Origin of the sequence: Oribacterium sp. P6A1, from assembly GCF_000702885.1 — a bacterium.
Taxonomy (GTDB): Bacteria; Bacillota; Clostridia; order Lachnospirales; family Lachnospiraceae; genus Oribacterium.
Window position 1 is genome coordinate 1 of the sequence record NZ_JNKO01000006.1, and the last position, 57,671, is coordinate 57,671.

A 57,671-nucleotide genomic window follows, 5' to 3' on the forward strand; every position below is an offset into this window, starting at 1 on the left:
GGATCTCCAAAGTTTAGTGGGGTTTCCCAAAGTTATTTAGGGTCAGACAGTGGGGTCTGACCCTTTTATCATGCCTTTTTATTGGGGTTTAACTTTGGGGTCTGACTGTGGGGTCTGAGATTGGGGGCTGCTATTGATCAGAACCAAGTCTCTCCATCACCTCGGCTTGCTTTTTCAACCTCACGTATCCATTTCCTTGAAGCCATAGGATCATGACCTCTGTAAAGTAGATTTTTATACAGCTCATAAGCCGATTCTCCGTCATAACGATCCCCCAGAGCGGAAAGGATATCTTCTTTTAGAAATTCGCCATGCTCGGGACTGAGATATTTACTTAACTCATAGCGAAGACCTATGCACTGAAGTTCGAGGTATTGCTGATTCTTTACCAGTTTATCAATCAGTAAGCATAAGCTATTTATTGTTCCACAATTTTCGAAACAATCGTAGTCATCGGGCTCGATAACACTATACTTTTCATTTTTATCCATGTCTGATTATCCTCCAAAGCTGTTTTAATCAATGTATTCATCATCATCTTCATAGTTGTGTATCTGTATGGATGAATCTGTTCCATTAAGTACAGGACGGTTCCTCGTTGCATAGAGAAATCTGTTCCTGAAATGCTCGAAGTTTTTGTATCCTCTGCCCGCGCGTTTTAAGTCCTTTACCTTTCTGTTAAGGGATTCTATAGGTCCATTGGATAATCTTGAATCATAAAGACCGCAAGGGCCATTTTTCTGAGCCATGACAAAGGAATTAAGTATAGGATCCCGAAAGTTTTTAAGAGTATGAGAGAAATCCCGAAAGATCTTTTCTTCGCAGGATCCGTACAGCTTAATGAGCTTATCAAGCTCGGTTCCGGCATTAAGGACATCTCCTGCATAATGGGTGTTAAACTGAATGTAGAGTTCTTTTAAATCACGAAGCGATCGCAGATGTGGATCGATCTTAAAAAGAGCATCTTCATAGTCATAAGTATTCATAAGGCGATGAAAGTGCTTATCGTACCTGGTATCGGAATGGTAGGTTATGTTTGCCTGGTTGGATAAAACGAGAAAACGGTATTTGGAAAGCAGATATACTTCATCGGATAAAGGCGGATAAATTCTGTCAGGGATAACGGTATCCGACTGAAGAGAGCTTAAGAAGCGCTCCCTATCCCGATCTCGATACTTCTTCAGGAGTTGTCTAAAGTATTTATCAATGCCATTGTTCATCCATTGGATTACATGAAAAGAATCCACAACGGAGACAGCATTAGGAAAATACTTATCAACAAATCTAATGTAGGGGTTGTACATGTCTGATATCAGGTACTTTACTCTCTTACGTTCTTCGATAGGGATGTTGGAAAAGTAAGGCTCGGTAATAGATGATTTGCGGCTTTTTAAGATATCTATGGGATCCCCGGTATGGAAGTCCTGAATTACAAGAGCGTATTTACAATCACTTTCTATTTCTGTGTGAACTTCATCTATAGAAATGATGTCAGTCAATTCAAGTCGATCCAGCTTTACGTAACGATCAAATATTTCGTTAACGTGAGTATCTGAAGTGTTGAAACGCTTTGCGATGGATGCAGATGTTTCGTTCAGATCACGAAAAGCGTGAACAATGAGCATGTCAGTAGCGTTGCTTTGACGGCGGTTTTTATCAACAAATTTAAAATTTTCATTTGTTTCAAACCGACAGTCATTATTGATGCATCTCCAGCGGCGCTGCTTTAATAGTAAGATAAGGGAATAACCGTCCTGGAGAATAGGGTGAAGTACCTTACGAGTCCTGATACCTCGCGAGTGCATACGGAAACCGCACAAAGGACAGAAAGACTGCTTTGCAGAAGTTTCCAAGGTGATTAATTTAGTGGCTCCTTCGACAGTGATATCAGTAATGGTGACATCATTATCTTCAAGATCCAGTAAGTCTGTTATACTGTTCATGTAACCTCCTGTTTATTGAATTTTTGAGCAAATCCAATGATAGATCCGGGAGGTAGTGGGCGCAAGACGCCAAAAAGAAGAGGAGGTCTCTAAAAACAGAGATCTTCTCTTCTTATAAATTTAATTAAAAAACGTATTTCAGACCCCAATCTCAGACCCCAAAGTTAGACCCTAAACATTGACCCCAATGTTAGCCCCCATTGAAGTCAGACCCCAAACAACTTTGGAGACCCTTTTTAGTGTATAAGACCAGTATCAGGCGTCTATGTATACTGCGAGATAACTTGCAAGTATGCATAGACATCTGATACGACAACAGAAATCGAGAAGTAGAGCAATAGCGCTGATTCAAGATTTCTGTAGCATTGCGAGAGTGATAGCGGAGCAATGAGCAGGACTTATACAGATCATATACCAAAAAACTTCCGTCCCATTGCAGTGAGACGGAAGTTTTTGAAAGGAAGTAATTATGAGATTTGTTTATTTAAATGCCGAAGCACTTAATGGGCTTGTCTGAAAAACTAAGAATTTTTATGTTCTTTTGTTTTATGTACATAGATTAACATTGATAGTGTCACAATAGTGTCACAGAATTTAAGGGATTTTATTACAAAATTTATTTTTAAAAATGCATACAGACTATTGACTGGGGATATGTTATGAGCTAGAATAGCTTTTACTTATTTTGGAGTCGTGGGCTCAGTGCGCCCATTTTTTGGCTTGCAAAATATTAGCAACATATAACCAGATTCATTGAAATGTTGATACATCGAAATACAATGCTCGTAACGATGAATGCACATTTTGAGAAAATCCACATCTTTCTATGAATCACAACGATCAAGCGGGTGTCAACCCGCAATGGGGTGAACGGTCAATGGAAAAAAGCAAGATGCGTGTCGTTAAAAACGGCAAGAACGTCAGAATGACATTTGCGCAGCACGAAGAAGTGCTTGAGATGCCAAACCTGATTGAAGTCCAGAAGGATTCCTACAAGTGGTTCCTTTCAGACGGCCTCCGCGAGGCATTTGATGACATCTCTCCGATCCAGGATTTTGCTGGACACCTTTCCCTTGAATTCGTAGGCTACAAGCTCTGCGAGGGTGAGAAGAAGTATTCTATTGAGGAGTGCAAGGAGCGAGATGCTACATATGCTGCCCCTCTTAAGGTGAAGGTTCGTCTTATCAATAAGGATAAGGATGAGGTCAATGAACATGAGATATTTATGGGCGATCTGCCTCTGATGACAGATACAGGCTCATTTGTTATTAACGGTGCAGAGCGAGTTATCGTTTCACAGCTCGTTCGTTCTCCGGGTATCTACTATGGTTTAGACCATGATAAGATCGGTAAGGAGCTTTATTCATGTACGGTTATTCCTAACCGTGGTGCATGGATCGAGTACGAGACCGATTCCAATGATGTATTTTTCGTACGTGTAGACAGAACCCGTAAGGTTCCTGTTTCCGTATTTATTCGTGCCCTTGGTATCGGTAACAATGCTGATATCATTGAACTTTTCGGTGAAGAGCCAAAGCTCATCGCATCCTTCGAAAAGGAACAGCCTGAGGCACAGAACTATGAGGGCGGTCTTCTTGAACTTTACAGAAAGATAAGACCGGGTGAGCCTCTTTCGGTAGATTCCGCAAGTTCTCTTCTTAATGGTATGTTCTTCGACCCGCGCCGTTACGATCTTGCTAAGGTTGGACGTTATAAGTTCAACAAGAAGCTTCACTTCAAGAACCGAATCAAGGGACACACCCTTGCTGAGGATGTTGTTGATAATGAGACAGGCGAGGTTATCGCAGTTGCCGGCGAGCAGATCTCTTATGCAAAGGCAGTTGAGATTCAGGACGCAGCAGTACCATACGTTTGGATCGATGGTCCTACACGTAAGGTAAAGGTTCTTTCAGCTCTGGAAGTAAATCTTGACAAGTACGTTACATTCGATGCTGCGGATATTGATTACGATGAGGCCAAGGAGTACGAGCATGTAAGAGAGTATTTCCAGAAGCAGGCTGACCGTACAAACTCACTGCTCAGTGCGGATGCAGAGAAGAAGCTTTGGGATGGCCTTTCCGTTTCTGAGAAGCAGGCTATCGTTGATCAGGACAAGCCTGATGAGTTGGTTTATTATCCTGAGCTCAAGAGACTCATGGATGAGCATGCTGACGATCAGAGAGCTCTTCGTATCGCTATCATGAGAAACATGCATGAGCTTGTTCCGAAGCACATCACTAAGGAAGACATTTTTGCTTCCATAAACTACTGCATGCACCTCGAGGAGGAGATCGGTACAAAGGATGATATCGACCATCTCGGAAACCGTCGTATACGTGCTGTCGGAGAACTTCTCCAGAATCAGTACCGTATCGGTCTTTCACGTATGGAAAGAGTTGTTCGTGAGCGTATGGCAACTCAGGATATCGATCAGATCACACCTCAGAGCCTTATAAACATTAAGCCTGTTACAGCTTCTGTTAAGGAGTTCTTCGGTTCATCACAGCTTTCACAGTTCATGGATCAGAACAACCCTCTGTCAGAACTTACTCACAAGCGTAGACTTTCAGCCCTTGGACCTGGTGGTCTTTCAAGAGACCGTGCCGGATTCGAGGTTCGAGACGTACACTATACACACTATGGACGTATGTGCCCTATCGAGACACCTGAGGGACCTAACATCGGTCTTATCAACTCTCTTGCATCATACGCTCGTATCAATGAGTACGGATTTATTGAGTCTCCTTACCGTAAGGTAAACAAGGAAGATCCTAAGAATCCAAAGGTTACAAAGGAAGTTGAGTACCTTGCGGCAGACGAAGAGGATAACTATGTAGTTGCTCAGGCGAATGAGCCCCTTGACGCAGAAGGACACTTTGTTCATGACAATGTTTCCGGCCGTTTCAGAGAGGCTACACAGGCATTCCCTAAGGCTTCAATTGATCTTATGGACGTATCACCTAAGATGGTATTCTCAGTTGCTACATCCATGATTCCGTTCCTTCAGAACGATGACGCGAACCGTGCCCTCATGGGATCAAACATGCAGCGCCAGGCCGTGCCTCTTATGGTTACCGAGAGAGCAGCAGTCGATACAGGTATCTCTGCAAAGGCAGCTGTAGACTCAGGTGTATGCTGCGTTGCAAAGTACGATGGTGTTGTTGAGATTTCAGCTTCCAACAGGATCGTTGTCCGTCGTGATTCGGACGGAACTGTGGATGAGTACAAGCTCACCAAGTTCATGAGATCCAACCAGTCAAACTGCTACAACCAGAAGCCTATCGTTTTTGCAGGCGATCATGTTAAGGCCGGCGATGTTATCGCTGACGGTCCTTCAACATGTCAGGGTGAGATTGCACTGGGAAAGAATCCTCTCATCGGTTTCATGACCTGGGAAGGTTACAATTACGAGGATGCGGTTCTCCTTTCAGAGAAGCTGGTTCAGAATGATGTTTATACATCTATTCATATTGAAGAGTACGAGTGCGAGGCTCGTGATACAAAGCTTGGACCTGAAGAGATCACTGCAGACGTTCCGGGCGTAGGTGAGGATGCTCTCAAGAATCTTGATGAGCGCGGAATCATCCGTATCGGTGCCGAGGTTCGTGCCGGTGATATCCTTGTAGGTAAGGTTACTCCTAAGGGAGAGACAGAGCTTACTGCAGAGGAAAGACTTCTTCGTGCCATCTTCGGTGAGAAGGCACGTGAGGTTCGTGATACATCACTTAAGCTTCCTCACGGTGCTTATGGTGTGGTTGTAGATGCCAAGGTATTTACAAGAGAAAATTCAGACGAGCTTGCTCCGGGAGTTTCAGAGTCAGTTCGTATTTATATAGCACAGAAGAGAAAGATCGGTGTCGGTGATAAGATGGCCGGTCGTCACGGTAACAAGGGTGTATGCTCAAGAGTTCTTCCTGTAGAAGATCTTCCGTATCTTCCAAACGGTCGTCCTCTTGACATCGTACTTAACCCTCTCGGCGTTCCTTCCCGAATGAATATCGGTCAGGTCCTGGAGTTACACCTTTCTCTTGCTGCAAAGGTTCTGGGTATCGATGTTTCAACACCTATCTTTGATGGTGCTACTGAGCCTGATATCCGTCAGACCCTTATTCTTGCAAACGATTACGTAAATAAGTCATGGGAAGAGTTCTCTGAGTTGCACAAGGATGAGCTTGACCCTGAAGTATATGAGTACCTGGGCGCTCATCTCGATCACAGAGCTGAGTGGAAGGGCGTTCCTATCGGAACAGATGGTAAGGTTCAGCTTCGTGACGGCCGTACAGGTCTTCCGTTTGATGGCAAGACATCTATCGGATTCATGCACTACCTGAAACTTCACCACCTTGTAGATGATAAGATCCATGCCCGTTCAACAGGACCGTACTCACTGGTTACACAGCAGCCTCTCGGTGGTAAGGCGCAGTTCGGTGGACAGCGTTTCGGAGAGATGGAGGTTTGGGCCCTCGAGGCGTATGGCGCAGCTTATACTCTTCAGGAGATCCTGACCATGAAGTCCGATGACGTTACAGGACGTGTTAAGACCTACGAGGCTATTATCAAGGGACAGAATATCCCTGCTCCGGGTGTTCCTGAGTCCTTTAAGGTTATGCTGAAGGAGCTTGAGGCCCTTTGTCTTGATGTACGTGTTCTTGATGAAAATCAGAACGAGATCGAGATCAAGGAAGAGCTCTATGATGCAAATCAGGATATGCACCGTCTGCTTTCCGGCGGAGACAGCCGCTACGAGAAGAATGAGAATTATGGCCAGTATGGTTATGAGACTCAGGAATTCAAGAACGGTGAGCTTGTTAATGCTGACGATGCTGTGGCAGCTGCACAGGGCGTTGAGCTTTTTAGTGAAGATGATGAGCTTGAGAATGCCATCGCAGCTGACCTTGTAGATGATGATTATGATGAAGAGCCTTCATCTGATGATTATTTTGCAGAGAGTGACGCCGTTTCCGAGTCTGATGATTTCTCGGACGGTGATGATGAATAATTAGGAGGAATACATGGCACAGCTTGATAAAATAAATGAGCCTGTTCAGTTTGATTCAATCAAGATCGGCCTTGCCTCTCCGGAGAAGATTCTGGAGTGGTCTCACGGCGAAGTTAAAAAGCCTGAGACTATCAACTACAGAACTCTGAAGCCTGAGAAGGACGGACTTTTCTGTGAGCGTATTTTTGGACCGGTTAAAGACTGGGAGTGCCACTGCGGAAAGTACAAGAAGATCCGTTATAAGGGTGTTGTATGTGACCGCTGCGGTGTTGAGGTAACAAAGTCCTCCGTAAGACGTGAGAGAATGGGACATATCGCTCTTGCAGCTCCTGTTTCTCATATCTGGTACTTCAAGGGTATTCCTTCAAGAATGGGTCTGATACTTGATATCAGCCCACGTATCCTTGAGAGAGTTCTCTACTTCGCAAGCTATATCGTACTTGACAAGGGCGAGACTCAGCTTGAGTACAAGCAGGTCCTCTCCGAGAAGGAGTACAGAGATGCTGTTGAGCAGTACGGCTACGGCTCATTCCGTGCAGGAATGGGCGCCGAGGCTGTTCTTGAGCTTCTTCGAGGTATCGACCTTGAGAAGGAATACGCAGAACTCCGTCAGGAGCTTGACAATGCTTCCGGTCAGAAGAGAACAAGAATCGTTAAGAGACTTGAGGTTGTAGAGGCATTCCGTTCATCAGGAAACCTTCCTGAGTGGATGATCCTTACACAGCTTCCTGTTATCCCGCCTGATCTTCGCCCTATGGTACAGCTTGACGGTGGAAGATTTGCTACATCCGATCTTAACGATCTTTACAGAAGAATCATTAACAGAAACAATCGTCTTGCCCGTCTTCTCGAGCTTGGCGCGCCTGAGATCATCGTTCGTAACGAGAAGCGTATGCTTCAGGAGGCTGTTGATGCTCTTATCGATAACGGCCGTCGCGGACGCCCTGTAACAGGTCCCGGAAACAGAGCTCTGAAGTCACTTTCAGATATGTTAAAGGGTAAGCAGGGACGTTTCAGACAGAACCTTCTCGGTAAGCGTGTTGACTACTCAGGACGTTCTGTTATCGTCGTAGGACCTGACCTTAAGATCTACCAGTGCGGTGTTCCTAAGGAAATGGCTCTCGAGCTTTTCAAGCCTTTCGTAATGAAGGAGCTTGTAAACACAGGTAAGGCTCATAACATTAAAAATGCCAAGAAGATGGTTGAGAGACTTGATCCTCAGGTTTGGGACATCCTTGAGGGTGTCATCAAGGGCCACCCGGTTATGCTGAACCGTGCCCCGACCCTTCACAGACTTGGTATTCAGGCTTTCGAGCCTACACTTGTAGAAGGTAAGGCTATCAGACTTCACCCACTCGTATGTGCTGCGTTTAACGCGGACTTCGATGGAGACCAGATGGCTATTCACCTTCCGCTTACACAGGAGGCTCAGGCAGAGTGCAGATTCATGCTTCTTGCTCCTAACAACCTCCTTAAGCCTTCAGATGGTGGTGTTGTTGCCGTTCCTTCACAGGATATGGTACTCGGTATCTACTACATTACACAGGAGAGACCGGGCGAGCCTAACGAGGGTATGTTCTTCAAGAGCATTAACGAGGCTATCCTTGCAAAGGAGAATGGTTATATAACCATGCACACAAGGATCAGGTGTCGTATCAAGAAGGCTCTTAAGAATGAGGATGGCACAGAGAGACTCGTTGAAGGTGTCATCAATACTACAGTAGGTCGTCTTATCTTTAATGAGATCATTCCTCAGGATCTTGGATTTGTAGATCGTTCCATCCCTGGAAACGAGATTCTTCCTGAGATCGATGAGATCGTAAAGAAGAAGAACCTTAAGAAGATTCTTGAAAAGATCATGGATGTACATGGTGCAACCCAGACAGCACTCAGCCTCGATGATATCAAGGCAATGGGTTACCGTCAGTCAACCATCGCAGCTATGACCGTTTCAATTTCAGATATGACAGTGCCTGCTTCCAAACAGCAGCTCCTTGATGAAGCTCAGAAGACAGTTGATAAGATCGCACGTAACTACAGACGTGGTCTCGTAACTGAGGAAGAGAGATATCAGGAAGTTATCGATACATGGAAGAAGACCGATGATCAGCTTACACATGATCTTTTGTCCGGTCTTGATAAGTACAACAACATCTTCATGATGGCGGATTCCGGAGCCCGTGGATCTGATAAGCAGATCAAGCAGCTCGCAGGTATGCGTGGACTCATGGCAGATACAACAGGACGTACCATCGAGCTCCCTATCAAGTCAAACTTCCGTGAAGGTCTTGACGTACTGGAGTACTTCATTTCCGCACACGGTGCTCGTAAGGGACTTTCAGATACAGCTCTTCGTACAGCCGATTCCGGTTACCTTACACGTCGAATGGTTGACGTTACACAGGATCTCATTATCCGCGAACTTGACTGTGCAGCTGATAAGGACAAGATTCCTTTCCTTGAGATTTCAGAGCTTTCTGATGGTCAGGAGAAGATCGAGTCCCTTCAGGATCGTATCACAGGCCGTTACATCGCTGAGGATATAACTGATCCTGAGACAGGAAAGGTTATCGTTAAGGCTGATCACATGGTTACACCTAAGCGTGCACCACGTGTTATCAATGCTCTTAACAAGATGGGACGCAAGACAGTCAAGATCAGAACAGTCCTTACATGTCGTTCAAAGAACGGTGTATGTGCTAAGTGTTACGGTTCTAACCTTGCAACCGGACAGCCTGTTCAGATCGGTGAGGCAGTTGGTATCATCGCTGCTCAGTCAATCGGTGAGCCTGGTACACAGCTTACCATGAGAACCTTCCATACCGGTGGTGTAGCCGGTGGAGATATCACACAGGGTCTTCCCAGAGTCGAGGAGCTTTTCGAAGCTCGTAAGCCAAAGGGTCTTGCAATCCTTACAGAGATCCCCGGTGTGGTTGAAATCAAGGAAACAGCCAAGAAGAGAGAGGTTGTTGTTACAGACGCACAGAGTGCACAGTCAAAGACATACCTTATTCCTTACGGTTCAAGACTTAAGGTACAGAACGGTCAGGCTCTTGAGGCCGGTGATGTACTTACAGAGGGTTCAATCAATCCTCATGATCTCCTGAAGATCAAGGGCACAAAGGCAGTACAGGATTACATGATCTCTGAAGTTCAGAGAGTATACCGTCTGCAGGGTGTTGAGATCCAGGATAGACATATCGAGATGATCGTTCATCAGATGATGAAGAAGGAACGTATCAACGAGTCCGGTGATTCAAACTTTATCCCGGGCACAACTGTTGACCGTCTTGACTTCGAGGATGAGAACGAGAGACTTATAGCAGAGGGTAAGAAGCCTGCAGATGGAACAAGAATCATGCTTGGTATCACCAAGGCATCTCTTGCAACAGATTCCTTCCTGTCAGCTGCTTCCTTCCAGGAGACAACCAAGGTTCTTACCGAGGCTGCCATCAACGGAAAGAGAGATAACCTCGTTGGACTTAAGGAGAACGTTATTATCGGTAAGCTCATTCCTGCAGGTACAGGTATGAAGCGTTACAGAAACGTTGAACTTTCACAGGATATGGAAGATATCGAGGATGAGACAGAGCAGCTCTTCACACCTGATGAGGCATTCGACATCGATGCTGAAGGCGTAGAGAGAATCGCAGCCCGTCACAGAATCGAAAACCAGAAGAATAATGTACTGTAAAAGTGTTTCGCTGCGACCACCGAGCGGCAAGCTTGCTTGCCTGCTCGTGTGGGCATAGCGAAACCAAAGCAGGTATGAGGAAAAAAGCTACGCGAGCAAAGCGAGTGGAGCGATTTCCGAATACCTGCTTTTTTGATTGCGAGAGTGCGAAGCACGGAGCAATCAATACTTTTATATATAGAAAAGGAAAAGATCGCGAGTACACATAGCAATGCAAAACTGTCCATGCAGTCCCAGCAGCTCTGTAAAAAATATATAAATTCGATTGACAACAAAAACCGCTTGAAGTATAGTATCAAAGCATGCGTAAAAGCGTGTCCTGTTTCGATATTTCAGGGTCAAAAATATACATCATATAAACCTAACGAAAGGAGAACCAAATGCCTACATTTAACCAGTTAGTAAGAAAGGGCAGAACTTCTCAGAAGAAGAAGTCTACCGCACCTGCACTTCAGAAAGGATTCAACTCTTTAAAGAAGGTGGCAACTAACATTTCCGCTCCTCAGAAGCGTGGTGTATGTACAGCTGTTAAGACAGCTACACCTAAGAAGCCTAACTCAGCTCTTCGTAAGATCGCCAGAGTAAGACTTTCAAACGGTTTCGAAGTTACATCATACATTCCAGGAGAGGGACACAACCTGCAGGAGCACTCTGTTGTTATGATTCGTGGCGGCCGTGTTAAGGATCTTCCTGGTACAAGATACCATATCATCCGTGGAACACTGGATACAGCCGGCGTAGCAAACAGAATGCAGGCTCGTTCAAAGTACGGTGCAAAGAGACCTAAGGCTAAGAAGTAATTTCTTACCACATTAAGTAACAAAGACATGGTTAAAATGACGGATAATGGAACTCATTATTTATATAATAGATGTGTCCTTGTCCGCATGAACTCGCAAAACACTACATTAGGTAGCAGTTGCGTAGAGTACCGATGATCTAAAAACAAATTTTTAAGGAGGGAAGTAACGTGCCACGTAAAGGACATACTCTGCACAGAGACGTTCTCGCAGACCCAATGTACAATTCAAAGATTGTAACAAAGCTTGTTAACTCCATCATGCTTGATGGTAAGAAGGGTGTTGCACAGAAGATCGTTTATGGTGCATTCGAAATTGTCGCAGAGAAGAGCGGCAAGGAAGCTACAGAAGTATTTGAAGAGGCTATGAACAACATCATGCCTGTTCTTGAAGTTAAGGCTAAGCGTATCGGTGGTGCCACATATCAGGTACCTATGGAGGTTAAGCCTGAGAGACGTCAGACACTTGGCCTTCGTTGGCTTACAGAGTTCTCACGTAAGAGATCTGAGAAGACTCAGGCTGAGAGACTCGCTAACGAGATCATGGATGCTGCAAACAACACCGGTGCAGCTGTAAAGCGTAAGGAAGAGATGCATAGAATGGCTGAGGCTAACAAGGCATTCGCGCACTACAGATTCTAATAGGAGGGAAACACTTTGGCTACCAGAGAATATTCACTTGATCATACAAGAAATATTGGTATTATGGCACATATCGATGCCGGTAAGACTACACTGACAGAGCGTATCCTCTTCTATACAGGTGTTAATCACAAGATCGGTGATACACATGAAGGTACAGCAACAATGGACTGGATGGAGCAGGAGCAGGAGCGTGGTATCACTATCACATCCGCTGCTACAACCTGTCACTGGACACAGGAATTTGAGCATAAGAAGATTCCTGGTGCTCCAGAGTACAGAATCAACATTATCGATACTCCGGGTCACGTAGACTTCACTGTTGAGGTTGAGCGTTCACTTAGAGTTCTTGATGGTGCTGTAGGTGTATTTGATGCTAAATCAGGTGTAGAGCCACAGTCAGAGAACGTTTGGAGACAGGCTGATACATATCACGTACCTAGAATGGCATTCATCAACAAGATGGATATCGTAGGTGCAGATTTCTTCCATTCTGTTCAGACAATCGTTGATCGTCTTGGTAAGAACTGCGTTATGGTTCAGATTCCTATCGGACGTGAAGACACATACGTAGGTCTCATCGACCTTATGGAGATGAAGGCTTACTACTATAAGGATGATAAGGGCGAGGACATCGAGATTACTGATGTTCCTGCTGATATGGCTGATCAGGCTGAAGAGTACCACACAAAGATGGTAGAGCAGATCGCTGAGCTTGATGAGGAGCTTATGGAGAAGTATCTCGAGGGTGAAGAGCTCACTATCGAGGAAATGAAGAAGGCTCTTCGTAAGGCTACTATTGCAGGTGACGCTATTCCATGTCTCTGCGGTACAGCTTACAGAAACAAGGGCGTTCAGAAGCTTCTTGATGCTGTTATCGATTATCTTCCTGCTCCTACAGATGTTCCTGATGTTACAGGTACAGATCTGGACGGCAATGAGGATTCAAGACCTTCATCTGATGAGGCTCCATTCTCAGCTCTTGCATTCAAGATCATGACTGATCCATTCGTAGGAAAGCTTGCATACTTCCGTGTATATTCAGGTACACTTAAGACAGGTTCTTACTGCCTGAACTCTACAAAGGATAAGAAGGAGAGAGTTGGACGTCTTCTCCAGATGCACGCTAACAAGAGACAGGAGCTTGATGAGGTATTCTCAGGTGATATCGCAGCTGCTGTAGGTTTCAAGACTACAACAACAGGTGATACTATCTGTGATGATCAGCATCCTATCATTCTTGAGTCTATGGAATTCCCTGAGCCTGTTATCTCTGTTGCTATCGAGCCTAAGACCAAGGCTTCACAGGGTAAGATGACAGACGCTCTTGCAAAGCTTGCTGAAGAGGATCCTACATTCCGTGTAAGAACTGATGAAGAGACAGGTCAGACAATTATCTCAGGTATGGGTGAGCTTCACCTTGAGATCATCGTTGATCGTCTTCTCCGTGAGTTCCATGTAGAAGCAAACGTAGGTGCTCCTCAGGTTGCTTATAAGGAGACATTTACTAAGGCTGTTGATGTACAGGGCCGTTATGTTCACCAGTCCGGTGGTTCAGGTATGTACGGTGACTGTAAGGTTAAGTTCGAGCCTATGGACGCAAACGCTGAAGAGACCTTCAAGTTTGAGTCAACTGTTGTCGGCGGATCTATCCCTAAGGAGTACATCCCTGCTATCGAAAAGGGTATCAGAAACGCTGCTCAGTCAGGTATCCTCGCAGGATATCCGGTTCTTGGTATTCACGCTAATGTTTACGACGGTTCATACCATGATGTCGATTCTAACGAGCGTGCATTCGAGTTCGCAGGTTCTATCGCATTCAAGACAGCTATGGAGAAGGCAGATCCAGTTCTTCTTGAGCCTATCATGAAGGTTGAGATCGTAACTCCTGAGGAGTACATGGGTAACGTTATCGGCGATGTAAACTCTCGTCGTGGACGTATCGAGAGCATGGAGGACATCCCATCAGGTAAGCAGGTTAACGGTTTCGTTCCTCTTGCTGAGATGTTCGGATACGCAACAGACCTTCGTTCAAAGACACAGGGTCGTGCAAACTACTCAATGTTCTTTGATCACTATGAGAAGTGCCCTAAGAGCGTTCAGGACGCTGTTCTCAAGGAGAGAAACGGTAAGTAATTACCACTTCTTCTAAAAAATCAAAAAAAGTCAGTATTTTTGGGCTCAGAAACCAATCTGATGCCCAAAAATACTTGATAAAATAATATTTCAATGTTAAAATCATGTTTGCTGATTGCTTAGAGGATACTCTGAGCAGTTTTGCAGTATGTACTGCACGGAGCATGCGAGCGCATGCATGGTGCTTGACATGATTTTCGTTGTATTACATTTTCCAGGAGGGATTTAAAAAATGGCAAAGGCACATTTCGAAAGAACTAAGCCACATGTTAACATCGGTACTATCGGTCACGTTGACCATGGTAAAACAACTCTTACAGCTGCTATCACAGCAGTTCTCGCTGACAGACTTGGACTTGATCCAGCTGTTCCTTTCGATCAGATCGATAAGGCACCAGAGGAGAGAGAAAGAGGAATCACTATCAACTCTGCACACGTTGAGTACGAGACAGAGAACCGTCACTATGCTCACGTTGACTGTCCTGGCCACGCTGACTATGTAAAGAACATGATCACTGGTGCTGCACAGATGGATGGTGCTATCCTCGTTGTTGCTGCTACTGATGGTGTTATGGCTCAGACAAGAGAGCACATCCTTCTTGCTCGTCAGGTAGGTGTTCCTGCTATCGTTGTATTCCTTAACAAGTGCGATATGGTTGATGATGATGAGCTTCTTGAGCTCGTTGAGATGGAGGTTAGAGACCTTCTTAACGAGTACGAGTTCCCAGGCGATGAAATTCCAGTTATCCGTGGTTCAGCTCTTAAGGCACTTGAGGATCCTAAGTCTGAGTGGGGCGACAAGATTCTTGAGCTCATGGCTCAGGTTGATTCTTATATCCCAGCTCCTGCTCGTGAGACAGATAAGCCTTTCCTTATGCCAGTTGAGGACGTATTCACAATCACAGGTCGTGGTACAGTTGCTACAGGCCGTGTAGAGCGTGGTGTTCTTCACCTTAACGATGAAGTAGAAATAGTAGGTATCTCTGAGGAGACTCAGAAGACAGTCGTAACAGGTATCGAGATGTTCCGTAAGACTCTTGATGATGCTGAGGCTGGTGATAACGTAGGTCTTCTCCTTCGTGGTATCAACCGTGACCAGATCGAGAGAGGTCAGGTTCTTTGTAAGCCAGGTTCTGTAAAGTGCCACAGCAAGTTCCAGGCTCAGGTTTACGTTCTTACAAAGGATGAAGGTGGACGTCATACTCCTTTCTTCACAAACTACAGACCTCAGTTCTATTTCAGAACAACTGACGTTACAGGTGTTTGCCACCTTCCAGAGGGTACAGAGATGTGCATGCCTGGTGATAACACAGAGATGAGCGTTGAGCTTATTCACCCTGTAGCTATGGAAGAGGGTCTTCGTTTCGCTATCCGTGAGGGTGGTAGAACTGTAGGATCAGGAAGAGTTGTTTCTATCACAGAGTAATTCTTACTATTCCGTATTAATATGATATAGTTAAAAGAAGCACTGAGATTCGTCTCGGTGCTTCTTTTTTAAAAATTATAATCTTCATTAAAATGATATAAAATGCTAAGCTTATGTTAAAAATCAACGCCCTTTGACACTTTTTTCTTCAAGAGCCATATTGTAAAATATAGATGTATGATTATGCCTTTATTACGGCGGCATAGAATCTTAAATACTTTATTTTGATGATATATATTAAAAAGGGGGATCAAATGAAGATCTTTAGCAGAGCAATCATAATGGCGGCTGTTATGTCTATGACCTTAACTTTGTCAGCATTTGCCGGTGATGCACCTTCAGGTGTAAGCATTGAAAGCAGCGGAGCGGATATCACGGTTTCATGGTCAGAACCGGACTTTGACGGAGTTGATAAGTATCAGGTCCAGATTTTAAAGAAGAGCAGTTCCAGTACTGGAAATGATACTACTTATAAGACCATAACCACCGATTCTGATGAAACTTCGGTTGATGTCACGGTTACTCAGAAAGGATATTTCCGTGCAAGAGTAAGAGCAAGAGATGTAAACAATAAGTGGCATGACTGGTCAGAAAAAACTGACACAGTAACAGTAAAGTCTGAGGATGTAGGAAAAGGAACCGGATCAGGCGGAACATCTACGGTTGTATATACACAAAACTATACCGGCGGTAATGCTTCCTACAACTTAAACGGCACAACATACAATACCATGACATGGGGGCCTACAGCAGGAAATCTTGCAAACACAGGTTTGACAACATTGTCAGATCCTACTGCCATGAATCCGACTACTAACGGTGTGTACAGCTCTTCATCAAGTGTTGTGAACAGTATGAAAGTAGTTGCCAATACCTATGCCCATGACGGATGGCAGTTTGAGAACAACGGTATGTGGTATCTGAATCCTGACGGAACATATCCTGTCAGCACATGGAAGGAAATTGACGGAGAATTTTATCATTTCAATCCTTCAGGTTACCTTGAAGTGAATACATGGGTTCTTGAGTCAAATCAGAAATGGAGATATGTAGGGGCCGATGCAAAGATGTCTAAGGGCTGGAAGCAGATACTTGGCAAGTGGTATTACTTTAGTCTTGCAAGCGGAGAGCTTCAGGGACCGGGACTTATCACAGTTGATGGCAAGTACTATTACATCGACAGAGATGGAGCCAGAGTTGAGAACAGCATAGTCGGTGGATACTATTACGGAGCGGATGGAGCATTAACTAATGGATAAAAAGCTTAAAGACCTTGATGACGTAAACAAGGCACTGAAAGAAAATCCCGTCGAAGAGGTCGCGGAGCGTAGAAGAGTTGGACGTCGCCAGACAGCGATGCACAGAGCTGGGGCCCTGAATATGGAAGAGCTCAGAGGGCTCATCACCATACCGGTTATTGTTGTCATACTAATGATCATAATTGTCGCGGTAGATAAGGATCCTGCGGAAGCCGTAGAAACAGCAGCGGTTAAAGAAACGGTTGTTGCGGAAACAGTAGCTGTTCAGGAGACCGAAACCGAGAAGGAAACAGAAGACCCTACAATAGTAAGAGAGTACTATGATGAGTATCTTACTTCTTTCTTCCAGCAGTATTTTGATGCGAGACTGCAGGCAGATGTGGACAAGCTCTATGAACTTACCGGAGTCACAAATCAGACTGAAGAGCAGAAAGCACTTCTTCAGTCACAGCTGCAGACTCAGTCCGGATATATAGAGGGATATACGAACATAAAACAGTTTGCGGTAAAGGCTCTTGAAGAAAATTCAAAGCTTGTATTTGTTACCTATGATGTTAAGTTCAGGAGAGTAGAGACAGCAGCTCCCGGAATCATGTACTGCTATGTAAAGGTAAATGATCAGAACCAGTTTGAAATCATTGAGAATCTTACTTCTGACCAGACGAAGTTTGTCAATGAATATGTGAGAGGCCATGAAGAGGTTCAGGAGCTTATTAACAGCAGCAATTCAAAGCTTCTTCAGGCAATCTCAAGTGATGAACGTCTTGCGGTAATATATGATGCATTCCAGAGCGGACGTATCTACACTGACAGTCAGGAAAAAATAGACAGTCAGGTGTCACTTATAGAAGTGGCGGGAACTGAGGTTGTTACAACCACCGAGACGGATACCGCTGCTGAAAGTGAAACTGCTGCTGAGAGCGAAACCTCCACTGAAAGTGAAACTGCCGCAGAAAGCGGAACTGCCGCTGCCGCAGAGTCCACTGAAGCCGTGGCGGAGTCGGTAAACTAAAACTGAATAATCGCACTCTTGTGAGACCTAATAACAGGCGGATGTTTTCTGCCTGTTATTTTTTTTTTGATCTCTAAAGTTTAGAGGGTGTCCATAAAGTGTACACCCTGCAAAGGACATAAATAGAGGAATTTAACTCGCGGAAATACTTGAAATGGCTATTTATATATAAGATAATTAAATAAGTTTAGATTATAGTGGGGGGAAATGGGATGACAACCTTGCCGTAGGGGCATGGAGTCTGGTTTTATGAAAATATCGGAACTCCATGTGGCATTGGTAAAACTTTATTGGTTTTAAGTTATTCCGGAGTAGATTAAATGAAAAGAAATGATATACCGAAAAACATTGCATTGAGGTTTGCAGTGACATTTGCCATTGCAATGGTGGTTTTGCTTGGAAGTATTATAAAGACAGATTCCTATAATTCCAGAAAACATGATTTATCTATATCAGGCACGGAATTGTTTACAAAGAAAGAGCCTCTTGAAAACGGAGTAGGTATATCTGCTTCTACCCGTGAAAGCACCTGGTCGAAAGCATTTGATCTGAACAATGAAGGAATAGATGAACACAATTTTCAGGCATATACAGTTGATTTTACTGTTTCGAATGAAACAAAGGATCAGGTGTCGGATTATTACTTCAGATTAAATTTCAATAGTCAGGCGTTTTTGCTGTCAGCATGGAACGGACATGTGGAGTTTCATCAGAATACTGATAAGGGTGAGATTGTAGATACTGTTTACGACACCCGGCATAATCATGTATTTCCGGATCGGGGAAGACCTGGCTGAAGCTGTTTCTATGGATCTTGAGTATTCTTTTCACAGACATTTGACGGCGGAACCCTTATTCTAGGTAAACCCGACAGGCTGACGGATGATGAGTTTAAGGTCATTAAATCTCATACCGAGCGGGGCGGAGCCATACTTAAGCACTTTAAGAGCCTGAAAAATGTGGAAGAAGGTGCATTGTACCATCATGAAAGATATGATGGAAGAGGTTATCCTGAGGGAAGGGCAGGAGAGGACATACCCCTTATTGCAAGGATCATATGTGTGGCAGATTCCTATGATGCCATGAATTCCGACAGAGTATACAGAAAGAGGCTTTCAAGGGAGCGGGTTATCGAAGAAATAGAAAACGGAAAAGGCAAGCAGTTCGATCCGAATATTGCGGATATCATGCTTCGGCTTATAAAAAACAACAAACTGGAATTTGATGACTGAGATGTCGAAATATTCATGGATCCCCATTTGCAGATGCAGATGGGGATTTTAGTTATGGAAAGAAAGTAATATGTGTTATATAATAAACGGTATTTGCTAAATGGCAAATAAACTGTCAGAAAGGGTAATTTCATTATTCTGATGGTTAAGAACAGAGTTTAAATTGTAATATAGATAGAAAGTAGAGATTTATAAGATAAAATGGAAACAAAAGACTTTTATTATGATTTACCGGAAGAGCTTATAGCACAGGATCCGCTGGAGAAGCGCTCGGATTCAAGACTTCTTCTTGTGGATAAGAACACAGGAAATATAGAGCATAAGCATTTTTATGATATCATCAACTATCTTCACAAGGGGGACTGTCTTGTTATCAATGACACAAAAGTTATTCCGGCAAGACTTCACGGGGTAAAGGAAGAGACAGGAGCCCATATTGAGGTTCTTCTTTTACAGAGAAAGTCTGCAACTGACTGGGAGTGTCTCGTTAAGCCCGGAAAGAAGATGAGAAACGGCGCAAGAGTCAGCTTTGGTGAAGGACTCCTGAAGGGAGAGGTCATCGATACAATAGATGACGGAAACCGTATCATCCGTTTCGAGTTTGAAGGTATCTGGGAAGAGGTTCTGGATAAGCTTGGAGAAATGCCTATTCCGCCTTACATCCATCATCAGTTAAAGGAGAGGGAGCGATACAATACGGTATATGCTAAAAATGACGGTTCAGCCGCCGCGCCTACCGCAGGTCTGCATTGGACAAAAGAGCTTCTTCAGGCGGTAAAGGATAAGGGAGTTGAGATTGCTCATGTTACTCTGCATGTTGGTCTCGGAACTTTCAGACCTGTAAAGGCTGACAAGATCGAGGAGCATCACATGCACAGTGAGTTCTATATCATTGAGCAGTCTGAGGCTGACAAGATAAACAGGACACATGCGGAGGGAGGAAGAGTTATCTGTACAGGTACAACTTCCTGCAGAACCATTGAATCTGCGGCCCTTCCTGACGGTACCATCCCGGCCACATCCGGCTGGACAAGCATCTTTATCTATCCGGGATATAAGTTCAAGTGCATGGATGCTCTCATCACCAACTTCCATCTTCCGGAGTCTACCCTTGTCATGCTGGTGTCGGCATTTGCCGGAAGGGAGCATGTGCTCAATGCCTATAACGAAGCAGTAAGGGAGAAGTACCGTTTCTTCAGCTTCGGAGATGCATGTTTCTTCGCGGATTTCAGAAATAGTTCCATGGAGGAATAGATGAGAATTAACAAGAGATTATCGGAACTTGGGGTTTGTTCCCGCAGAGAGGCTGACCGCCTGGTGGAGGCCGGACGCATCACCGTAAACGGAAAACCCGTGGAAATGGGACAACAGGTTACAGAAGCTGATTCCATAGAGCTTGACGGAACCTGTGTAAATCCCCATGCCCTAAAGGCCAATGCAAAGAATCCGGAGGAAATGTACCTTCTGGAGACTGAGTCAAGAAAGATGAGTCAAAGATACGGTGAGCAGATTTCAAAGGACGGCAGGGATTATGACAAGCCGGAACCTGTGCTGCTTGCTTACTACAAGCCCCGTGGAATTGTCTGCACAACTTCGGACAAGGACAGGGCGCCGAATATAATAGATGCCATAAAGTATCATTGCAGAATTTATCCTATCGGAAGACTGGATAAGGAGTCTGAGGGACTCATACTTCTCACCAATCAGGGAGATCTGGTAAACCGTATAAACCGTGCCAGAAATTATCATGAGAAGGAATATGTGGTAACCACTGACAAGGTTCTCACCAGGGAGTTCCTTGATAAGCTGGCTGACGGAGTGTATCTCAGGGAGCTTGACGTAACTACACGTCCCTGTGAAGTATGGCAGGATATGACATTGGCACCAAACAGAAGACAGCATGAGTTCCACATAGTCATCACTCAGGGACTTAACCGTCAGATAAGAAGGATGTGCGCGGCTTTCGGATACAACGTAAAAAAGCTTAAACGCATAAGGATCATGAATCTGACTCTTCACGGTCTTAAACCGGGACAGTACAGAGAGATAGAATTAAGTGAACTTACATATGAGGAAGGTGAAGCATGGCTGAAGTGAAGCCTCAGAATAATAATCAGAATAGTGATACAACACGCATGAAGGAACTGGTAAAGACTCTTAATGAGGCTGCCAGAGTCTATTATCAAGAGGGCAATGAGATCATGTCCAATTTCGAGTATGACCGTCTCTATGATGAACTTGAGACTCTTGAAAAGGAAACAGGTGTTGTGCTCAGCGGTTCACCTACACAGAGAGTCGGCTTTGAGGTTCTTTCAGAGCTTCCCAAGGAGCGTCACAACAGCCCCATGCTATCTCTTGATAAGACCAAGTCAGTGGATGATCTTGCTGCATGGCTCGGGGACAAGGAAGGTCTTCTCAGCTGGAAGATGGATGGTCTCACGGTAGTGCTCACATATAGTGACGGTGAGCTTAAGAAGGCGGTTACAAGAGGAAACGGGGAGATAGGAGAGGTCATCACTCAGAATGCCATGGCTTTTGATAACGTTCCCACAAGGATAGGTTTCAAGGGTGAGATGGTGCTGAGAGGCGAGGCTATCATTACCTATTCAGAGTTTGAGAAGATCAATGACTCCATCTCCGATGCGGATGCGAAATACAAGAATCCGAGAAATCTCTGTTCCGGCTCCGTGCGTCAGCTGGATGCCAATGTTACCAGATCCCGACATGTAAATCTCATGGCCTTTGCCCTTGTGAGTGCTGTGGATGAAAATGGGGAGTCTGTGGATTTCTCAAATTCAATTGAAGCCCAGTACCTCTTCATGAAGGCCCAGGGCTTTGATACTGTTGACTATAAGCGTGTTGATAAAGATAATATCGGTGAAACTGTCAAGTGGTTTTCCGAGGAGATAAAGACTAACGATTTCCCGTCAGACGGACTGGTGCTTATTTATGATGACATAGCTTACGGAATCAGTCTCGGACGTACTGCCAAGTTCCCGAGAAATGCCATTGCCTTCAAGTGGAGCGACGAGCAGGCTGAAACCACGCTCCGTGAGGTGGAGTGGTCACCAAGCCGAACAGGACTTATTAATCCTGTGGCCATCTTCGATGCTGTGGAACTGGAGGGAACTACAGTCACCAGGGCAAGCCTTCACAATATTTCCTATTGTGAGGATATGGATCTTGGCATCGGAGACAGAATCACGGTTTATAAAGCCAATATGATCATTCCCCAGATAGCAGACAATCTCACAAGGTCGGGAAATCTTAGGCCTGCAAAGATGTGTCCAGCCTGCGGACATGAGACTGAGATAAAGTCGGAGAATGAGACGAAATTCCTGTACTGTCCGAATCCCGAGTGTCCTGCTAAAAAGCTCAAGAACTTCTCTCTGTTCGTAAGCCGTGATGCTCTTAATGTTGACGGACTCAGTGAGCAGACATTGGAAAAATTCATAGGACATGGATTCATACATAAGTACAGTGATATCTTCCATCTTGACAGATTCAGAAGTGAGATCATTGCCATGGAGGGATTCGGCGAAAAGAGCTATGAAAATCTCATTCAGGCAGCCGAAAAGTCAAGTCACACCGAGCTTTACAGAGTGGTCTACGGTCTCGGAATCGCGGGAATAGGTCTTGCCAATGCCAGGATGCTGTGCCGTTACTTTGGGGATGATATAGAAAAGCTTAAAACTGCGGATGTTGAGACCCTTCTTGAAATAGATGGAATAGGTCAGGTTCTGGCAGAGAATATAGTCAGATACTTTAAGGATTCGGAGAAGATGTCTGAACTTACAGAACTTCTCAGGGAGCTTGACATAAAACTGCAGGAGTCCCCGGAGGACACACCGAAGACCCTGGAAGGAATGTCGGTTGTAATCACCGGAAGCCTAACTCACTTCTCGAATCGTAAGGAGCTGCAGGAGCTCATAGAGCGTGCGGGAGGAAGAGCTGCAGGATCTGTTTCCGCAAAGACGGCGTATCTTGTGAACAATGATATCACATCCACCTCCGGCAAGAATAAAAAAGCAAAGGAACTGGGGGTTCCTATAGTGACTGAAGAGGATTTCATAAAGATTCTGGAAGGAAAAATCGAGTAATCATCGGAGCAGATAAAACAGAAATGTTTCTGATGAGTATGCTCTTTTAGAAACTTTGCGGGTTTGAAAACAATCCGGCAAACAATTAGGAGTATTTATGATTTTTAATTCGTTGGGATTTCTTTTGTTCTTCCCCATCGTGCTCATCGCTTATTATGCGGTTCCGAAGGGGTTTCAAAATTTATGGCTTCTTTTTTCAAGCTACTGGTTCTATATGAGCTGGAATCCGAAATACGGGCTGCTTCTGCTGGGCGTCACCATTCTCACCTATATAGCGGGTCTCCTGATCGGAAAGGATTCCCATGCCTCATGGGGAGACCCCGATGAGTATGGCAGAATTTCCGCTGACTTTGATTCTAAGGTAAGTAAGAGACGCAGAAATATCAAAACCGGTGTGGTTTCGGGCAAGGAAAAAAAGAAAAGGGCGATTCTCGGACTGGTGCTGTTTATAGTTTTCGGATTGCTTTGTTTTTATAAGTACACGGATTTTCTTGCGGTAAATGCAGCAAAGCTTTTAAGCCGGATAGGAATTTTGGCAGAGTTCGATCATTTCGATGTAGTGATGCCGGTGGGTATCTCATTTTTTACATTTCAGGCAGCAGGGTATCTCATAGATGTTTACAGAGAAGAGATTCCTTCTGAGAAGAACTTCCTGAGATATGCACTGTTCGTCAGCTTCTTTCCTTCCATTCTGGCAGGCCCCATAGGGCGGGCTCCTGCGCTTATCCCTCAGTATTCGAGACCGAGGGAATTTGACTGGAACAGGGTGTGCTCGGGCTTTATGCTGATGCTTTGGGGCTTTTTCCTTAAGCTCGTCATCGCGGACAGAGCAGCGATACTTGTGAACTTTGTCTATCAGAACTATCATGAGCTTTACGGATGGACCATTGTCCTTGCGACGGTGATCTATGCCTTCGAGATATACTGTGATTTCTGCGGCTATTCCATCATAGCCGCCGGCACTGCCAATATGCTGGGCATCCGGTTTATGAAGAATTTTGACTGCCCTTATTTCAGTGTTTCTGTTCAGGATTTCTGGAGACGCTGGCACATTTCATTGTCGGGATGGTTCAGAGATTACCTTTATTTTCCATTAGGCGGAAGCCGCTGCAATTTCCTGAGACGGTACTTTAATGTTATGGTGGTGTTCATGGTAAGCGGACTATGGCACGGCAGTCAGTGGAGCTATGTGGCATGGGGCGGACTGAACGGCCTTTACCAGATAATCGGCGGTATCCTGACACCTGTAAGAACGCTTATTCTCAGGATATTCGGCTTCGATAAGGATGTTCTCAGTCTGAAGAAGAATCCGGCCATGGGAGGCAGTATGAAGATATATTCATCCATTGCGCCTATCACCGATGTGGTTACTCCCTGGGAAAAGAGTGTCGCAGGGAAAAAGCAGGAGGATTTTGAAGAGGACAGGGATGGAGAGTACTCGGATGAGGATATAAGGTCATCCCTCAGACTTTCTTCCGGCCGGGCCAGCTGGCAGACAGAGGAGGCCAGAAGAGGACATCTCAGGACCGGACTTTTCGGAATCAGGATTGGAGAAGATGAACTCAGTTTCAATGCTGTGAAGATGAGCATTCTTAAGCTTATAAGGATACTTATCACCTTTGTTCTCATTGATTTTGCCTGGCTGTTTTTCAGGGCGGCAGGTTTAAAGGATGCCTTTATGATGATTGAAAAGGTGAAGTCGGACTTTGGACTTATGGAGTTCAGCCTGTCAAAGGTATATGAGCTTGGACTTAATGAGAAAAACTTCTGGCTTCTCATAATCTGTATAGTCATTCTGATTTTCAGCGATTATGTCAAGTATCACGGGGGGGACATTCGCAAATGGATACTTGAGAGGCCGATTGTTTTCAGAGAGATCATCATCGCGGCTTCCATCCTTATAATCCTTGTATTCGGAATCTGGGGCAACTCATACGATGCTTCAAGCTTTATATATTTTCAGTATTAGTGAGAAAAATCAATGAAAATCTGGAAACGAACAGTCTCCGTGCTTTTGATCCTTATTCTGGTGGCAGGGGGGGTCTATGTCGGAGATAAACTTACCACTCGCGGAGTGAGTCAAAAAAAATATGTTAAGTTCTTTGCCGAGAAGAAGGACTATGATGTGGTTTTCTACGGTTCCAGCCATGTACTGAGCGGTATTCAGCCTATGGAGCTTTGGAACAATTACGGAATAACCGGCTATAATCTGGGAGGGCATGCGGCATCTCTGGGAATGTCCTACTGGGTTCTGAGACAGTCCCTGAGATATCACAAGCCAAAGCTTGCCATGTTTGATATATATGACATGTATGCCCACGATCAGCCGTATATGGACATAAGTTTCATGCACTACTCCATGGACGCTTATCCTATGGGGGTTACCAAGTTCATGGCGGTGCAGGATCTTTTGAAGGGGCAGAGCACAGCGGCGAAGGCGGAGCTGTTTTTTCCGTTTTCCGTGTATCACAGCAGATGGGATGAGGTGACTAAAGAGTCTGCCAAAGCGTCATTTGACAAGGGACTCTTCAATTCATACTGCGGTTCCGAGATAAGATATGGTGTTGCGGTTCCCAATGATATCGAAAGGGTGGATCCTGAGATCACTATGGAGGGTTCCTCCGGGGCTGACAGCTATATAAGAGATTTTGTGAGTACCTGTCGGGATGCCGGAGTGGAGGTCTGCTTCATGAGGGTTCCATATCCGGCGTGTGTTGAGAATCAGATGGCGGAAAACAGAGTGATGAAGCTTGCGGAAGAGCTTGGGGTCAGAGTCATTGACATAATGCAGGACGACAGGCAGGACGGACTTCTGAGTTCAAGAGTCGTGAATTTCGATACGGATTTGGTGGATGCCAATGCTCATCTCAATGCGGTTGGCGCTTTCAAGGTCACCATGTATCTCGGAAAGCTTTTGAAACAGTACTACGGTTTCACCGACAAACGGCAGGATCCGGATTACAGTAACTGGAACGAGGATTATGCCAATGTCTATATCCCTGCGCTTACGGCGGACCTGTCACTGCAGACAGATTTCAAGACCTGCCTTATGTTTGCCTCCTATCCTGAGTTTGAAACTGAAATGACAGTCACAAAGCAGTATGAACCGGATGAGGTATGTGAGAAGCTGTATAAGCTTCACGGGAGCAGACTGAAGATAACAGAGGTTCAAAGTATAGATTCCTCCTCGGTTCAGGACAGAGCAAATTTCGATCTTGATGGTGAGGCCATGGCTCCAGGTTTCCTCATTTCCGAACAGGATGAGCCTGTTGTCAGGATGACGGTTAAGCTTAGGGACAGCGGTGCGGTGGTGGCTGATAAGCTGTTTTGCGTCAATACATGATGGCCTTCGGCTGCGACTGACTTAATGACCCGGGAGGGAAAGAACCTCATGTAATCCGTGAGGAAAACGATAAAGCAGTAGGATAAGAATCCGTACAGAGAAAATGACATTAAATATTACACCGGAAGAGAAAGGACAGCTTTTGGATGAATACTGATAATTTTGACATTTATTTTCCCTATCTTGGTGTGGGGGTAGAGCATCTGAATAACAGCATTTCCGTCTTTGGTTTCAGGATTGCGTACTATGGAATCATCATCGGAATAGGTATGATGCTTGGCTTTTTGATAGCCAGCATGGACTATAAAAGAAGAGGCCTGAAGGTGGATGACATTCAGGATATGGGCCTTTATACCGTAATCTTTGCCATTCTTGGGGCAAGAGCCTATTACGTGATCTTTGAGTGGGATTACTACTCACAGCATATTGATGAGATACTTAATATACGTCAGGGAGGTCTTGCGATTTACGGAGGAATCATAGTCAGCATCATAGGCTGTACCATCTTCTGCCGGGTGCGTAAGATCAATGTGCTTTCCATGATGGACTCTGCCATCCTGGGACTTCTTATAGGTCAGAGTGTGGGGAGATGGGGCAATTTCTTCAACACGGAAGCCTTCGGAGGACCTACGGATTCTTTCCTTGCAATGCGTATAAAGGAAGCACTGGTAAATCCCAATATGCTTAATGATGAAGTGCTTCTTAATTCCTTTAAGATCGGTGAGAATCTGTTCATTCAGGTTCATCCTACCTTCTTCTATGAGTCCATGTGGAATCTCTGTACGCTGGTGATCTTTTATCTTATGGCGCCTAAAAAGAAGTTCACAGGACAGATTTTCTTCCAGTATCTTCTGTGTTATGGAGTCGGACGTTTCTGGATAGAGGGTCTTCGAACAGATTCTCTGTATCTCTGGGGAACTAATATAGCTGTTTCCCAGGCACTGTCGGGACTGCTTGCAGTGCTCGGTGCAGGTCTTATCATTTATAATCTTAACAAGGTGAAGAAAAACGGACCGGATGCGGCACTCAGTGCAGAACTTAATGCGCTTAAGGCAAAGAGCGCTGATGAAAACACTGAGAAAGGCAGTGAGGAAGCAGCAGAATCATAATAGTTGTAATGCGCGGGATCAGTAATTTTGATTGAAATCAGAAATCCAATATTTACGTGTATAACTGAATAGTATTTGTGGAAAACCCGGGAGCCGGATAATGATATGATCATAATGGCTCCCGGGCTTTTTTATACTTTTTTCATTTGTTGAAACATAAATAATTACGTATAATGCATTTACGAGTCGGGGGGATCCGAAGGAACGGATCCGATCTCAGGGAGATATTTCTATTATCCCCCACCATCTTTTTCGAAGAATTAACTTCATATATTTTCACAGGTTTCTGACCGGATTTTCCACCATGAATTTATTTTAATTAGCGACAATCAACGTCGGAAAGTATATCTGTTCGTAGACATAATTTGATGTCTATTCTTTATAATTTCAATTTTTCAAACCTTCATTTTTAAATTCCGGATTTTTTTACTATTTGATTTTTTAAAATTTTTTAGACCGTAAAGAGGAAGGCAATAAAATACTCTGCTATAAACCCTTATTGCCGGAACTTTTCAATATGGTTTTGGAAAACAGTCATAGACCTGTCAGCGGATGGAGCTCGAAGTATTTTCAAAAGGAGAAATAACATGACAACTGAAGAAAGGTTACTTAATGAAATCTCAGAAAGAGGCTACGATGCGAGACTGAATGAGGTTATCAAAAACGGTGTTACCAGGAAGGCCATAGCCATAACAGGAAAGGGTAACTGTTTTCCCAATATCTATCTGGATAAGTTCCTGGAAGATGCGGAGAATGGTGTAGAGCTAAGTCTCATTGCGGATAAGATACTGAACATCGCGGCGGAGCATGAGGGGATAAGCATTGACATCGAAAATATCCTGAACCGTGATTATATACTTTCTCATGTGTGTATAGCGGTTCAAAAAGAAAGCACGGAAGAGCTTATAAAGCGAAGACTGGATTTTGAAGGACTCGAGAGCTATCTTTATCTCAGGGTCAGGCTGGAAGGTACTGAGGGAAGCATCAAGCTTAAGGATATCATACTGAAGCATGCGGAATTATCCGAAGAAGAGGTCTGGGAGCAGGCAGAAAAGAACCTGAAAAAAGATACAGTTATAGAACCGATAGTTGATGTGGTATTTGATATGATGAAATCCTGCGGCAGGGAGCCGGGCTTTAGCCATGAGCAAAGACGGGAAATGATGGCAGATAGTGACAAGGAGATTTATGTCATCACGAACAAGGCAAAGTACTACGGGGCAAGCGCCATACTGGATAGAGAGAATATTAAGGCTTTTGCCGAAAAGTGTGGTGTAAGAGACTTTATAGTTATCCCATCATCGAAGCATGAGATGATACTGGTGCCGGGCAGAATGGAACTTGATTTTTCCGTCATCTGCGACATGGTGAAGGAAATCAATGAAACCATGGTTTCACCGGAGGACCGTCTCACCGACAGGGCATACAGGTTGACGGCATGATTTATACATCATGAGAGTGACATGCGAAGGGATTTATAGAAGCTCATTTCCGTGAACCTGAAGCAGGATTTTTTTCGACAGAATAAGAGTTATTTATGGAAAAAAACCGGACAGCTTTATCGCTGTCCGGCATGTCGGTTACGTTGTTTCTACAGGTCGTTTTCTGATGCGAGTTCATCACTCCACATCCTGTAATGCGGCAAGGTCCTCTTCGCCTGTTCTTATCTTTACCACCTTCTCAACAGGATATACGAAGATCTTTCCGTCTCCGATGTGGCCTGTGTAAAGAGCTTTCTTAGCGGCCTCTATAACTGACTCTACAGGGATATTGCCCACAACGACTTCGACCTTTACCTTGGGAAGAAGAGTAGCATCCACTTCAACGCCTCGATACTTCTCGCCTGCGCCCTTCTGGATGCCGCAGCCCATTACCTGGGTAACAGTCATGCCTGTAACACCGAGGTCGTTCATAGCCTTACGGAGAGTGTCGTAACGTGAAAGTCTTGCTATGATGACAACCTTGCTGATGCCTGTATCGGGGAAAGCATTAACAACCTTAACGGCTGCATCCTTAAGAGTGTCACTGGCTTCTTCGTAATCATCAGAGCCCAGGCTTGTGTTCTCGTTTACCTCCATGGTCATGGTGTTTGAAATATCCATGATGGAGAAGCCTGCATAAGCACTTGTGAGACCGTGCTCCTTTCTGTCAAGACCTACGATCTCTTCCTCTTCGGAAACTCTGAGACCGTTGAATTTTTTAATAAGTGAATAAGTGATGATGATAGTAACTACAGTCCAGGCTATGGTCACTGCCATTCCGCCAAGCTGCTTTCCGAGCTGGTAGAATCCGCCGCCATAGAAAAGACCTTCCCTGATGCCTGCAAGTTCAAAACCCGGAGCAGAAGCAGTAGCGAAAAGACCTACGGCAAGTGTTCCCCAGATACCGTTGAACATATGAACCGCAACGGCACCGACAGGATCGTCAACGTGGATGACATTGTCACAGAACCATACACCGAATACTACAAGTACTCCGGAAACAACACCGATAACAGCTGCACCTGCACAGTCTGTTACGTCACAAGGTGCTGTGATGGCCACAAGACCTGCGAGAGAAGCATTGAGACACATCGATACATCGGGCTTTCCGTACTTTACCCATGTAAAAATCATGCACACAACTGTAGCAACTGCAGGAGCCACTGTTGTTGTAAGGAAAACAGAACCAAGTGTGCTTACATCTGTAGCGGCAGCGCCGTTAAATCCGTACCAGCCGAGCCAGAGGATAAACACGCCGAGAGCGGCGATGACGAGGTTATGTCCGGGAAAAGCATTGACTTTTGTGATCTTTCCTTCCTTGTCCTTAACGAACTTGCCGATACGTGGTCCAAGCATCCATGCACCGATGAGGGCGCATATACCGCCTACCATGTGAATACAGTTGGAACCTGCATAATCGTGGAAGCCCCACTGTGCCAGAAATCCGCCGCCCCATGTCCAGTGAGCTTCTATAGGATAGATGATTGCGGAGATAACTGCCGAGTAGATACAGTAGGATGAAAACTTTGTTCTCTCTGCCATGGAACCGGAAACGATGGTTGCGGTGGTGGCACAGAATACAAGGTTGAAGACGAAGCCTGAGTAGTCAAAACTACCGTAATTGCTGAATACATCAAATGAGAACTTTCCGGCAAAGCCTCCAAGCATGTTCTCACCCAGCATCAGTGAAGCGCCGCAGATGAACCACATTACGGTTCCTATACAGAAATCCATAAGGTTCTTCATGATGATGTTTCCTGAGTTCTTTGCTCTGGTGAAACCTGCCTCGCACATGGCAAAGCCTGCCTGCATCCAGAATACCAGCGCAGCTCCGATAAGGAACCAGACACCATACACTTCACTGTGGATGGCTTCCAAAATTTCAGTTGTCATATTTTACCCCCTTGTTTTTACGGACTTCCTGTCCGATTTGATTTTCTTGCGCCAGGAACAAAAAAAGAGCGCGTCTCCCGAAAGAAACGCACCCTTGCGCAGAAGTATTGGTAAAGAAAAAGGGCGCTTCGGTTTTGACCGAAGCACCCTTGCCTCTTATGGTTCGAAAATATATACCCTTTCAAAAGCTTTGTCAATTTCGATTTTGGAAAAACTCATATAACCGGAAAGAATATACATACATATAACCGGTTAGAATATACGTACTTTTATCTTCGTAAAATATATGCTATAGTAGCAACGATTTCTGTATCGTGGTGCTCATTATGGTGCCCGTCAAGAATTAAAGGTCGAACAAAGCACGTAAGATCAAGCTTTTTAAAAGGAGATATATAGATTATGAAACTAGGCATCGTAGGTTTGCCCAATGTCGGCAAGTCAACTCTTTTCAATGCAATAACCAAGGCCGGCGCAGAGTCAGCCAACTATCCATTCTGTACCATCGAGCCTAATGTAGGTGTGGTTGCGGTACCAGATGAGCGTCTCGACAAGCTTGCAGCTCTTTACAGCTCACAGAAGATCACTCCTGCAGTCATTCAGTTTGTTGATATCGCAGGTCTCGTTAAGGGAGCTTCAAAGGGTGAGGGTCTCGGAAACCAGTTCCTTTCAAACATTAGAGAGACTGACGCCATCGTACACGTGGTTCGCTGCTTTGATGACAGCAATATCGTACACGTAGATGGTTCTGTTGACCCTATCAGAGATATAGAGACCATCAATCTGGAGCTTATCTTCTCTGATCTTGATCTTCTTGACAGACGTATGGCAAAGACAAAGAAGCTCGCAAATAACGATAAGGATGCGAAGGCGGAGTATGCGATTCTTTCAGAGCTTCATGATCACCTTGAGTCAGACAAGCTTGCCATTTCCTTTGATGCAGGGGATGATGATAAGAATGCTTTCGTTGATTCTCTTGATCTCCTCACAAGAAAGCCTGTTATCTATGCTGCCAATGTTGATGAGGATTCCGTTGCGGATGACGGAGAGTCCAATGAATACGTTCAGAAGGTTCGTGAGTATGCCAAGACCAACAACTCCGGAGTATTCGTTATCAGTGCTCAGATCGAGGAAGAAATCGCTGAACTTGAGGATGATGAAAAAGCAGAGTATCTTGAGAGTCTGGGCATGACAGAGTCAGGTCTCGATAAGATCGTTCGTGCATCTTACAGTCTCCTTGGTCTCATGTCTTTCCTTACTGCAGGTGAGAAGGAAACAAGAGCATGGACCATCAAGGTGGGAACAAAGGCTCCTCAGGCAGCCGGAAAGATTCACTCTGATTTTGAGAGAGGTTTCATCAAGGCTGAGGTCATAAATTACCAGGATCTCCTTGATTGCGGCTCCACATCAGCAGCCCGTGAGAAAGGTCTCATGCGTATGGAAGGCAAGGAGTACGTTATGCAGGACGGAGATGTAGTAGAGTTCAGATTCAATGTCTGATTTTCGGAGCGATATGACGAGAGTGTCAAAAGTCTGTATAAATCTTTTGGCTTGGAGCGCACGATTCTTCCATATTCCCCACTCTCAGGCCGCAAAAGCGTACTTACGTGCTTCATGATACTTATGTAAAAAATATGAATTATACAGAGCTGTGCCCATTGGGTGCAGCTTTTTTTAATGGAGTAAAAACTTAAATTTTAACGATATTGTATGATTTATAATTATTCGGTGGTGGGGATTCCCAAAATGTGGTTAAAAAGTGGGAATTCCTACCACCACTTTTCTCTATCGGTATTCTGCTTTTAAAGAGAATACTATTCTTACATGGATCCCTCTGCACAGTGATGGAACCATCATTCCCAAATCATTAAATACAGGGATTAGCCCGCAGAAAATAAGGATATTTTTTATAAAATACAGAGAAAATCATTAAAAATAAAATATAAAAATGTATAAAAATAATGTAAAAAATACCCTGATTTTTTTACCCGAACAAAGCTCATTATTACGGTATCTTATCTTGACACTCATTATAAAAAAAGGCATTATAATTATAGAAGTGGTAGAAAGTGGTAGAAAGTGGTAGAAAAGGGTATGTCGTTTACAGGGGAATATCACCACAACTTAGATGCTAAGGGCAGATTGATAATCCCGGCCAAGTTCAGGGACCAGCTCGGAATGGAGTTTACGGTAACCAGAAGTCTGGACGGCTGCCTCGCAATGTATGCATCCAAAGAGTGGGAAGCTCTTGAAGACAAGCTTAATGCTCTGCCAATGACAAACGAGAAAGCAAGATCATTAAAGAGATTTTTGCTTGGTTCTGCCAACACCTGCGAGCTTGATAAGCAGGGAAGAATACTTATTCCTCAGGTTCTCCGTGAAAAAGCGGGACTTGACAGGGATATCACTTTACTGGGTGTGGGTGATCACATCGAGATCTGGAACGCAGATCTTTACAACGAAAAGTACAATTTTGACGATGAAGAAGCTCTTGAAGCTGATTGGGAAGGCCTTGGTATCTGATGTTTAAGCATTATTCCGTTCTTTTAAATGAAACAGTAGATGGACTCAATATAAAACCGGACGGCATCTATGTGGACGGAACTCTTGGAGGCGGCGGACATGCATCTCTTGTGTGCAGCAGGCTTTCGGAAAATGGCAGATTCATAGGTATCGATCAGGATAAGGATGCGATTGCGGCAGCCACAGAAAGACTTAAGGAGCATCAGCAGAAGATCACCATCGTTCGAAGCAATTACGAACAGATAGACAAGGTTCTCGGTGATCTCGGTATAGATAAGGTTGACGGAATCTACCTTGATCTCGGAGTTTCAAGTTATCAGCTTGATACTGCTGAGAGGGGCTTCAGCTACAGGGCAGACGCACCCCTTGATATGAGAATGGATGACAGGAATCCGGTGACCGCTGCGGATATCGTTAATGACTACACCGAGTCACAGCTTTTCCATATGATAAAGAACTATGGAGAAGACAGATTCGCCCAGAACATTGCTAAACATATATGCAAGTATCGTGAGAATAAACGCATCGAGACTACTCTTGAGCTGTCGGATATCATTTCAGGTGCCATACCTGCAAGAGTCCGCGCAACATCAGGACATCCCGCAAAGAGAACATTTCAGGCTATACGTATCGAGCTTAACAGAGAGCTGGATGTTCTTGAAGAATCAATAGATAAGATGATAGATTCGCTTTCGGATGGCGGAAGACTTTGCATCATCACTTTCCACTCACTGGAGGACAGGATAGTGAAGAACAAATTCCGTACAGCCGAAAAGCCATGTATCTGCCCTCCGGAATTTCCTATCTGCACCTGCGGAAGGAAGTCAAAGGGTAAGGTCATAACAAGGAAGCCCATACTTCCGAGCGATCAGGAGCTTGCGGAGAACTCCAGATCCAAGAGCGCAAAGCTCCGTATTTTCGAAAGACATTTGGAGTCGTAAATCAAATACCCTGAGGGCAAGGTCGAGGAGACTTGATGGAAGGGTTAGGTATTTGACTCTGAAACATAAAAGACAACTTGGGAAACATCACGTTTACAGCGTTGGTTGACACAGAAGCATTTGCTCCGATGGGGACATACAGGTCCGGTACATTGGATTGGTCATACCTGGGAAACCTGTATAGGATAGGAGCAAGCCTTAAAATGAGAAATGGCCGAGGGGCAACCTGAGGCCATGATTTCATTATTGAAAACACATTTATTCGTAGACGCATCGTGATATTACCGTTCATATACAGGGGAGGACAAGTGATGGCAAGAAGACGAGCGGATGCTATGTCGGCATCAAGAACAGCCGGAACTTATGTAGATGGTAATGTGGTTCGTAAAACACTGACCAGAGAACAGATAGAGAGACATAATCAGCGCAGAAGGAGAAAAGAAGAGGAAAGAAATAAGATACTTAAGGAGAGCGAGAAACAGTACAGGGCTCAGCAGGAAAGATTAAGAAACAAGTCTGATACCATGGATGCCACAGCTCTTGTTATGATGTGTGCGGCACTTGCATGCACCCTGATGTTCTGCTTTTCTTATATTCGCTTACAGACACAGATCAATACCAGTATTTCTTCGATAGAAAGCATGAAGCAGCAGCTTGACAAGCTTAAGTCCAGCAATGATGCTCTTCAGAACAGCATTGATACTTCGCTGGATCTTGATAATATCTATCGTGTTGCTACACAGGAGTTAGGTATGGTTTATGCCGGTGACAGTCAGACCATTACTTTTGACAAGACTGAAAGCGAGTATGTAAGACAATATGAGGACATCCCAAAGTACTGATGACAATAACAAAAAAAGAAAGATGGGAAAGATACTTTCCACTTATATGCAGACAAAGCTAGCCATCACATTCGGTGTGATAATGCTAGCTTTAATTGCCCTTATCGTGGTGATTTATCAGCTGGTACGCAACAACAGTGAGGAGTACAACAAGATAGTTCTTTCTCAGAGACAGGCTTCCTACTCAAGCCGTACCATTCCTTTCCGCCGCGGCGATATCATGGACAGAAACGGAACGGTACTTGCCACCAGCCAGAAGGTCTACAACCTGATCATAGATCCGAGAGTCATACATTCCGGAGACGGGGACAGGTATGTGGAACCTACCGTAAAGGCTCTTTCGGAGTATTTCGGATATGATGAAAGTGAGATTAGAGCACTTCTCAGTGAAAAGGCTGACAAGTCCTATGTCAAGTATGCCAAGGATCTTTCCTATGATGAGAAGTCAGGCTTTGAGGAGTATATGAAGCAGCAGAACTCCGCATATCTCAAAAGCGGAGTGAAGAGCCGAATCCGCGGAATATGGTTCGAGGATGAGTATAAGAGAACCTATCCTTACGGATCCCTTGCCTGCAACGTTATAGGCTTTGCCAATGCTGACGGCAGTAACGGTACCGGCGGAGTTGAGCAGTATTACAACGATACGCTGGTGGGTGTAAACGGCAGAGAGTACGGATACATGGACAGCGACACAAAGCTTCAGTCTGTACTTAAGCAGCCGACGGATGGTGAGACCATCGTTACAACCATTAATACCAACATACAGCTGGCTCTTGAGAAGTATCTCAATGAATGGCAGACACAGGATGTGGGTTCAAAGGTGGCAGCAGCCATCGTTATGGATCCCAATACCGGTGAGGTTCTGGCTATGGGCTCCACCAACCAGTATGACCTTAACAATCCTAGAGCTCTTGACGAAAGTGAGTATACAGATTCACGGCTTATGGAGCTGGGACGTAAGGAAGCGGTAGGTGTTTACAAGAGAGAGCATCCGGACGATCCTCCCATCACTGAGGAGGAAGTCGGTAAGTACTATTCTCAGGACGAGATACTTTCCTATGGAAAACAGGTGGCGTGGAATCAGATATGGAGAAATGTTGTGGTATCCGATACCTACGAGCCCGGTTCAACAGCCAAGTCCATAACATTGGCAGGAGCCCTCGAAGAAAGAGCCATCACTCCAAATACGGAATTCAACTGTGAAGGATATATCGAACTGAGTGACGGCGTGCACACCTGGAGGATCCGATGCCACAACCATGACGGTGACGGAATCATAGATGCACAGACCGGACTTATGAGATCCTGCAATGTTTATCTCATGAACACAGCCTTTGCCCTGGGGGGCGAAAAGTTCGTAAAGTATCAGCATCTTTTCGGATTCGGAGAGAAGACGGGAATAGATCTTCCGGCTGAGGCGGATACATCGAAACTTGTATATGCTCCGGAAAAACTGGGAAGAACAACATTGGCAACAAACTCTTTCGGACAGAACTATAATGTTACCATGATCCAGATGGCTGCGGCATACTGCAGTATCATTAACGGAGGAAGCTACTATAAGCCTCATGTGGTAAAACAGATACTGAATTCCAACGGAACTGTAGTTGAGAATATAAAACCTGAGGTTACCAGGATTACATGTTCGAAGAGTACAAGCGATTTCCTGAGAGAGGCTCTTTACCAGACCGTAGAAGCCGGAACCGGTACAAAAGCGAAGATTCAGGGATACCGTGTCGGAGGAAAAACAGGAACAGCGGAGAAGATACCCCGTTCGGCAAAGAACTATCTTGTATCCTTTGTGGGATTTGCTCCCGTGGAGGATCCGCAGCTTCTTGTTTATGTTATAGTAGATACACCTAATCTTGAAGGCGAGGCACAGGCCACTGCATCTTTTGCTATCAACATCGAAAGAAAGATAATGAATGATGCACTGCAGTTCATGAACATAGCACCTTCAAGTGAAACAGATCCTGCCAACGATCTCAATGCAAAGTTCGCAAAGAATCAGGAAGGTATTTCAAATGATCCTATGGGAGAACAGACAACAACGGCTTCCGGTGAAACGGAAGAAGGAGATACTGAATCTCAGAGCGCTGAAGAAGTGACAGAGACTAAGCCTCCTGTGACTGATGAATATATAGATCCCGCAGATGAAGAGGATGGATTTGAACTTCCGGATGAGGTGCCGGATGAAGAGGAAGTTTCCGATAATAATTAAAGCTGGAGTTTAATATGTATATAGATTTGGTGATTTCGATTTTACTTGGATTCGCTATTGTGGCAGCTATAATGCCCTTTGCGATTCCGGAGCTTCATAAGCTTAAATTCGGGCAGGAGGTTCGTGACGACGGACCTCAGTCCCATCTTAAAAAGCAGGGAACACCTACCATGGGTGGTATAGTTTTGATCATAGCATTCATAGCTGTAGGACTCATCTACTTTGGACGATATCCAAAAATCATTCCCGTACTGCTTCTTACTGTAGGCTTCGGAATTGTGGGTTTCGTTGATGATTACCTTAAGGTGGTAAAACATCAGTCTGAGGGATTCAATCCAAAACAGAAGTTTGCCTGTCAGTTTGTGTTCACATTAATTTTTGCCGTATATCTCTACATGTCACCGGTTTATTCCAATGCCATGAGGATACCATTCACAAATATAGATCTTGATTTAGGATGGTTTTATGTGCCGGCACTCATTTTTATAGTGCTGGGAACAGATAACGGCGCCAACTTTACGGACGGCATCGACGGACTTGCAAGCTCAGTGACTGCTGTAATAGCATTTTTCATAGCCTTTGCAAGTATGAAGACAGGTGAAGGGGCCCTCACTCCGATTGCAGGAGCTGTTTTTGGAAGCCTGCTTGGCTTTCTTGTTTACAACTGTCATCCGGCAAAGATATTTATGGGAGATACAGGTTCCCTTGCTCTCGGCGGATTTGTGGCTGCGGCGGCATTTGAAATGGGTATACCTCTGTTTATACCGATTTTTGCACTGATATATCTTGTGGAAGTACTGTCAGTCATCATACAGGTGACTTATTTTAAAGCAACTCATGGTAAAAGAGTTTTCAGAATGGCCCCGATACATCATCATTTTGAACTTGGCGGCTGGTCTGAGACCAAGGTTGTGACAGTATTTACAATTATTACTATCCTGCTTTGTCTTGTTTCTGCGTTGGGGATGTGACAGGTGAAGCAGTAGGGGATTTGATGAGGTGAAGTTCATGCAAAGTCGGAAGGTGCTCGTACTTGGTACGGGAAAGAGCGGTATCTGTGCTGCGAGGCAGATACTGAGTCTTGGAGGTCATGTTGTACTGTATGACTCCAATAAGGAACTTGATAAGCTTAAGGTCCTTAAAAATTTTAATAAGAAAGATAAAATAACAGTTATAGTGGGAGACCTTGGTATGTCGGATCTTATTCAGGTGGATCTGGCAGTCATCAGTCCGGGTATTCCACTGGACAAGCCATTTGTTAAACTGATTCAGGCAGCCAATATACCTATATGGGGCGAGATTGAACTGGCATACCAGTCAAGCAAGGGTAAGCTTGCGGCGGTTACGGGAACAAACGGAAAGACAACAACAGTATCTCTTATAGGTGAGATACTTAAGACTACATATGATGATACACATGTCTGCGGTAACATCGGTAATCCTTATACTGCAGACGCCCTTGATACAAGAGATGATTCTGCGACTATTCTTGAAGTAAGTTCATTCCAGCTTGAGACTGTGATGGATTTTCATCCACATGTGTCATGCATAACAAACATTACTCCGGATCATCTTGACCGGCATAAGACAATGAAAAATTATGCCAAAGCAAAAGAGACCATAGCAGTTAATCAGACTGAAGAGGATTTTGTGGTTCTGAACTACGACGACCCTGAATTAAAGAAGTTCGGTAAGAGAAAAACATTAAAACCGAAAGTAATATGGTTCAGCTCCTCACATGTTCTGAAGGATGGTTTTTATTATACTGAGCCGGAGATACATTATGTGCATGATGGTGAGGATGAGGTTCTTCTGAATGTGCATGACACAAATCTTCTGGGAGCACATAATTACGAAAATATCATGTGTGCCATAGCGGTTTGTATGAATATGGATGTTCCTATGGAGAATATCATCAAGGCGATAAAGAAGTTCAAACCCGTTGAACATCGTATAGAGTTCGTACGTGAGAGAAACGGTGTAAGATATTATAACGATTCAAAGGGAACAAATCCTGATGCGGCCATTAAGGCTCTGCTGGCCATGCCGGGTCCTACTATATTAATAGGCGGCGGATACGACAAGAAGATTCCATTTGATGAATGGTGCAAGCTTTTTAAAGGAAGAGTGAAATATCTGGTTCTTATAGGACAGACCAGAAATCTCATAGCAGACTGTGCAAAGAAGTATGGATTTACCAATGTTATGTTCGCGGAGGATATGGATGAGGCTGTAAAGGACTGCGCGGCTTATGCCGATGCGGGAGATTATGTTCTTTTGAGTCCGGCCTGTGCTTCATGGGGAATGTTTCCGAATTATGAGGAAAGAGGACGTATTTTTAAAGAGTGCGTAATGGCTCTTTAATGAAACAGGCAGGGTTAAGGTTGACACTTCACTCATTAGTAATATAAAGTAACAATCTGAGTTTTCATACATTAACTTATAGAGTCACGTATGAAAGCAAATTTAGAATTAAAGGGAGAGGAAATACTTGGCGAAAAAAAAGAAAATTAAACATTTCTTTGATTACAGCCTTTTGTTCACTGTAATTTTTATAACCGGATTCGGACTGATAGTCATGTATTCCGCCTCCGGCTATTCTGCACAGACTACCATGTCGGATGCTATGTATTTCCTGAAGAGACAGGCGATATTTGCGGCTGCGGGAATAGTGGTGATGCTGGTGGTATCGAGATTTGACTATCACCTTTGTGCGAGGTTCGGTTTAATATTTTATCTGTTTTCCTTCGGCCTGCAGATTGTGACGGCGGCCCTGGGGATCGCATCCCATGGTTCCGCAAGATGGCTGAGGGTAGGAGGTGTATCCTTCCAGCCTTCGGAGTTTATGAAGGTTGCGGTCATTATTCAGCTCTCCATATTGATAACCCACAACGGTTACAAGATGAATGAGTGGAAAAAGATGCTGACCACCGCCGCATGGGGAGTGTTCCCGGCGATACTCATCGCAAAGACCAACCTGTCAACGGCCATGATCATTATGGGAATCACATTCTTTATGCTCTGGATATCCTGCAAAAGAGTGGCACCCTTTGCGGCAGCCGGTGGTTTGATTTCAGTAATATATGTATTTGCATATCCTTTTGCAAAGCTGCTTCAGAAGCTGAATATACTTCAGGAATATCAGCTGGTCAGAATCTTTGCATGGAAAGATCCATCAAGTTATGCGGATGAAACCTTCCAGACACTGCAGGGACTTTATGCTATAGGATCCGGAGGTATTTTCGGAAAGGGTCTTGGAGAATCCGTTCAGAAGTTTCTGATGCCGGAAGCGCAAAATGATATGATATTCACCATCATATGTGAGGAGCTTGGTCTTTTTGGCGCCGTGTCCATTATTCTTGTATATGCCTTTATCATTTACAGACTTTATGATAATACGAGAAATGCCAGGGATCTGTTCGGCTCCATGCTGACAATCGGAATCATGTGTCATGTAGCGCTGCAGATCATTTTAAATATTGCGGTTGCAACAAATACCATTCCAAACACCGGAGTCACCCTTCCTTTTATAAGTTACGGAGGAACTTCACTGTTTATCCTTATGGCTGAGATGGGGCTTGCATTGTCGGTTTCACGACAGATCAGACTGGAAACATAAACGAATATACTGTTCTTTAAAGCGATGTTGAAAAAACATCGCTTTTTTGTAAAATAGGCAATATGAAAAGAAATATAAAAAACTTCAACAGAGACCGGGATTATTTTGACTCTGATGATATGGACGATTATGACGACCGGTACTACAAAAAAAAGAAAGAGAGACATCTGATGCTTTGGGGCATGGTGATGGTGGTTCTTCTCACCGCTATTGTTCTTGCAAGTGCCAGGATAAAAAACTTTAAGGTAATCGGAAACACCAGATACAGCAGTGAGGAGGTTGTTGATCTGATATTTTCTGACAGATGGGACACTAACTCGTTTTATTGTTTTGTTAAGGACAGTACACAGGAACATAAGCAGGTTCCCTTCATTCAGAGATATGATATAGACTGGGAAAGTCCGCTTTCCGTAGTGATAACCGTATATGAGAAAAACATAGTAGGCTATGTGGACTATATGTCCAGCCATATGTATTTTGACAAGGACGGTATAGTGGTGGAATCCACCGGGGACAAACTGGAGGGCATCCCCATGATAACGGGCTTAAGTTTCGGCTCAATAGTTCTTTACAAGGAACTGCCGGTTCAAAACCCGCTCATTTTCAGGGATATACTGAATTTAACGGGTGCTTTAAGCGATAATGGTATAAAATGTAACGAGATAGCATACGACAATCTTTTGAATGCCAGGCTCTATATTGATGATATAGAAGTGTATCTTGGCGGCAATGAGAATATGGAGATGAAGATATTCACTCTGAAGGATATTCTTCCGAAGCTTAACGGCCTGAAAGGAGAACTGAATCTTTCTGTATACAGTGAAAGTTCTGACCATGAAAGTTATATTTTTAAGACAAAAAAACAATAATATTCATAAACGTTATAAAAACGTAAGAATTAATTGAAAAAAACTTAGTAATGTATAACGAATACGCGTGCTAAAATCTGTTAAGCTATTGAAATTAATAATATTTCCATGTATAGTAGACGGGCGTGTGACCACATCTGATTATTTATAGATAGCAAGCGTATTTGGTCATACGGAATTCAGGCTACTATTATGATAATGAAAACATATAGTGTTGAAGGAGGAAGATTATGCTTGAGATTAAACTTCCTGAGTCAGAGGCAGCTGCAAGAATTATAGTTGTTGGTGTTGGTGGCGCAGGTAATAACGCTGTGAATCGCATGGTGACTGACGGTATCGTTGGTGTTGAGTTCATAGGCGTTAATACAGATAAGCAGGCATTACAGTTTAGCCAGGCGCCAAATACGATGCAGATCGGTGAGAAGCTTACTAAAGGACTTGGCTGTGGCGGCAGACCTGAGGTTGGTGCCAAGGCAGCTGAGGAGAGTGCGGAAGATATAAAGGCGCAGTTACAGGGCGCAGATATGGTATTTGTAACATGTGGTATGGGAGGCGGAACCGGTACAGGTGCAGCTCCTATCATTGCAAAGATCGCAAAGGATATGGGTATCCTTACAGTCGGTGTTGTAACAAAGCCGTTCCGTTTTGAAGCTAAGCAGCGTATGATTAACGCTCTTAAGGGTATCGACCAGCTTAAGGAATCTGTTGATACACTTATCGTTATTCCGAATGACAGACTTCTTGAAATCGTAGACCGCAGAACAACTATGCCGGATGCTCTCAGAAAGGCAGACGAGGTCCTTCAGCAGGCAGTTCAGGGAATCACTGATCTTATCAATGTTCCCGGTCTTATCAATCTTGACTTTGCCGATGTTTCTTCAGTAATGAAGGATAAGGGAATCGCTCATGTTGGTATCGGTAAAGCAAAGGGTGACGAGAAGGCAACAGAGGCAGTTAAGATGGCTATTTCTTCTCCTCTTCTTGAGACAACCATTCAGGGCGCTACAGATGTTATCATCAACATCTCCGGTGATATTTCTCTCGTTGAAGCAAACGAGGCAGCTTCATTTGTTGAGGAGCTTGCAGGCGATAATGCCAATATCATTTTCGGTGCCATGTATGACGAGAATGCTCAGGATGAGTGCAAGATCACTGTTATCGCTACAGGTATTCAGGATATTTCAGCAGCATCTTCTTTTGAGACAGCAGAGAAGAAGCCTGCAGCTCAGCAGCGTGTTCAGGCACAGCAGCCGGCAGCTCCTGCATCAAGACCTACACTCAGCTTCCTTAATCCACAGGGCGCAAATATAGCATATCAGGTTCAGAATACAGCTCCTGCAACACATGTTGCACCTGCTGCACCTGCAGCGCCTTCTATTCAGACTACACCTGTTCAGCAGCCTGTACAGCCTGCAGCACCAAGTGTTGCTCCTGCACCTGCTCCACAGCCTTATCGTCCGCAGCAGAGCGGTGGTGAGATCAGAGTACCTGAGTTCTTAAAGTCCAGAAGATAATTTGCGGCTGCTTATAGTTGATAACTATTTGAATGTTAATTGAGACTATGTCTTCTGACATAGTCTCTTTGGTTTTTTTATATGGAGAAAATATGGCAAGTTTAAAAGAAGAAATAGAGAAGAGACGAACATTCGCGATCATTTCTCACCCGGATGCCGGTAAGACCACATTGACAGAGAAGTTCCTTCTTTATGGAGGAGCTATAAATCTTGCGGGAACCGTAAAGGGACGTAAGGCAACAAAGCATGCGGTTTCCGACTGGATGGAGATAGAAAAGCAGAGAGGTATCTCGGTTACTTCCTCTGTACTCCAGTTCAATTACGGCGATAAGTGCATCAACATTCTTGATACACCCGGACATCAGGATTTCTCCGAGGATACATACCGTACACTTATGGCTGCGGACAGTGCTGTCATGGTTATCGACGGTGCAAAGGGTGTAGAGCCACAGACTATTAAGCTCTTTAAGGTATGTGTCATGAGACATATTCCTATATTCACCTTTATTAACAAGTTTGACCGTGAAGCCCGTGATCCCTACGAGCTTCTTGATGAGATAGAAAACGTTCTCGGAATCCGTACATGCCCCATCAACTGGCCTATCGGCTGCGGAAGAAACTTTAAGGGTGTGTTTGACCGTGAGACAGAGACAGTTGAGCTGTTCACTGCCAATGCCGGCGGAACCAAGGCCGTTGAGGAAAAAGACGTGGCTCTTTCTGATCCCGGATTAAAGGATCTTGTGGGATTTGAATATTTTGACAAGCTTCAGGAGGATCTGGAGCTTCTTGACGGAGCTTCCGATGAGTACGATGAGGAGAGAATCAACAGAGGTGATCTTACTCCGGTGTTCTTTGGATCTGCACTTACAAACTTTGGTGTAAGAACTTTCCTGGAGCACTTCCTTAAGATGACTCAGCCACCTATGCCAAGAACAAGCGATAAGGGCGTAGTTGATACTGTTGAAGAGCCGTTCTCCGCATTTGTTTTTAAGATTCAGGCTAATATGGATCCAAAGCACAGAGACAGAGTTGCCTTCATGCGTATATGTTCAGGTGAATTTGATGCCGGCATGGAAGTAAACCATGTACAGACAGGCCGTAAGGTAAAGCTCAGCCAGCCGACACAGATGATGGCGGATGAACGTAAGATAGTTGACAAGGCCTACGCCGGAGACATTATCGGAATCTTTGATCCGGGTATCTTCTCAATCGGTGATACACTTGAGCTTTCTTCAAAGAAGTTTGCTTATGAGGGTATCCCTACCTTCGCTCCGGAGCATTTTGCAAGAGTCCGTCAGGTGGACACCATGAAGCGTAAGCAATTCCTGAAGGGAGTTTCCCAGATCGCTCAGGAGGGTGCTATCCAGATCTTCCAGGAGTACAACACCGGAATGGAGGAGATCATCGTCGGAGTAGTAGGTGCCCTTCAGTTTGAGGTACTTACTTTCAGACTTAAGAATGAGTATAATGTTGAAGTTAAGCTGGATACACTTCCTTATGAGTATATCCGCTGGGTGGAGAACTACACCGAGATAGACATTGACAAGATACAGGGTACTTCCGATATGAAGATAGTTAAGGATTTGAAGGACCGCCCGCTGCTTCTTTTTGCACATGAGTGGTCTGTTGGCATGGTGCTTGACAGAAACAAGGATTTGAAGCTTACTGAGTTCGGTAAGAACTGATTTAATCCGGTTGCCTATTTAAGCTTCGGCACATATAATAACAAAGGACAGGCGCGTCGATCCGGCGTCGCCTGTTTTTTACATAAATAAGTTAATGACCTGGATGGAGGCATAATAAATGAATGAGAAAGTAAATAAGTGGATTGACGAACATTTGGATCAGTATATCGAGGATCTCAAGGATTTCGTTTCTATAAATTCTGTACAGGGATCCTATGAGCAGGGAAAACCTTTCGGGGACGGTCCTTTTGATGCTCTCAATTTTGCCATAGATCTTGCTGCAAAGTATGGTTTTTCTGTAAATAATTATAACGGTTATGTAGGTACTGCGGATTTTGACGCTTCCCTTCCAAGAAGCCTTGACATGCTTGCCCACTGTGACGTTGTTCCTGCAGGAGAGGGCTGGACTGTGACTGAACCTTTCAAGCCTGTAGTTAAGGATGGAAGAATTTACGGCCGCGGAACTTCCGACGATAAGGGACCTCTTCTTTGCGCATTGTATGCTATGCGTGCGCTTAAGGAGTGCGGTGTTTCTCTTAAGAAGGGCGTTCGTCTCATTATGGGTTCTGATGAAGAGACAGGTTCAACAGATATAGCAAAGTACTATGCCGTTGAGCCGGAGGCTGAGATGACATTTTCACCTGATGCGGAGTTCCCTCTTATTAATATAGAGAAGGGACGTTTTCATGGTGAGATTTCCAAAGAGTTTGAGGCTTCAAAGAATCTTCCGGCGCTTGTTTCAATGGAAGCAGGAGTTGCTGTTAATGCTGTTCCCCAGAAGGCTGTACTCAAGTTCAGAGGTCTCGATATGAATCTTTGTGAAGCACCGATGAATGAGGTGGCAAAGGAGTGCGGCGTAGAATGTGTACAGACCGGAGTGGATGAGATAACCGTTACAGGTGTTTCTGCTCATGCATCAACTCCCGAGACAGGAAAGAATGCGGGTATTGCAGCGCTTCTTCTTGTTGCAAAGCTTCCTCTTCCGGAGTGTGAGCAGATTTCTGCTATAAAGAATGTGCTTAAGCTTTTCCCTTATGGAGTTACAGATGGTTCAGGTCTCGGCATAAAGATGTGCGATGAGGAGTCACATGATCTGACATGCACCCTTGATATGTTCCACATAACAGAGACTGAGCTTAATGTTCAGTTTGACAGCCGTACACCGATTATGGCTACAAAGGAGAACTGTGAGGATGTGGCAGCAAAGGCTGTAACAGATCTTTCACTTGACTGGACAAGCCATGGTATGGTTCCTCCGCATGTGGTTCCTTCTGATTCTGAGTTTGTTAAGAAGCTTCTCGGAGCTTATGAGGCTGTTACAGGTCTTAAGGGTGAAGCTATGGCCATCGGCGGCGGAACCTACGTACACGAATTAAAGAACGGTGTTGCTTTCGGTGCGGTTCTTCCGGGTATCGACACACGCATGCACGGAGCTGACGAGTTCTTTGATCTCGATAACATCGTTCTCGCTACGAAGGTGTATGCAGAGGCTATCATTGAGCTTTGCGGCTGATATAAAAAACCACAGATGTTGATAAAAATCTTTAGTGTGATGTCTAAGGGGAACCTGATTTTTAGGTTCCCTTTAGCTGTATGCTTATTTAACACTATAATTAAAGCCGTTAAAAAATATGTTATTACGGTGGCTGAAAAAGATTTTGGAATTTGTTGTTGACAAATGAAAGTAAATCCTGTATCTTAAACAGGTCGAGCGGAGGTGCTGAAATTGGCAGACAGGCAAGACTAAGGATCTTGTGTCCGGTAGGACGTGTGGGTTCAAGTCCCATCCTCCGCATAGGTTAAAAGAGAGGGTTCTCATGCAGGGCATGAGGGCTCTTTTTTTGACATTTTTCGGAGGCGTAAATTGAACACAATGGGATCACTCTCCGCTATGCTGCGTGACCGAAGGTGCAGACTCCTTCTTGGATATTTTTTTAAATTTATTGTTGACAAATGAAGGTAAATCCTGTATCTTAAACAGGTCGAGCGGAGGTGCTGAAATTGGCAGACAGGCAAGACTAAGGATCTTGTGTCCGGTAGGACGTGTGGGTTCAAGTCCCATCCTCCGCATAGGTTAAAAAGAGGGTTCTCATGCAAAGCATGAGAGCCCTTTTTTTGATCTTCGCGAAGGCGTAAATTGAACCAGTGGGTTCAATCTCCTCTCCGGTCGGCGCTAAGCAGGCGCCCCATCCTCCGCATAGGTAAGAAAGATGGTTCATTTAAGTTGATGTCAAATATATGACATGGTAGTTTTATATGAAAGTGCACTAACTTAATAATTGGAACAAGAATGTTCTAACGGGGAATAAAATGGATAAGAGTAAAAGTTATGCCATTCAGTATGTTGTGATCCTGATTCTTGGTGCGGCTGTAGCAGGGATACTCTTCAATATGCTGTATCCTTCGGGTCTTGATTTTGATGTTACATATTCACCGGACTATACTGTTACTGACAATCCTCTCATGGGATTTGCACCGGATGCATCGAACCTTGAGCTTTGTGAGAAAGCAAATATGGTCTATATTCCTCTTACCTGGGCGGAATGGGAGCCGGAAGAAGGAAAGTTTGACATAGAGGGACTGGAAAAAAACTTCCATATAAAAAAGTGGAAGGATAAGCATAAGCACGGAATCATAAGGTTTATCTGCGATATCCCGGGAAAAGAGGCGCACATGGATATTCCGGGCTGGCTCTATGAAAAGACCAAAAAAGGAACTTTCTATGATACAGAGATAGGCATGGGATATTCACCGGATTACGGGGATACAGTGTTCAGGAAATACCACGATATCGCGTTAAAGGCATTGGCAGAATACTGTGACAGGGATTTCTTTATTTCCTTTGTGCAGCTAGGAAGTATAGGACACTGGGGAGAGTGGCATGCATCGGACAACAGAGATGAATCCCTCATGCCGGACGCCTCTGTATGCAGTGAATATGCTGAGGTATATTCGGATAGCTTTGAAAATCCGAGGCTCATGACCAGAAGAAACTATGACTTTTCAGTGGAAGGTGAAATGGGTGTCTTCAATGATATGGTGGGAGACAGAGATGACACTGAGGAGTGGCTGACATGGCTGAAAACCGGCGGTACGCAGGAAACCTCAGGGAGACCCCTAAGTCTTAAGGCAGTTAGTGACATCGGTTTAAAGAGCCCTGTTGGGGGTGAGTTTACCAGTGATATCCCTATGGACAAAATGCTGGGTGAGGATTTCGGAAATGTACTTCAGGATATTACGGATTCACAGATGACTTTTATAGGTCCTATGGTGCCGGACCTTACGGATAAAAAATATGCTCTTAAGGAAGATTCAATACTGAGGAGAATGGGATACAGAATATATCCATCAAAACTTGCGGCAAGGTATGATTTTGTCCGGGATGAGATAAATCTGGAACTGTCCTTCCGAAACGCCGGGAATGCGGGATTTTTCTTTGACTGGCCGGTGACTGTGTATGTATTCGATAAGGATAAGAAGAGGGTGTTCCGGCAGGGGCTGGATATAGATATCAGGAAGCTTAGGTCCGATGAGGATACAAGGGTAGAGGCAACTTTCCCTTATATAGATGAGATAAAAGATGAATTCTACATAGGGGCTGCCATAGCAGATTACAGCGGAGAAGAGATACTTAAGCTTTCGGTGGATACCGGTGAGGAAGTGGAGTATGCGGGAAATGTCAGGTTACTGTATCATTATAAGAGAAATAAGAATTGAAAATATATAAGAGTAAGAAGCATTGCCATTTAAAAGAGGCAATGCTTTTTTCGATAAGACCAATGGGGCACTTGATGACCAACGCGGAGTCGAATAGGGAGTTTTTTCTGCTCGATGGTAATCTCTGTTATAGCCATATTTTATAACTCATTATCATTTATCCCTATTTGAATTAAGCTTTTACATATAATAAAATCTGTGTTACGAATCATACAGTATATCTTAAGGATATTGGAGGTTTAATGGCTAAGGGTGATAATATCATCCGGTTGGTAAACATGGGCAAGACATTCCATACAAGTTCGGGGGATGTGATTGCACTTGATGATATCAATCTGGATATCAAGGGGGGTTCCATTCAGGGAATCATCGGACTTTCAGGCGCAGGAAAGTCAACATTGGTAAGATGTATAAACTATCTTGAGATACCTACAAGCGGTAAGGTCATTTTCGAAGGAAAATCTCTTGGTGATCTTTCTGATAAAGAAGTCAGGGAAGCAAGAAGAAACATGGGGATGATCTTCCAGCAGTTTAATCTTCTGGATCAGAGAAATCTTCTTTCCAATGTAACATTCCCGTTGGAGATAGCCGGTGAGGATAAGAAAAAGGCGAAAGAAAGAGCCATGGAGCTTCTTAGGCTTGTAGGGCTTGAGGACAGATACAGGAACTATCCGGCCCAGCTTTCCGGAGGACAGAAGCAGAGGGTGGCCATTGCAAGAGCTCTTGCCACAAATCCGAAGGTGCTTCTGTGTGATGAGGCCACATCGGCACTTGATCCCAAGACAACGGCACAGATACTTGATCTTCTTAAACAGATTAATCAGGATCTGGGAGTTACTGTTATAGTTATCACCCATCAGATGTCGGTCATTGAAGCAATATGTGACAATGTTGCCATCATTGATCACAGTCATATCGCCGAAAGCGGTCCGGTTTCAGAAGTCTTTAACAATCCGAAGACTGAGATAGGAAAGAGGCTCATACTCGGAGACGGTGATGCGGATTCCGTCAAGCCTGTGATTTTCGGGGAAAGCGGCAACAATAAGATACGTATAGTCTTTGACGGTCATTCAGCTCATCAGCCTATACTTTCGGATATGATACTTAACTGTAAGGTTCCCGTGAACATCCTTTTTGCCAATACAAAGGAAGTTGAGGGACAGGCAGTGGGGCAGATGATAGTGGAGCTTCCGGAAGATCTTCAGGATGCGGAGAAGATCAGACAGTATCTGAGAAACAACAATATAATATTTGAGGAGGTGGACTAATGGATGCATCATCAATTTCCATGTATATAGAGGAGACCTGGTCAACTATTTACATGACACTTATCTCCAGTGCCATTTCCTATCTTATAGGCATTCCACTGGGAGTTGTTCTGGTGGTGACAGATAAGGACGGTATAGCTCCCTGCGGACCAGTTCATACGATACTTGGTTTTATCATTAACATATTCCGTTCCATTCCGTTTCTGATTCTGCTTGTTATGGTACTGCCTCTTACTAAATTCCTGGTGGGAACAACACTTGGACCAAAGGCCATTATTCCGCCGCTTATCATCGCTTCTGCTCCGTATATCGGAAGAATGGTGGAGTCTTCTCTTAAGGAAGTAAGTGCAGGTGTCATCGAGGCGGCCAAGTCCATGGGGGCAAGCAACTGGCAGATCATATACAAGGTACTGCTTCCTGAAGCCAAGCCCAGTCTTCTGGTAGGCGCGGCTATCTGTATCACTACCATCCTCAGCTATTCGGCAATGGCAGGCTTCGTCGGAGGAGGGGGCCTCGGTGCCATCGCTCTGAATTACGGATATTACCGTTATAAGACAGATATCATGATGGTAGCTGTAGTCATACTTGTTTTACTTGTTCAGATCATTCAGGAGCTTTGGATGAGACTTTCAAAGGCTACTGACAAGAGAGCAAGAAACTGATAAATATATGTATTTTAGCCGGGCTTTATTGGTTTTAATCCCATAAAGAGCCGGCATAAAATAAAAGTTGCAGGCCGGAACACGGGTCCGGCAGGGAAAGGATATGGAGATATCCTGACAGCAGAGAAAAGTCACTGCTTTATAAAGCCAGGCAGACTTTTCGAAAAGGAGGAGAGATTATGAAGAAAAAGATCACATTGGCACTTGCTTTAGTTCTTGCGACAGCATCTCTTGCAGCCTGCGGTTCATCAAACACAGCAACAACAGCAGCAGCGACAGAGGCAGCAAAGACAGAGGCTTCTCAGGGGACAGAGGCAGCAAAGACAGAGGCAGCAGCTGAGACAAAGGCTGAGGAGAGCGCTGCAGAGACAGCTTCGGAGCCTGTAACCATAAAGATCGGTGCAACACCAAGCCCTCACGCTGAGATTCTTGAGCAGGCTAAGGACGCACTTCAGGCAGCAGGCATTAACATTGAAATAGTTGTTTACAATGATTACGTTCAGCCAAATCTCGCTGTAGACCAGGGAGAGCTTCAGGCCAACTATTTCCAGCATCAGCCATATCTTGATGACTTCAACAAGGAGAACAACACTCATGTTACATCAGTTGGAGCTGTTCACTATGAGCCTTTCGGAATCTATGCAGGAAAGTCAAATGATCTTTCAAATATCCAGGATGGAGCACAGATCGCTGTTCCCAATGACACAACAAATGAGGCACGTGCACTCCAGCTTCTTCAGGCAAACGGAATCATTACACTTAAGGATGGTGTAGGTCTTACTGCCACAAAGCAGGATATCACCGAGAATCCGCATAATGTTGAGATTCTTGAGGTTGAGGCTGCTCAGATCCCAAGATCCATCGAGTCTGTTGATTTCGCATGTATGAACGGAAACTATGCTATTGATGCAGGTTTCAAGCCTTCAGATGCACTTAAGCAGGAGGATGCTTCTTCAGAGGCAGCCCAGACCTTTGCAAATGTTGTCGCAGTAGCTGATAGTGATGCGGATTCGGATTGGGCAAAGAAGCTTGTAGAAGTTCTTCAGTCTGATGAGATTGCAAATTACATCAATAGCACATACGAGGGCGGAGTTATCCCTATTAAGTGATGAAGCTATGTTTCGGCACTAGATATTGTGTATAGACATCTGAATATAAATGTTTTAAACTCTCCGGGTGGCAGAACCATTCGGAGAGTTTTTCTATATATGGTGTTTTTCTGCCTTGAATAATTAGTTGAACACTTAATGTAGTGAAATCAATATGGCATTTTTCACAAAACAGGTTATAATCGGCAGATACTGCGGTAATCCGCTAAAATACTGGGGTTAGGCTGTGTTAGTGCCTGGAAAAACGTACATCTCCGGTATTGTGGAAATATGCTGAAATTCTCTGTTTTCTACAAAAAAGTGACTTTTTGGATTTAGATATTTCATTTCGGTGAGAATAGTAGTATAGTTAATTCATGCACAAGATATAGTGTACATAACAAAATAGAAATCAATATTTGGTAAAGAAAAGATTTCGGAAATAAATATTTTTTGTTAGATGATTTGATCTAAATTTCATTATTATCAGATTACATAACAAACAGATATCAGATCGTCGTTAGTTTACTTCGATTTGTTTTTTTTCGCGATAAGGTCGTCATGCGGCAGCCGGGCTTGTTCCAGCGGGCATATGACGGCCAACGCGAAATCGGGCAGGGTGTTTTCCCTGCTCGATTTGTGGGGTTATTAAAAAGGGGAGATGCAAAGATGGTAGAAGTAAAAGAAGCTGTAAAGCAGAACGTAATCAAGCGTAACGGAAAGGAAGTACAGTTCGATCTTACAAAGATTGCAAATGCTATACGAAAGGCAAACAACGAGGTAGAGCCTATCTATCAGATGAACGAGTACCAGATCATGGGTGTTGCGGACAACGTTGCCGACAAGTGCGCAAAGCTCAACCGTGCGGTATCGGTTGAAGAGATTCAGGACATGGTAGAAACCGGCATCATGGAGATGCGCGGATATGAGGTTGCCCAAAAGTATGTCCGTTATCGTTACAAGAGAGAAATCGCACGTAAGTCCAACACGACGGATGATGATATTCTTTCACTTATCGATCAGTCAAACGAGGAGCTTAAGCAGGAGAATTCAAACAAGAATCCTGTTATCAATTCAACACAGCGTGATTATATGGCAGGAGAAGTGTCAAAGGATCTTACAAAGAGACTTCTTCTTCCTGAGGATATCGTAAAGGCACATGAGGAAGGTATCATACATTTCCATGATTCCGATTATTTTGCTCAGAAGGAGCATAACTGTGACCTCATCAATCTTGAGGATATGCTTCAGAACGGAACGGTTATTTCTCAGACCATGATCGAGAAGCCTCACAGCTTTTACACAGCCTGCAACATTACAACACAGATTATCGCGCAGGTTGCGTCAAACCAGTACGGCGGACAATCATTCACACTTTCACACCTTGCACCTTTTGTAGACATTTCCCGTCAGAAGATAAGGAGTCAGGTTATAGAGGAAAACTCAGAGGCCGGTGTTGAGATGACTTCGGATCAGATCGGAAAGATCGTTGAGAAGCGTCTCCATGAGGAGGTTACACGTGGTGTACAGACCATCCAGTATCAGCTCATCACGCTTATGACCTGTAACGGTCAGGCTCCTTTTGTAACCATGTTCATGTACCTTGATGAGGTTCCCGAGGGTCAGACAAGAGACGACCTTGCCATGGTGATAGAGGAAGTTCTGAAGCAGAGAATGAAGGGCGTCAAGAATGAAAAGGGCGTATGGATCACACCTGCATTCCCTAAGATTATTTATACACTTGATGAGGACAATATCTATCCTCAGTCAAGATACTATTATCTTACAGAGCTTGCTGCTAAGTGCACAGCCAAGAGAATGGTTCCGGACTACATCTCAGCCAAGAAGATGATCGAGTACAAGGGCGATGTATATCCATGCATGGGCTGCAGATCCTTCCTTACACCGGACAATGAGCAGAACGACGAAGGTCTCTGCGATGCCGGAAACAAGTCAAACAGCAAGACATTTGAAGAAGGAAAGCACAAGTATTATGGAAGATTCAATCAGGGCGTTGTTACCATAAACCTCGTTGATGTGGCATGTTCTTCACACGGTGACATGGAGCTCTTCTGGAACATCTTTGATGAGAGACTTGAGCTCTGCCACAGAGCACTGAGACTCCGCCATGAGAGACTTAAGGGAACAACATCCGATGTTGCACCGATCCTCTGGCAGTACGGAGCTCTTGCGAGACTTAAGAAGGGTGAGAAGATAGACAGACTTCTTTACGGAAACTACTCCACCATTTCACTCGGCTATTCAGGTCTCTATGAGATGTGCGTGCGCATGACAGGAAAGTCACACACAGATCCTGAGGCAAAGCCATTTGCACTTAAGGTAATGCAGCACATGAACGACAAGTGCGCAGAGTGGAGAAAGGCTGAGAACATAAGCTATTCACTTTACGGAACACCGATGGAGTCCACAACCTACAAGTTCTCCAAGGCCCTTCAGAAGAGATTCGGAATCATCAAGGGTGTTACAGATCACAACTATGTAACAAACTCTTACCATGTAAATGTACGTGAGAAGATTGATGCTTTCACAAAGCTTAAGTTTGAGGCTGATTTCCAGAAGCTTTCACCGGGAGGAGCTATTTCCTACGTTGAGGTTCCAAACATGCAGAACAACATTCCTGCGGTACTCAGCGTTATGAAGTTCATCTATGACAACATCATGTATGCTGAGCTTAACACAAAGTCAGATTACTGTGAGTGCTGCGGATATGACGGCGAGATTAAGATCGTTGAGGATGATATGGGTAAGCTTGTATGGGAGTGCCCTAACTGCGGAAACCGTGACGAGAGCAAGATGTCTGTTGCCAGAAGAACCTGCGGTTACATCGGTACCCAGTACTGGAATCAGGGAAGAACCCAGGAGATAAAGGACAGAGTGCTTCATCTGTGATAAGGAACCGGTTATTATGTCCCCGGAAAAAAAGTAAAATCAAATTTTCCCGCTAACGGGCGGACAGATTCTTACTACATATGAAAAAAACCGGTCAGGAGGATTACATCATGTGATTCTATGACCGGTTTTGTTTTGCGGTCCTTGCAATGAGTGGATGAAAAATTACCAAAAAAACACTAAAATGATTGCATAGTGTTATATTAAACCGATATAATGTATTGGTTATATTTAATAAATTTTTTATATTTAAGGAATTGATATGAAGATTGGTTTTTCTGAAATAGTAATCATTTTCATCGTGGCGCTGATTGTTATCGGACCCGAAAAACTTCCGGAGTATGCAAAGAAGCTCGGAGAGGCATTGCGCCAGTTTCGTAATGTATCCAGTGATCTGACAAAGGATATCAAGGAAACTGTTATAGAGCCTCTGGAGGAAGCGCAAAAGCCTATAAAAGAAGCACTGCAACCGATGACTGACGCGGCAGACGATATCAAAAAGAACATAACAGAAGTCAAAACATCGGTGAACAACATCGGGAAGTCAACTCCAAAGAAGGCTGAGCCTGTAAAGGAAGAGAGCAAGTCAGAGGAGTCTTCGAATGTGAAGGAAGAAGAGGCTGAAGTTAAGGCTCAGGCAGAAGCAACTGAGGAAGCAGCTGAAAAGAACGATGGGCAGGCAGTAAGCGATGTACAGGCCGGGACTCCGGCTCAGGCTGAAGAAGCTGCAGCAGGCGATGGGCAGGCAGTAAATGATGTACATGCTGAGGCTCCGGCGCAGGCCGAAGAAGTTATAGAGGCGTCAGAAGATGGGGCTGCTCCGGCGCAGGCTTAAGATGAATTTTCAGAAAAGGTTAAAGCCACTGAAAACACTGAGGCTTAAACCGTCGATACCTCAGAGTAAAATAAAAGGAAATGTGACGCCGTCACTTTCTGATAGATAAGTAAAATTTGCAGGCAATCTGCATTTAAAAGGAGATAATCATGAGAATCGGAACACAGGAATTAATAATCATACTCGCAATCGTAGTAATCGTTTTTGGACCTACACAGATTCCAAAGCTTACAAAGATGTTCGGTAAGTCAGTAAAGAGTTTCCGTGACGGTGTCAGCGAGGAAGATGCAGAAGAGAAGAAGGACGAGACCAAGGTAAGCGAGACAAAGGCAGCAGAGGATGAAAAGAAGGACTGAAAACAGTGAAAACGGCGGAGAGATGACCCTTTCAGGTCATCTCACTGAATTAAGGAACCGTATCATAGTCATCATCGTTGTGCTGATCGCGGCTATGCTGGTGGGACTTCACTTTGCAGAGGCCATCATAACAGCTCTTTTGGATATAGGACGGGCCAGAGGCTATCAGTTCGTATACCTGGCACCCCAGGAGATGCTTATACAGTACTTCTCACTATCCCTTATCTTTGCGGCTCTCATAGGGCTTCCCATCATTTTCTATGAAGCCTATGCCTTTATGAGCCCGGGACTCAGGCACAGAGAGAAGATCTTCATGATGCTGGCCATCATTTTCGGAATGATCTTCGGATTTTTGGGCATACTTTTTGCCTATAAAATCCTGATTCCCTTTATGCTCTATTTCCTTCTGGATATGAGCAAGGGTGTCAATGTCTCTGCCGCTATAAGTGTCGGAAACTATGTTTCGTTTTTGATGACTATTTTCATCATATTTGCGGTACTGTTCGAGTTCCCGGTGGTATCGGTTCTGCTCTCCCAGCTGGGCATCATAAAGGTTGAGTGGATGAGAAAGGCCCGTAAGGTGATGATAGTACTTATCTTCCTTATGGCTGCTATAGTGACACCGCCGGATATCGTATCACAGGTAATGGTAGCATTGCCTATGCTGCTCTTATACGAGTTTAGTATCATACTTTGTACTATTTTCGGGGTATTCAAAAAAAAGAATGCTGATGAAGAGGAAGAAGATGATACGGAGGGTGATGAGCCTGCCCCTGAGGAAACGACAATTTAAAGATGTATTATGAGGTCGCAGGGTAGAAATAATCCTGCGGCTTTTTGTTTACGCCATAAGCCCGTCAAACGTCCATTGGGGCGATTTGCTCCCGCAAAATAAGGGAAGGAGATTTGGCGGGTAAGGCAAAATCTTGCAGGGAGCTTTTTCCCTGCAGGATCGGAAAGAGAGAAGGGAGACGAATATGCATTACGCAGAAATAAAGCATTTTGATATAGCCAACGGCCCTGGCGTGAGACTCAGTCTGTTTGTTTCGGGCTGCACTCATAAATGTCCGGGATGCTTCAATGAGGTTGCCTGGCCCTTTGACTATGGTATGGAGTTTACAAAGGAAGTTGAAGATCAGATACTTGAAGATCTTTCGGATCCGGCCTATCAGGGTATGACGCTCCTTGGAGGTGAGCCCTTTGAACCGGCTAATCAGAAGGGACTTATATCACTTATCACCCGCTTTAAAGAAAGATATCCGGAAAAGGATCTCTGGATCTTCTCAGGATATCTTTTTGATGAGGATATGCTGGGGTGGATGTCGGAAAAGCTTCCTGAGACCAGAGAAATACTCAAACGTGCCGATGTCATAGTTGACGGGGAATTCAAACTGGCTCTTAAGGACATTACTTTACTGTATAAGGGGTCTTCTAACCAGAGAACCATAGATGTGCAGAAATCTCTTGCCTCGGGAGAAATAGTGCAGTGGGATCCCGGTGAAGGCACCACAGTTTCGAAAACAACACATCTATAAAAAAAGAGACTTACTTTGGAT

Annotated in this window: 41 protein-coding genes and 2 tRNA genes; 40 read left to right on the forward strand and 3 right to left on the reverse strand. The window is 44.4% G+C overall.

The annotated features are described in order from the left end of the window. Window positions 1–137: 137 nt before the first annotated feature. Both T515_RS05605 and T515_RS05610 read right to left on the reverse strand, forming a co-directional pair. Complete coding sequence (locus tag T515_RS05605; protein WP_036608680.1) at window positions 138–491, reverse strand: hypothetical protein; 354 nt, start codon at window positions 489–491, stop codon at window positions 138–140. A gap of 24 nt (window positions 492–515) precedes the next feature. Beyond that, window positions 516–1,943: an ISL3 family transposase gene (locus T515_RS05610; RefSeq protein ID WP_036608681.1), complete on the reverse strand. Its 1,428-nt coding sequence runs from the start codon at window positions 1,941–1,943 to the stop codon at window positions 516–518. Between the two features lie 877 nt (window positions 1,944–2,820). On the opposite strand from T515_RS05610, the gene rpoB reads away from it, so the two are divergent. The 17 genes from rpoB (at window position 2,821) to T515_RS05695 (ending at window position 29,136) form a co-directional block, all read left to right on the forward strand. Then, on the forward strand, window positions 2,821–6,942 hold the full coding sequence (gene rpoB / locus T515_RS05615; protein WP_051671478.1) for a DNA-directed RNA polymerase subunit beta: 4,122 nt from the start codon (window positions 2,821–2,823) through the stop codon (window positions 6,940–6,942). 13 nt (window positions 6,943–6,955) lie between these two features. After that, the gene (gene rpoC, locus T515_RS05620; RefSeq protein WP_051671479.1) at window positions 6,956–10,636 is read left to right on the forward strand and encodes a DNA-directed RNA polymerase subunit beta'; all 3,681 of its coding nucleotides are present in this window, start codon (window positions 6,956–6,958) and stop codon (window positions 10,634–10,636) included. 380 nt (window positions 10,637–11,016) lie between these two features. After that, the gene (rpsL, locus tag T515_RS05625) at window positions 11,017–11,436 is read left to right on the forward strand and encodes a 30S ribosomal protein S12 (protein WP_029200263.1); all 420 of its coding nucleotides are present in this window, start codon (window positions 11,017–11,019) and stop codon (window positions 11,434–11,436) included. A gap of 170 nt (window positions 11,437–11,606) precedes the next feature. After that, window positions 11,607–12,077: a 30S ribosomal protein S7 gene (rpsG, locus tag T515_RS05630; RefSeq protein ID WP_036608683.1), complete on the forward strand. Its 471-nt coding sequence runs from the start codon at window positions 11,607–11,609 to the stop codon at window positions 12,075–12,077. A 15-nt stretch (window positions 12,078–12,092) separates the two neighbouring features. Continuing rightward, on the forward strand, window positions 12,093–14,213 hold the full coding sequence (gene fusA, locus T515_RS05635) for an elongation factor G (RefSeq protein ID WP_036608685.1): 2,121 nt from the start codon (window positions 12,093–12,095) through the stop codon (window positions 14,211–14,213). A 232-nt stretch (window positions 14,214–14,445) separates the two neighbouring features. Beyond that, window positions 14,446–15,639, forward strand: coding sequence for an elongation factor Tu (gene tuf / locus T515_RS05640; RefSeq protein ID WP_036608686.1), 1,194 nt, complete (start codon window positions 14,446–14,448; stop codon window positions 15,637–15,639). A 254-nt stretch (window positions 15,640–15,893) separates the two neighbouring features. Further along, entirely contained in the window at window positions 15,894–16,898 is a 1,005-nt protein-coding gene (locus T515_RS05645; protein ID WP_036608688.1) for a fibronectin type III domain-containing protein, read from the forward strand. Beyond that, complete coding sequence (locus T515_RS05650; RefSeq protein WP_051671480.1) at window positions 16,891–17,910, forward strand: hypothetical protein; 1,020 nt, start codon at window positions 16,891–16,893, stop codon at window positions 17,908–17,910. Before T515_RS05645 ends, T515_RS05650 begins: the two co-directional genes overlap by 8 nt. 320 nt (window positions 17,911–18,230) lie before the next feature. Continuing rightward, on the forward strand, window positions 18,231–18,707 hold the full coding sequence (locus T515_RS05655) for a hypothetical protein (protein WP_036608690.1): 477 nt from the start codon (window positions 18,231–18,233) through the stop codon (window positions 18,705–18,707). A gap of 78 nt (window positions 18,708–18,785) precedes the next feature. Then, complete coding sequence (locus T515_RS18185) at window positions 18,786–19,142, forward strand: HD-GYP domain-containing protein (protein WP_278245408.1); 357 nt, start codon at window positions 18,786–18,788, stop codon at window positions 19,140–19,142. 201 nt (window positions 19,143–19,343) lie between these two features. Further along, the gene (queA, locus tag T515_RS05665; RefSeq protein WP_036608693.1) at window positions 19,344–20,396 is read left to right on the forward strand and encodes a tRNA preQ1(34) S-adenosylmethionine ribosyltransferase-isomerase QueA; all 1,053 of its coding nucleotides are present in this window, start codon (window positions 19,344–19,346) and stop codon (window positions 20,394–20,396) included. After that, on the forward strand, window positions 20,397–21,239 hold the full coding sequence (locus tag T515_RS05670) for a pseudouridine synthase (RefSeq protein ID WP_036608695.1): 843 nt from the start codon (window positions 20,397–20,399) through the stop codon (window positions 21,237–21,239). It begins immediately after the preceding gene. Continuing rightward, window positions 21,227–23,242 carry an NAD-dependent DNA ligase LigA gene (gene ligA / locus T515_RS05675; protein WP_051671482.1) on the forward strand — a complete coding sequence of 672 codons (2,016 nt, stop codon included), beginning with the start codon at window positions 21,227–21,229 and terminating at the stop codon, window positions 23,240–23,242. Before T515_RS05670 ends, ligA begins: the two co-directional genes overlap by 13 nt. A gap of 97 nt (window positions 23,243–23,339) precedes the next feature. Beyond that, window positions 23,340–25,211 carry an MBOAT family O-acyltransferase gene (locus tag T515_RS16450; RefSeq protein ID WP_051671483.1) on the forward strand — a complete coding sequence of 624 codons (1,872 nt, stop codon included), beginning with the start codon at window positions 23,340–23,342 and terminating at the stop codon, window positions 25,209–25,211. A 12-nt stretch (window positions 25,212–25,223) separates the two neighbouring features. After that, entirely contained in the window at window positions 25,224–26,585 is a 1,362-nt protein-coding gene (locus T515_RS05685; protein WP_036608697.1) for a hypothetical protein, read from the forward strand. A 146-nt stretch (window positions 26,586–26,731) separates the two neighbouring features. Continuing rightward, complete coding sequence (lgt, locus tag T515_RS05690; protein WP_081832687.1) at window positions 26,732–27,694, forward strand: prolipoprotein diacylglyceryl transferase; 963 nt, start codon at window positions 26,732–26,734, stop codon at window positions 27,692–27,694. A 587-nt stretch (window positions 27,695–28,281) separates the two neighbouring features. Beyond that, the gene (locus T515_RS05695) at window positions 28,282–29,136 is read left to right on the forward strand and encodes a DUF5688 family protein (protein ID WP_036608699.1); all 855 of its coding nucleotides are present in this window, start codon (window positions 28,282–28,284) and stop codon (window positions 29,134–29,136) included. 177 nt (window positions 29,137–29,313) lie between these two features. Here T515_RS05695 and T515_RS05700 read toward each other — a convergent pair whose 3' ends face one another. Continuing rightward, window positions 29,314–31,068, reverse strand: a complete 1,755-nt coding sequence (locus T515_RS05700) for an ammonium transporter (protein WP_051671484.1) — start codon at window positions 31,066–31,068, stop codon at window positions 29,314–29,316. Window positions 31,069–31,467: 399 nt separating this feature from the next. Between T515_RS05700 and ychF the strand changes: the two genes are divergently transcribed. The 23 genes from ychF (at window position 31,468) to nrdG (ending at window position 57,650) form a co-directional block, all read left to right on the forward strand. Continuing rightward, on the forward strand, window positions 31,468–32,565 hold the full coding sequence (ychF, locus tag T515_RS05705) for a redox-regulated ATPase YchF (protein WP_036608701.1): 1,098 nt from the start codon (window positions 31,468–31,470) through the stop codon (window positions 32,563–32,565). 594 nt (window positions 32,566–33,159) lie between these two features. After that, the gene (gene mraZ, locus T515_RS05710) at window positions 33,160–33,588 is read left to right on the forward strand and encodes a division/cell wall cluster transcriptional repressor MraZ (RefSeq protein ID WP_036608955.1); all 429 of its coding nucleotides are present in this window, start codon (window positions 33,160–33,162) and stop codon (window positions 33,586–33,588) included. Beyond that, the gene (rsmH, locus tag T515_RS05715; RefSeq protein ID WP_330372642.1) at window positions 33,588–34,529 is read left to right on the forward strand and encodes a 16S rRNA (cytosine(1402)-N(4))-methyltransferase RsmH; all 942 of its coding nucleotides are present in this window, start codon (window positions 33,588–33,590) and stop codon (window positions 34,527–34,529) included. The genes mraZ and rsmH overlap by 1 nt, the downstream gene beginning before the upstream one ends. A gap of 311 nt (window positions 34,530–34,840) precedes the next feature. Beyond that, window positions 34,841–35,371: a hypothetical protein gene (locus T515_RS05720; protein ID WP_051671485.1), complete on the forward strand. Its 531-nt coding sequence runs from the start codon at window positions 34,841–34,843 to the stop codon at window positions 35,369–35,371. An 82-nt stretch (window positions 35,372–35,453) separates the two neighbouring features. Then, the gene (locus T515_RS05725) at window positions 35,454–37,592 is read left to right on the forward strand and encodes a peptidoglycan D,D-transpeptidase FtsI family protein (protein ID WP_242839335.1); all 2,139 of its coding nucleotides are present in this window, start codon (window positions 35,454–35,456) and stop codon (window positions 37,590–37,592) included. Window positions 37,593–37,606: 14 nt separating this feature from the next. Then, window positions 37,607–38,563, forward strand: a complete 957-nt coding sequence (gene mraY / locus T515_RS05730) for a phospho-N-acetylmuramoyl-pentapeptide-transferase (RefSeq protein ID WP_036608706.1) — start codon at window positions 37,607–37,609, stop codon at window positions 38,561–38,563. Between the two features lie 37 nt (window positions 38,564–38,600). Continuing rightward, window positions 38,601–39,956, forward strand: coding sequence for a UDP-N-acetylmuramoyl-L-alanine--D-glutamate ligase (gene murD / locus T515_RS05735; RefSeq protein ID WP_036608709.1), 1,356 nt, complete (start codon window positions 38,601–38,603; stop codon window positions 39,954–39,956). A gap of 127 nt (window positions 39,957–40,083) precedes the next feature. Next, a complete protein-coding gene (locus T515_RS05740; protein WP_036608712.1) occupies window positions 40,084–41,211 on the forward strand; it encodes an FtsW/RodA/SpoVE family cell cycle protein in 1,128 nt (375 codons plus the stop codon). A 62-nt stretch (window positions 41,212–41,273) separates the two neighbouring features. Continuing rightward, a complete protein-coding gene (locus T515_RS05745) occupies window positions 41,274–42,080 on the forward strand; it encodes a cell division protein FtsQ/DivIB (protein ID WP_242839336.1) in 807 nt (268 codons plus the stop codon). Window positions 42,081–42,310: 230 nt separating this feature from the next. Continuing rightward, a complete protein-coding gene (ftsZ, locus tag T515_RS05750) occupies window positions 42,311–43,594 on the forward strand; it encodes a cell division protein FtsZ (protein WP_036608714.1) in 1,284 nt (427 codons plus the stop codon). A 92-nt stretch (window positions 43,595–43,686) separates the two neighbouring features. Further along, window positions 43,687–45,279, forward strand: a complete 1,593-nt coding sequence (locus tag T515_RS05755; protein WP_036608716.1) for a peptide chain release factor 3 — start codon at window positions 43,687–43,689, stop codon at window positions 45,277–45,279. Between the two features lie 118 nt (window positions 45,280–45,397). After that, the gene (locus T515_RS05760) at window positions 45,398–46,792 is read left to right on the forward strand and encodes a Sapep family Mn(2+)-dependent dipeptidase (RefSeq protein WP_036608720.1); all 1,395 of its coding nucleotides are present in this window, start codon (window positions 45,398–45,400) and stop codon (window positions 46,790–46,792) included. Between the two features lie 198 nt (window positions 46,793–46,990). Next, a tRNA-Leu gene (locus T515_RS05765) sits at window positions 46,991–47,074 on the forward strand. Between the two features lie 191 nt (window positions 47,075–47,265). Continuing rightward, a tRNA-Leu gene (locus T515_RS05770) sits at window positions 47,266–47,349 on the forward strand. 240 nt (window positions 47,350–47,589) lie between these two features. Beyond that, window positions 47,590–48,996, forward strand: coding sequence for a DUF4832 domain-containing protein (locus T515_RS05775; RefSeq protein ID WP_036608723.1), 1,407 nt, complete (start codon window positions 47,590–47,592; stop codon window positions 48,994–48,996). A gap of 242 nt (window positions 48,997–49,238) precedes the next feature. Next, complete coding sequence (locus tag T515_RS05780; protein WP_036608726.1) at window positions 49,239–50,264, forward strand: methionine ABC transporter ATP-binding protein; 1,026 nt, start codon at window positions 49,239–49,241, stop codon at window positions 50,262–50,264. Beyond that, window positions 50,264–50,926 carry a methionine ABC transporter permease gene (locus T515_RS05785; RefSeq protein ID WP_036608728.1) on the forward strand — a complete coding sequence of 221 codons (663 nt, stop codon included), beginning with the start codon at window positions 50,264–50,266 and terminating at the stop codon, window positions 50,924–50,926. The genes T515_RS05780 and T515_RS05785 overlap by 1 nt, the downstream gene beginning before the upstream one ends. Window positions 50,927–51,105: 179 nt before the next feature. Next, window positions 51,106–52,035, forward strand: coding sequence for a MetQ/NlpA family ABC transporter substrate-binding protein (locus T515_RS05790; protein WP_036608730.1), 930 nt, complete (start codon window positions 51,106–51,108; stop codon window positions 52,033–52,035). Between the two features lie 648 nt (window positions 52,036–52,683). Then, window positions 52,684–54,924, forward strand: coding sequence for an anaerobic ribonucleoside-triphosphate reductase (nrdD, locus tag T515_RS05795; protein WP_036608733.1), 2,241 nt, complete (start codon window positions 52,684–52,686; stop codon window positions 54,922–54,924). A gap of 262 nt (window positions 54,925–55,186) precedes the next feature. Then, window positions 55,187–55,759 (forward strand): Sec-independent protein translocase protein TatB, encoded by a 573-nt coding sequence (gene tatB / locus T515_RS05800; RefSeq protein WP_051671486.1) that lies wholly within the window; start codon window positions 55,187–55,189, stop codon window positions 55,757–55,759. Between the two features lie 149 nt (window positions 55,760–55,908). Next, window positions 55,909–56,115, forward strand: a complete 207-nt coding sequence (locus T515_RS05805; RefSeq protein ID WP_036608736.1) for a twin-arginine translocase TatA/TatE family subunit — start codon at window positions 55,909–55,911, stop codon at window positions 56,113–56,115. Beyond that, window positions 56,099–56,908, forward strand: a complete 810-nt coding sequence (tatC, locus tag T515_RS05810) for a twin-arginine translocase subunit TatC (RefSeq protein ID WP_036608738.1) — start codon at window positions 56,099–56,101, stop codon at window positions 56,906–56,908. The genes T515_RS05805 and tatC overlap by 17 nt, the downstream gene beginning before the upstream one ends. A 184-nt stretch (window positions 56,909–57,092) precedes the next feature. Beyond that, window positions 57,093–57,650 carry an anaerobic ribonucleoside-triphosphate reductase activating protein gene (nrdG, locus tag T515_RS05815; protein WP_036608740.1) on the forward strand — a complete coding sequence of 186 codons (558 nt, stop codon included), beginning with the start codon at window positions 57,093–57,095 and terminating at the stop codon, window positions 57,648–57,650. The last annotated feature ends 21 nt before the right edge of the window (window positions 57,651–57,671 follow it).

What these genes read in the sequence shown, in the direction of transcription:
- T515_RS05605 (WP_036608680.1), bottom strand. Translation starts at nt 491, where the DNA reads ATGGATAAAAATGAAAAGTATAGTGTTATCGAGCCCGATGACTACGAT.
- T515_RS05610 (WP_036608681.1), bottom strand. Translation starts at nt 1,943, where the DNA reads ATGAACAGTATAACAGACTTACTGGATCTTGAAGATAATGATGTCACC.
- rpoB (WP_051671478.1), top strand. Translation starts at nt 2,821, where the DNA reads ATGGAAAAAAGCAAGATGCGTGTCGTTAAAAACGGCAAGAACGTCAGA.
- rpoC (WP_051671479.1), top strand. Translation starts at nt 6,956, where the DNA reads ATGGCACAGCTTGATAAAATAAATGAGCCTGTTCAGTTTGATTCAATC.
- rpsL (WP_029200263.1), top strand. Translation starts at nt 11,017, where the DNA reads ATGCCTACATTTAACCAGTTAGTAAGAAAGGGCAGAACTTCTCAGAAG.
- tuf (WP_036608686.1), top strand. Translation starts at nt 14,446, where the DNA reads ATGGCAAAGGCACATTTCGAAAGAACTAAGCCACATGTTAACATCGGT.
- T515_RS05645 (WP_036608688.1), top strand. Translation starts at nt 15,894, where the DNA reads ATGAAGATCTTTAGCAGAGCAATCATAATGGCGGCTGTTATGTCTATG.
- T515_RS05650 (WP_051671480.1), top strand. Translation starts at nt 16,891, where the DNA reads ATGGATAAAAAGCTTAAAGACCTTGATGACGTAAACAAGGCACTGAAA.
- T515_RS05655 (WP_036608690.1), top strand. Translation starts at nt 18,231, where the DNA reads ATGAAAAGAAATGATATACCGAAAAACATTGCATTGAGGTTTGCAGTG.
- queA (WP_036608693.1), top strand. Translation starts at nt 19,344, where the DNA reads ATGGAAACAAAAGACTTTTATTATGATTTACCGGAAGAGCTTATAGCA.
- T515_RS05670 (WP_036608695.1), top strand. Translation starts at nt 20,397, where the DNA reads ATGAGAATTAACAAGAGATTATCGGAACTTGGGGTTTGTTCCCGCAGA.
- ligA (WP_051671482.1), top strand. Translation starts at nt 21,227, where the DNA reads ATGGCTGAAGTGAAGCCTCAGAATAATAATCAGAATAGTGATACAACA.
- T515_RS16450 (WP_051671483.1), top strand. Translation starts at nt 23,340, where the DNA reads ATGATTTTTAATTCGTTGGGATTTCTTTTGTTCTTCCCCATCGTGCTC.
- T515_RS05685 (WP_036608697.1), top strand. Translation starts at nt 25,224, where the DNA reads ATGAAAATCTGGAAACGAACAGTCTCCGTGCTTTTGATCCTTATTCTG.
- lgt (WP_081832687.1), top strand. Translation starts at nt 26,732, where the DNA reads ATGAATACTGATAATTTTGACATTTATTTTCCCTATCTTGGTGTGGGG.
- T515_RS05695 (WP_036608699.1), top strand. Translation starts at nt 28,282, where the DNA reads ATGACAACTGAAGAAAGGTTACTTAATGAAATCTCAGAAAGAGGCTAC.
- T515_RS05700 (WP_051671484.1), bottom strand. Translation starts at nt 31,068, where the DNA reads ATGACAACTGAAATTTTGGAAGCCATCCACAGTGAAGTGTATGGTGTC.
- ychF (WP_036608701.1), top strand. Translation starts at nt 31,468, where the DNA reads ATGAAACTAGGCATCGTAGGTTTGCCCAATGTCGGCAAGTCAACTCTT.
- mraZ (WP_036608955.1), top strand. Translation starts at nt 33,160, where the DNA reads ATGTCGTTTACAGGGGAATATCACCACAACTTAGATGCTAAGGGCAGA.
- rsmH (WP_330372642.1), top strand. Translation starts at nt 33,588, where the DNA reads ATGTTTAAGCATTATTCCGTTCTTTTAAATGAAACAGTAGATGGACTC.
- T515_RS05720 (WP_051671485.1), top strand. Translation starts at nt 34,841, where the DNA reads ATGGCAAGAAGACGAGCGGATGCTATGTCGGCATCAAGAACAGCCGGA.
- T515_RS05725 (WP_242839335.1), top strand. Translation starts at nt 35,454, where the DNA reads ATGCTAGCTTTAATTGCCCTTATCGTGGTGATTTATCAGCTGGTACGC.
- mraY (WP_036608706.1), top strand. Translation starts at nt 37,607, where the DNA reads ATGTATATAGATTTGGTGATTTCGATTTTACTTGGATTCGCTATTGTG.
- murD (WP_036608709.1), top strand. Translation starts at nt 38,601, where the DNA reads ATGCAAAGTCGGAAGGTGCTCGTACTTGGTACGGGAAAGAGCGGTATC.
- T515_RS05745 (WP_242839336.1), top strand. Translation starts at nt 41,274, where the DNA reads ATGAAAAGAAATATAAAAAACTTCAACAGAGACCGGGATTATTTTGAC.
- ftsZ (WP_036608714.1), top strand. Translation starts at nt 42,311, where the DNA reads ATGCTTGAGATTAAACTTCCTGAGTCAGAGGCAGCTGCAAGAATTATA.
- T515_RS05755 (WP_036608716.1), top strand. Translation starts at nt 43,687, where the DNA reads ATGGCAAGTTTAAAAGAAGAAATAGAGAAGAGACGAACATTCGCGATC.
- T515_RS05760 (WP_036608720.1), top strand. Translation starts at nt 45,398, where the DNA reads ATGAATGAGAAAGTAAATAAGTGGATTGACGAACATTTGGATCAGTAT.
- T515_RS05775 (WP_036608723.1), top strand. Translation starts at nt 47,590, where the DNA reads ATGGATAAGAGTAAAAGTTATGCCATTCAGTATGTTGTGATCCTGATT.
- T515_RS05780 (WP_036608726.1), top strand. Translation starts at nt 49,239, where the DNA reads ATGGCTAAGGGTGATAATATCATCCGGTTGGTAAACATGGGCAAGACA.
- T515_RS05785 (WP_036608728.1), top strand. Translation starts at nt 50,264, where the DNA reads ATGGATGCATCATCAATTTCCATGTATATAGAGGAGACCTGGTCAACT.
- T515_RS05790 (WP_036608730.1), top strand. Translation starts at nt 51,106, where the DNA reads ATGAAGAAAAAGATCACATTGGCACTTGCTTTAGTTCTTGCGACAGCA.
- nrdD (WP_036608733.1), top strand. Translation starts at nt 52,684, where the DNA reads ATGGTAGAAGTAAAAGAAGCTGTAAAGCAGAACGTAATCAAGCGTAAC.
- tatB (WP_051671486.1), top strand. Translation starts at nt 55,187, where the DNA reads ATGAAGATTGGTTTTTCTGAAATAGTAATCATTTTCATCGTGGCGCTG.
- T515_RS05805 (WP_036608736.1), top strand. Translation starts at nt 55,909, where the DNA reads ATGAGAATCGGAACACAGGAATTAATAATCATACTCGCAATCGTAGTA.
- tatC (WP_036608738.1), top strand. Translation starts at nt 56,099, where the DNA reads ATGAAAAGAAGGACTGAAAACAGTGAAAACGGCGGAGAGATGACCCTT.
- nrdG (WP_036608740.1), top strand. Translation starts at nt 57,093, where the DNA reads ATGCATTACGCAGAAATAAAGCATTTTGATATAGCCAACGGCCCTGGC.